This is a genomic window from Actinokineospora bangkokensis, from assembly GCF_001940455.1.
Taxonomy (GTDB): Bacteria; Actinomycetota; Actinomycetes; order Mycobacteriales; family Pseudonocardiaceae; genus Actinokineospora; species Actinokineospora bangkokensis.
Genome location: NZ_MKQR01000028.1, coordinates 40,823 through 98,493 on the forward strand (window position 1 = coordinate 40,823; position 57,671 = coordinate 98,493).

Below are 57,671 nucleotides of genomic sequence, written 5' to 3' on the forward strand. Positions count from 1 at the left end.
GGGTTGCGGGGTGGGGGTGGGGTTGGTCGAACGATGGCTTTAGGGATGGGCTTCGCCACGGGGCATGGGGTGCTGGGGGTGCGTGGGGCTGGGCACGGTGGGTTGTGGGTAGGAGGCGATGACTGGACGACGGCTTTGGGGGATGGGCTTCGCCACGGGGCATGGGGGTACGAGCCGGGTGGGGCGGTGGGCTGCTGGGTTAGTGGGGGGTGTGGCGGATGGGGACGAGGATGTAGCGGATGGTGACTTCTCCTGGGTGTTCGGCGGTGAGGGTGGTGGCGCGGAGGCCGGGTTGGATGGAGAGGCGGACCTGGGTGCCGGCGAAGGGGCGGAGGGCGTCGAGGAGGAAGCGGGATTGGTAGGCGGGGGTGGTTCTGCCGCCGAGGGTGGTGGCCTTGACGGATTCCTCCGCTTCGCCGGTCTGGGGGTTGGTGGCGTGGAGGTGGAGGGCGGTGTCGGTGGGGGTGAGGGTGATGACGCCGCGGGGGTCGGCGTAGAGGGAGGTGCGGCGGGTGGCGGCGAGGAGGGCGTCCGCGTCGACGATGACCTCTGTGTCTACCTTGGACAGTTGGACGGCTGCCTCGGTGACGAAGGTGCCGTCGAGGACGGCGGTGGTGGCGGTGGTGCGGTTCCAGGACAGGGTGAAGTGGTTGTGGGCGGCGTGCACGTGGACGTCGCCGTCGACCTGCTTGGCGACCTCCGACAGGAGGGTGGCGGGGACGAGGGCGTCGACCGGGGGGCCGGTGGGGGTCCAGGGGAGGGTGGCGATGGCCATCCGGTAGCGGTCGGTGGCGCGGAGGACGAGGTGGTCGTCCTCGGACTGGACGCGGACGCCGGTGAAGAGGGGGAGGGCGTCGTCGCGGGAGGCGGTGCCCGCGACCGTGGTCAGGGCGGTGGACAGGTGGTGGGCGGCGACGACGCCGTTGGGGCGGGTGGGGGGTTCGGGGACGCCGGGGTGGAGGGCGGCGTCGAGCAGGGGCAGGGCGTAGCGGGCGTCGTCGGTGCGGATGGCGAGCCTGCTGCCCTCGACGACCAGGCGGACCCGGGGGGCGGTGAGGGCCTTGAGGGTCTCGGCCAGTGGGCGGGCGGGTACCAGCACGCGGCCGTCCGCGTGCACCGACGCCGAGCACCGGACGGCCGCTGAGCGCTCGCGGTCGCTGGCGGCGAGCGTGGCGCCGGTGGCGTCGGCGGTGATCAGCAGGCCGCTGAGGACCGGGTCGACGAGCGCGCCGGGCGCCAGCCGCACGAGGTCGGCCGCCGCCGCGGCGAGGCCGTCGGTGGTCGCGGTCAGGTCCAGGGTCATGCCGCTGACGCTAGGGACGCCCCCCGACAATCCCGGACCCGCGCCCGCCACCCCCGCCGCGGTTCACTCGGTCGTGTAACCAGCAGGGCGTCGGGATCCCCTGTGCGCCAAGAGGTCCGTGCTGCACCGGTGTCGCGTTGGGACAGCAGGGCGGTCAGGCGACCGGGGCGAAGTCCTGCTGGCGGTCGGCGGCGCTGACGGTGCCGCGGCGCAGGTAGAGCACGCCGGTGAAGAGGAGGCCGACGACGCTGGCCGCGAGGTAGGAGGCCTCCACGCCGACGAGCTCGACGAGCTGGCCGGAGAGGGACTGGCCCGCCGCCAGGCCCAGGGTGACCGCGGTGACCACCCACCCGAACGCCTCCGTCGCGCTGCTGCTCGGGGTGACCAGCTCGATCGCGGCGGAGTGGGCGGTGCACTGCGGGGTCACCAGGCAGCCCGCCACCAGCAGGGCGATGGCCAGGCCGACCAGGGAGCCGGGCAGCGCCAGCAGGGCCAGCAGCACCGAGAAGCCGCCGAGCAGCACCGGCAGGCGCAGGCCCATCGGGCGCGGCCACGGGCGCACCCCGTAGTAGACGCCGAAGGCCACCGAGCTGACCGACCAGAGGCCGAGCAGCAGCCCGCCCGCCGGGGGGTTGCCCGCCTCGGTGGCGGCGGCGGGGACGGCGACCTCGACGAAACCGATGGTGACGCCGAAGCCCATCGCGGCCAGGGCCACCGTGCGCATGCCCCGGGAGCGCAGCACGCCGAGCAGGCCGGAGGGCGTCGCGGGCTCGGGGCGGAAGCGGCGGATGGTCGGGGTCAGGGCGAACCAGTAGGCGCCGAGCACCATGCACACCGCGCCCGCGACCACGCCGGTGCCCGCCCAGGGGGCGGCGACGAGCACGCCGGACAGGGCCGGGCCGAGGATGAAGAAGACCTCCATGCTGATCGCCTCGTAGGCCAGGGCCGCCGAGCGGACCGGCCCGGAGGGCACCAGCCGGGTCCACATGGCCCGGGAGGCCGAGCCCACCATGGGCTCGAAGGCGCCGATGGCGAAGCCGACGGCCATCAGCAGCGGGGTGGCCGCGCGCTGCTCGACGACGACCACGCCGAGGGCGACCGCCCCGGTGAACAGCGTGGTCGTGACCAGCAGCGGCCGCGACGGGCCCACCCGGTCCATGATCCGGCCCTGCGCGACCGACCCCACCGCCACGCCGATCAGCTCCGCGGCGGACACCAGCCCGGCGATCGCGAACGACCCGGTGGTGCGCTGCACGTAGAGCAGCAGCGCCAGGCCGATCATCGCGATGGGCAGGCGCGCGAAGAGGGCGGCGAGCACCGGGACGCGCGCGCCGGGGGAGGTCAGGGCGGCGCGGTAGTCGGCGAGACCGGTGGAGTGGGACATGCGTACCAGTATGCGCGATCTGGTACGTGCGTACCAAACTGATTCCGGGGTGCTCTCCACCACCTGGGCGGAATCAGGTCACGATCCGGTAACGGATTGTCGATAATGCGCAGGAACCGGGCAACGAACCAGGTGTGGATGAGTCCTTGAGGGTGAAGACCCTTGAGGTCGGGGTAGGGGTCCGTGCGACCCTCTACCGCAGAGGTTCCCTCCGGCGAGAGGTTCGGGGCCTGGGCCGGAGGGCGGGGAGCGTGGGTCGTCGGGGGATGGTCCACGCACGGGCTGGAGGCCGGTGCGCCGCGTCGGGGGCGGCGCCCGGCCTCCGGTCTTCCACCTGGTCGGGTGAGGCGGTTCCTCTGCGGCGGTGAAGTTCGGCCCGCGCGGGACGGCACCCCCGCAAACGCGAAGAGGCCCCGGTCGGGTGACCAGGGCCTCATCGGGAGCCGGTGCTCAGCGCGCGCGGCGCGCCAACCGCTCGGGGTCGAGGATCAGCACGCTCTTGCCCTCCAGCCGCAGCCACCCGCGGTGGGCGAAGTCGGCCAGGGCCTTGTTCACGGTCTCGCGGGAGGCGCCGACGTACTGGGCGATCTCCTCCTGCGTCAGGTCGTGGGTGACCCGCAGCAGGCCCGCCTCCTGGGAGCCGAAGCGCTGCGCGAGCTGCAGCAGCGCCTTGGCGACCCGGCCGGGCACGTCGGTGAAGATCAGGTCGGCCAGCATGCCGTTGGTCCGGCGCAGCCTGCGGGCGATGACCCGCAGCAGCTGCTCGGCGATCTCCGGGCGGCTGCCGATCCACTGCCGCAGCGCCGGGCGGTCCATGGTCACCGCGCGGACCTCGGTGACCGTGGTGGCGGTCGAGGTGCGCGGGCCCGGGTCGAAGATCGACAGCTCGCCGAACATGTCCGACGGGCCGAAGATCCCCAGCAGGTTCTCCCGGCCGTCCGGGGACTTGCGGCCGAGCTTCACCTTCCCCGACTGGATGATGTAGAGCCGGTCGCCGGGCTCACCCTCGGCGAAGATCACGTGTCCGCGCGGGAACTCGACCGACTCCAGCGTCTGGGCGAGGGCTTCGGCCGCGGCCGGCTCGACCCCTTGGAAGATGCCCGCGCGGGCCAGGGTCTCATCCACCTCGGTCCTCCTGTTTCCACCCGGCGGCCAAGGCTGCGCCGCCGATCACTACCGACAGTGTAGGGGGTGCCCCGGCAGATCCCGGGGGCCACGCCGACTGTCCGGTAACAAACCTCCGGCGCAGGTCACCGCCCCAAGCGCATGACCTTAGCGCCCTACCCCCGACCCCGGCGACCGCGCAGCTTGGCGGCCCGGCCGCCGAGGCGGCGCAGCCGGAACAGCTCCAGGGCGCGGCCGATGCCGTGGCCGTAGAGCGCGCGCACCTCGTCCGGGCGGGCCTGCTCCAGGAACTCCTCGACGTCGGTCTCCTGCACGGCCATGCTCATGCTGCGCAGCCGGGCCTCCACGCGCTCCATGAACAGCGCGAAGAACATGATGATCAGCGGTACCGCGAACACGAACCAGACAGCCATGGTGTCGTCGATCCTCGCTCGGCTCGTGAGCGGTCCGGGTCCGCTCGGTGGTGGTCGCCCCTGGAGACGTCCGGGGCCCATCTCGGGTTGTCCGACGGCCCGTAGGCTAGCGAGGTGCCTCCCACCACCCGACGACCGCCCCGCACCGCCGAGGCGGGCGCCACCCCGGGGCTCGCGCTGACCCGCCGGGCCCGCCGGATGGTCCGCGCGCTCGCCGAGGGCTACCCCGACGCCCACTGCGAGCTGGACTTCACCACCCCGCTGGAGCTGGCGGTGGCGACCATCCTGTCCGCGCAGTGCACCGACGTGCGGGTCAACCTGACCACCCCGGCGCTGTTCGCGAAGTACCGGTCGGCCGCGGACTACGCGGGCGCCGACCGCACCGAGCTGGAGGAGATGATCCGCCCGACCGGGTTCTACCGGAACAAGACCAGCTCGCTGATGGGGCTGGGGGCGGCGCTGGTGGAGCGGTTCGACGGCGAGGTGCCCGCCCGGCTGGACGAGCTGGTGACGCTGCCCGGGATCGGGCGCAAGACCGCCAATGTCATCCTCGGCAACGCCTTCGGCGTCCCGGGGATCACGGTGGACACCCACTTCGGGCGGCTGGTGCGCCGCTGGGAGTGGACCGCGGAGGACGACCCGGTCAAGGTGGAGCACGCCGTCGGCGCGATCATCCCGCGCAAGGACTGGACGATGGCCTCGCACTGGATCATCTTCCACGGCCGCCGGGTCTGCCACGCCCGCAAGCCCGCGTGCGGCGCCTGCTTCCTGGCCCCGGACTGCCCGGCCAGCGGCACCGGCGAGGTCGACCCGGTCAAGGCGGCGAAGCTGGTCAAGGGCGAGGAGGCCGAGCACCTGCTGGCGCTGGCCGAGCGGGTGCGCGACGAGGGCTACCGGCCGGGGAAGTCGGGCGGGTGAGCCCACGCCTGCGGTGGGCGCTGGTCGCGGTGGTGCTGGTGGTCGCCGCGGCCGTGGCGCTGTGGCCCCGCTCCGACGACCCCGCCGCGCCCGCGGCACCCACCACACCGGCCGCCGACCTCGCCCCGGCGCGCCAAGCTGCGGCCCTGACGGGCTGCGCGGTGTCCCCGCAGCGGGCGCAAGCGCTTGCCGACTCCACCGCCACGTGCCTCGCCACTGGCAGGCAGGTCGACGCGGCCGCGGTCCTGGGCGGCAGGGACGTGCTGGTCAACGTCTGGGCGACCTGGTGCCAGCCGTGCCGGGAGGAGCTGCCGGTGCTCGCCGAGTACGCCGCCGGGCCGGGCGCGCTGCCGGTCGTCGGGCTGGCCGTGCAGAGCCCCGAGGGCGACGCGTTGCAACTGCTCACCGCGCTCGGCGTGCGCTTCCCGAACCTGCTCGACGGCGCGGGCTCGGTCACCAGGGCCCTGCGGGTGCCCGACGCGCTGCCCGCCTCCTACCTCGTGCGCGCCGACGGGACCGCCGAGTTCATCACGCAGCCGAGGCTGTTCCGCTCGGTCGACGACGTGCGCGCCACCGCGGCGCGCCTGGGCGGGGGGACCCGATGACGCACGGACCGCTGGTCGACCCGGCGGAGCTGCCCGGGTGGCTGGCGCCGCTGGTGCGCGCGACCGGGGAGGTCGACGCCGACGCCTGGCGGCGGGTCACCGGCGGTCGCGGGGCCACCCGCGACGCCGCGGTGCTGGTCCTGTTCGGCGAGACCGACGAGCACGGCCCCGACCTGCTGTTCCAGCTGCGCGCCGAGAGCGGCGGCAGCCACTCCGGGCAGGTCGCCTTCCCCGGCGGGTCGGCCGAGCCCGGCGACGGCGGCCCGGTGGCGACCGCGCTGCGCGAGGCGGTCGAGGAGACCGGGCTCGACCCCGCCGGGGTGGTGCCCGCGGCGCTGCTGCCTCAGGTGGTGGTGCCGGTGTCCGGGTTCCGGGTGACCCCGGTGCTGGGCTGGTGGCGCGACCCGAGCGACGTGCGCGCCGTCGACCCGGCGGAGTCGCAGGCGGTGGCCCGCATCCCGCTCGCGCACCTGGCCGACCCGGCGAACCGGTTCATGGTCACCAGCCCGGGTTCGCGGTTCACCGGGCCCGCGTTCTCCGCACCGGGCATGCTGATCTGGGGTTTCACGGCGGGGCTGCTGACGGCGGTGCTGCACGCGGGCGGTTGGGAGCGGCCGTGGGACACCGGGGACGTGCGCGACCTGTCGGCGGCGTGGCGCGCGGTGGGATCGACGGGCGCGGAGGTCTAGCGACGTGAACTGGGTGGACCTGCTCGTCATCGCGCTGGCGGTGCTGGCCGCGGTGTCCGGGGCCCGGCAGGGCGTGATCACCGCCCTGCCCGCCTTCGTCGGCGTGCTGCTCGGCGCGGTGGCGGGCATCAAGGTGGCGCCGCTGGTGGTGGCGCGGATCGAGTCGACGCCGACCAGGGTGGCGTTCGCGGTGGCGATCTTCGTGCTGCTGGTGGCCCTGGGCGAGACGTTCGGGGTGTGGATCGGGCGCACCGTCCGGCAGAAGATCGAGTCGCCGAAGCTGGCCGGGGTCGACAGCGCGCTGGGCGCGGTGGTGCAGGGCGCGGTCGTGTTCGTCGTGGCCTGGCTGATCGCGCTCCCGCTGACCTCGGTGGGCGGGCTGCCCGGCCTGGCCTCGGCCATCAACAACTCGACCATCCTCGGCGGCGTCGACGACGTGATGCCGCAGGCCGCCCGCGGCCTGCCCAACGAGCTGCGCGAGCTGCTCGACGTCTCCGGCTTCCCGGCCGCGGTCGACCCGTTCAACCGCACCCCGAACAAGGAGGTCGACCCGCCGGACCCGGCGTTGCAGGCCAGCGGGGTGGTGCAGCGGGTGGCGGGCAGCGTGCTCAAGGTCAACGCCCGCGCGCCCAGCTGCGAGCGGGCGCTGGAGGGCAGCGGGTTCGTCATCTCCCCGAACCGGGTGATGACCAACGCGCACGTCGTCGCGGGCACCGACGAGGTGTCGGTGGAGTCCGACGGCCGCTCGCTGCGGGCCAGGGTCGTGCTCTACGACCCGGAGACCGACGTGGCGGTGCTGGCGGTGCCCGGCCTGCGCGCCGAGCCGCTGCCGTTCGCCCCCGGCGACGCCACCTCCGGGCAGGACGGCATCGTCCTGGGCTACCCCCTCGACGGCCCCTACACCGCCGCCCCGGCCCGCATCCGCGACCGGATCCCGCTGCGCGGCCCGGACATCTACGACTCCGCCACGGTCAACCGCGACGTGTTCACGCTGCGCGCCAAGGTGCTCAGCGGCAACTCCGGCGGCCCGCTGGTCGACACCAACGGCCAGGTCATCGGGGTGGTCTTCGGCGCGGCCGTGGACAACTCGGAGACCGGTTTCGCGCTGACCGCCGCCGAGGTGCGTGAGGAGGTCGGGCGCGCGCCGTCGCTCACCCAGCCGGTCGGCACGGGCCGCTGCGCGAGCTGACCCGCGGGAGTCTCAGTGCGCGGCGAGGAAGCGCAGCAGCAGGGCGTTGGTGGTGCCCGGGTCCTCCTCGTGCGGGAAGTGCCCGGTCTCGGGGATGTCGTGGCGCACGTGGTGGGCCACGTGGTCCTTCGACGCCTCCCGGCTCCCGGGCAGGATGCACGGGTCTCCCGCGCCGTAGAGCTGCTGCGCGGGCACGTCGACGGGCCTGCTGAGCGCCTCGGTGAACCGGCGGCCCTCGCTGCGCAGCAGGGAGCGCACGGCCCAGCGGTAGTACTCCATCGAGCAGTGCGCCACGCCCTGCACCAGCGCGGCCTCGCGGCAGCGGCTCACGCACTCGACGAAGTCCGGCGTGGTCTGCCAGCGCTCCCCGGCCCAGCGCCGGATCAGGGTCTCCACGACCGCGCCCCGCTCCCTGGTCAGCCACCGCTCCGGCAGCACGGGCAGCTGCGCGCGGAACACGTGGCCCAGCGCGAGCGCTTGGTTGCGTGAGCGGCCGCGCAGCGCGGTGCGGCGGATGCGCCCGCGCAGCGCGAGCGGGTGCGGGGCGGACACCGTGGTGATCGACCGCACGAGCCGGGGGTGCAGGGCACCGACGGACCAGGCCAGCTGCCCGCCCCAGCCGTGCCCGACGACGTGCGCGGTGTCCTCACCGAGCGCGCGCACCAGGCCCGCGACATCGCCCGCCAGCGTCCAGGCGTCGTAGCCGCGCGGCGGCTTGTCGGTGTCGCCGTAGCCGCGCAGGTCGACCGCGACCGCGCGGTAGCCCGCCCCGGCGAGCGCGGGCAGCTGGTGGCGCCAGGCCCACCAGAACTCCGCGAAGCCGTGCAGCAGCAGCACCAGCGGGCCGCTGCCCGCCTCGGCCACGTGCACCCGGATGCCGTTGGCGTAGACGTCGCGGTGGGTCCAGGGCCCCTCGACGCGGACGCTGGAGGGGTCCGGCGCGCCAGCCACGCCCGCGTCAGTCGGTGTCGGCGTGGCCGCCGCGCCTGCCCAGCACCGCGGCGGTGTCCTTGACCGTCTCGATGGTGCGCTTGGGCGCGCGGATGGCCCGCACCTTGCGGTAGCCCAGGTAGCCGAACAGGCCCGCGAACAGCAGCATCGCGCCGAAGACGATGCCGTAGGCCGCCGACCGGTACAGGCCGATGTCGGCCAGCAGCTCGGCGATGGCGAAGAACAGGAAGAAAGAGCTGTAGAGCAGCACCACCAGGGCCACGATGAAGAAGACCGAGCCCTTGAGCCCCTTCTTCACCTCCTTGGTGACCTCGGACTTCGCCAGCTCCACCTCGGCCCTGACCAGGGTCGACAGGTGCGTGGTCGCGTCCTTGACCAAGGCCCCGATGGACGCGTCGCGGCCTGCGGAGAGGGCGAGGTCGTCGGCGAGCGGGATCGAGGGGACGGGCGGCAGCCCCGAGCCGTCTGCGTTTCCGTGCGCGCTGGTCACCTGCGACATCGTGCCATGCCGCCCCCGCGCACACCGGGCGGGCGGGTCCCCGCGTGTTCCTCGGCGCGGCGTGATCATCCCGCCCGGCGAACCCTGCCCCGGCGCACGAGGAGCGCGGCGGCGAGCAGCCCGGCGACCGCGGAGGCCAGCAGCACCGCCGCCTTCGCCCGCTCGGCCTCGACCCCCGCCAGCGCCAGTTCCGCGATCAGCAGGCTCACGGTGAACCCGACCCCGCCGAGCACCCCCATCGCCAGCAGGTCCCGGCCGGTGGTCCCGCGCGGCAGCTCCGCGACCCCCAGCCGCACGGCCAGCAGCGCCGACCCGGCGATCCCGACGGCCTTGCCCACCAGCAGCCCGGCCACCACCGCCAGCGCCGTGCGGTCGGTGGCGATGGCGGCCAGCGCCGACCCGTTCACCGGCACCCCCGCGGCGAACAGGGCGAACACCGGCACCGCCAGCCCCGCCGACCACGGCTGCAACCGGTGCGCCAGCCGCTCCGCGGGCGCCTGCTCCTCGCCGTCGTCGGGCACCACCCTGGTCAGCAGGCCGAGCGCGACGCCCGCGATCGTGGCGTGCACCCCGGACTCGTGGACGGCCACCCACGTCGCGACCGCCACCGGGACGTGCACCCAGGCGGCGGTGACCCGGCGGCGCTGGAGGTACCAGTAGCAGGCAAGCAGCACCAGCGCGCCGAGGAACCACAGCGGCTCGAACGACCCGGTGAACCCGGCGGCGATCACCAGGATGGCGCCGAGGTCGTCCACCACGGCCAGGCTCAGCAGGAACACCCTGGCCCCGCTCGGCATCCCCGTCCCGGCCATGGCCAGCACGGCCAGCGCGAAGGCGATGTCGGTGGCCACCGGGATCGCCCACACCCCCGGCGCCCCGCCGGAGACGGCGAAGGCGATCGCGGCGGGGACGACCATCCCGCCCACCGCGGCGATCACCGGCAGCACCGCGGCCTTGACCCGCGACAGCTCGCCCACGACCAGCTCGCGCTTGAGCTCCAGCCCGGCGACGAAGAAGAACAGCGCGAGCAGCCCGTCCTTGGCCCAGTCGCCCACGCTCAGCCCGAGCAGCGGGAAGTCGCGCAGGCCGGTGTAGGCGCCGCGCAGCGGGGAGTTGGCCCAGAGCAGGGCGATGGCGGTGGCGCAGAGCAGGACGGCCCCGCCGACGGTCTCGGTGCGCAGGTAGCGGGCGAAGGCGTTCACGGGCGGCTCCAGGGGTCGGCTGATCGCGTCGCCGACCAGGCTTCCCGGCACACCGCTGTCCATCCTAGGGCCTGTCCTCACAGCCTCGCCCGGCGATAGCCGCGCCAGATCGAACGCAGGCGGCACCGGCCGAGGGACCGAGTACATCCAGTACGAGGTCCCTCGTCCGGGCACCGCCTGCGTCCGATCTGATCACGACTCTCACAGAGCAGGCTGTGAGGACAGGCCCTAGCGGCGCGGGCTCACTCGTGTGGACGAAGATGGGGTCCGTGGAAGGCGAACGGCCGATGGGCCTGCTGCGGTCGCTGGCGCTGATGTTCCGGGCACCGAGGCGCGGGCGCGGCTTCTGGTACAGCGTCGCGATCGACCTGATCTGGCCGCTGCTCGCGCTGTCGTCGCGGTGGCGCTTCCGGGGGGAGCTGCCCGCGACCGGGCCGGTGGTGCTGGCGTCGAACCACCTGTCCAACGCCGACCCCGTGTCCGTCACGGCGTTCACCCTCACCCGCGGCCGCATCCCCCGCTACCTGGCGAAGTCCGAGCTGTGGCGGGTGCCGGTCGTCGGGCGGGTGCTGGCGGGCGGCAAGCACATCCCGGTCACCCGGGGCAGCGCCCAGGCCGCGGACGCCTACCAGCACGCCGTGGCGGCGGTGCGGGCCGGGGAGTGCGTGCTGTTCTTCCCCGAAGCGGGCTTCTCCGACCGCGAGGACCACTGGCCGTCGGACCGGGTCAAGAACGGCGTCGCGCGCGTGGCGCTGGAGACGGGGGCGCCGGTGGTCCCGGTCGTGAACTGGGGCACCCACCGGCTGCTGCCCGCGGGCGCGGCGTTCCCCCGCCTCACCCGACCGCGCATCGACATCGTCGCGGGCGACCCGGTCGACCTGTCCGACCTCGCGCAGCGGGCCGTGGTCGACCGGGCCACCCTCGACGAGGCCACCAAGCGGATCATGCACGCGATCACCGCGCTGCTGGCCGACCTGCGCGGGGAGCAGCCGCCCACCCGCTGAGCCGCCCACCCGCCGGGCCGTCAGCCGACGGTGACGCCGAACACCAGGCCCACCCCGTAGGTGACGGCCATCGCCAGGCAGCCCACCAGCACGTTGCGCACCACCGCGGGCCGCACCCTGGCCCCGCCCAGGCGCGCGCTGATCGCCCCGGTCGCCACCAGGCCCAGCACCACCGCGACCACGCACGCCCACACCCGCGCGCCCACCGGCGGGGTGGTGATGGCCAGCAGCGGCAGCAGGGCGCCCACCGAGAACGACAGCAGCGACACCCACGCCGCCGTCCACGGGCTGGTCAGCTCGTCCGGGTCGATCTGGAGCTCGGCCTCGGCGTGGGCGCGCAGGGCGTCCTTCTCCGACAGCTCGTGGGCCACCCGCTCGGCCAGCTCCCGGGACAGGCCCTTGCCCTCGTAGATGTCGGCGAGCTCGCGCTCCTCGGCCTCGGGCATCTCGGCCAGCTCGCGCTTCTCCTTGCGCAGCGCGGCCTTCTCGGTGTCGCGCTGGGTGCTCACCGAGACGTACTCCCCGCCCGCCATGGACAGCGCGCCCGCGACCAGCCCGGCCAGGCCCGCGAGCAGGATCGTGGTGCGGTCGGCGGTGGCGCCCGCGACGCCGACCACCAGGCCCGCGGTGGAGACGATGCCGTCGTTGGCCCCCAGCACCCCCGCGCGCAACCAGTTCAGCCTGCTGCCGAGCCCGCCGGAGTGCGGTTCGTGCCCGTGCTCGGGCGCTTTCTCCTCCATTTGCGTCACAGCAGGATAATGGCACAACGAGAATGGTCCCGGCTACGAATGCCTGGTCGGCGGAAGATAGCCATACCTTATTCAGCAAAGCCTTGCCTCAGTGCAGCGAAAAGGCCCCCGACGCTGGTCGGGGGCCTTTTCGCTGCGTCGAATTCGTCAGTCCTCGGACTTGGCGCTGTCCTTGAGCCCGGAGGAGATGAGGTCCATCACCGTGCTGTCCGCGAGGGTGGTGGTGTCCCCGACCTCGCGGTTCTCGGCCACGTCGCGCAGCAGCCTGCGCATGATCTTGCCGGAGCGGGTCTTGGGCAGTTCGTTGACCACCAGCACCTGCCGCGGCTTGGCGATGGGCCCGATCTCGGCGGCCACGTGGTCGCGCAGCACCTTCACCGTCGAGTCGTCGGCCTTGGCGGTGCCGCGCAGGATCACGAACGCCACGATGCCCTGGCCGGTGGTCTCGTCCGCGGCGCCCACCACCGCGGCCTCGGCCACCGTCGGGTGCGACACCAGGGCCGACTCCACCTCGGTGGTGGAGATCCGGTGGCCGGAGACGTTCATCACGTCGTCCACCCGGCCCAGCAGCCAGATGTCGCCGTCGGCGTCGTACTTGGCGCCGTCGCCCGCGAAGTAGAAGCCCTGCTCGGCGTACCGGGACCAGTAGGTGTCGCGGAAGCGCTCCGGGTCGCCCCAGATGCCGCGCAGCATCGACGGCCACGGCTTGTCCAGCACCAGGTAGCCGCCCCCGCCGTGCGCGACCTCCACGCCGTTGTCGTCGACGACCTTCGCGCTGATGCCCGGCAGCGCCCGCTGCGCGGACCCCGGCTTGGTCTTCGTCACCCCGGGCAGCGGGCTGATCATGATCGCGCCCGTCTCGGTCTGCCACCACGTGTCGACGATCGGCGCCGTGCCGCGGCCGATGTGCTCCCGGTACCAGACCCACGCCTCGGGGTTGATCGGCTCACCCACCGAGCCCAGCACCCGCAGCGACGACAGGTCGTACTTCTCCGGGATGTCGGCGCCCCACTTCATGAACGTGCGGATCAGCGTGGGCGCGGTGTAGTAGATCGACACCCGGTGCTGCTGGATGATCTCCCAGTGCCTGCCCTCGTGCGGGGTGTTCGGGGTGCCCTCGTAGACGACCTGCGTGGCGCCGTTGGCCAGCGGGCCGTACACGATGTAGGTGTGCCCGGTGATCCAGCCGATGTCGGCGGTGCACCAGTACACGTCGGTCTCGGGCTTGAGGTCGAACACCGCGTGGTGGGTGTAGGCGGCCTGGGTGAGGTAGCCGCCGGAGGTGTGCTGGATGCCCTTGGGCTTCCCGGTGGTGCCCGAGGTGTAGAGGATGAACAGCGGGTGCTCGGCGTCGAAGGACTCCGGGGTGTGCTCCTCGGGCTGGCCGTCCACCAGGTCGTGCCACCACACGTCGCGGCCCTCGGTCCACTGCACGTCGGAGCCGGTGCGCCGGACGACGACGACCTTCTCGATGGACGGGGTGTGCGCGGTGGCCTCGTCGGTGCCGTCCTTCATCGGCGCGGGGGCGCCCCGGCGGTACTGGCCGTCGGTGGTGATCAGCACCCGGGCCTCGGCGTCATCGATGCGCGAGCGCAGCGCCGCGGCGGAGAAGCCGCCGAAGACCACCGAGTGCACCAGGCCGAGGCGGGCGCAGGCGAGCATCGAGAAGATCGCCTCGGGCACCATCGGCATCTGGATCGCGACCCGGTCGCCGGCCACCAGCCCCAGCGAGGCCAGCGCGTTCGCCGTCTTCGACACCTCCACCTTGAGCTGGGCGTAGGTGATGTCGCGGGTGTCACCGGGCTCACCGACCCAGTGGATCGCCACCCGGTCGCCGTTGCCCGCCTCGACGTGGCGGTCCACGCAGTTCACCGCGACGTTGAGCTTGCCGCCGACGAACCACTTGGCGAACGGCGCGCCCGACCAGTCCAGCACCTGCGACCACTCGGCGTCCCAGGTCAGCCGCCTGGCCTGCTCGGCCCAGAACGCCTCGCGGTCGGCCTCGGCCTCGGCGTAGGCGCCCTCCCGCACGTTCGCGGCGCCGGTGAACGCCGGGTCCGGCGGGAACACCCGGCTCTCCGTGGACAGGTTGTCCAGGGCGGGGCTCTGACCCGACTGCTCGGTCATGGACGTGACCTCCTCGGTGTATCCGGCATCGGTGGCGGGCGCGGGCCGGTCCTCACCACCGAATCTAGTGCGAACGGCGGCCCGGCTGCACCCCTGCGCGGGCGCCGGTTACCGGCCACTGTGGATCAGCCGGGGCCGCTCGCACCGGGTGACCTGCTCCGTTCGGCCGTCTGCAACCCGGACGCCGGAAAGTAGCCTGGTCCGGACGGAGGGTGGCCGGGCGGGCCACGGGAGGCCGTGGGGAGGTGGTGGCGATGGCGGCGACGCGGGCGGGGCTGCGCGGGCGGGAGTTCCGCGCGCTCTGGGTGGCCGAGGCCCAGTCGGTCGCGGGTGACCAGCTGGCCAGGGTGGCCATCTCCGTGCTGGTGTACGAGCGCACCGCCTCGGCCGGGCTCACCGCGCTCACCTACGCGCTGACCTTCCTGCCCGACATCGTCGCGGGCCCGCTGCTGTCCGGGCTGGCCGACCGCCTGCCCCGGCGGGCGGTGCTGGTGGGCGCGGCCCTGGGCCAGGCGCTGCTGGTGGCGGTGATGGCCGTGCCCGGCGCCCCGCTCGGGCTGGTCGCGGTGTGCGTGGCCCTGGAGGCCGCCGCCCAGGCGCCGTTCAAGGCCGCGCAGACCGCTGAGGCCAGGGTGGTGCTGGGCAACGACGACCTGGCCGCGGGCCAGGCCCGGCTCACCACCCTGCGCGAGGTCGGGCAGCTGCTGGGCCTGGTGGGGGCCGCCGCGGTGGTGGGCCTGCTCGGCACGAGCACGGCCCTGGCCATCGACGCGGTGACCTTCCTGGCCTCGGCCGCCCTGCTGCGCTTCGGGCTCGCCCGCCGCCCGGCCGCGCGCGCGGCGGCACGCGGCACGGCCGCGGTCCGGCTCGCCCCGGACCGGCAGCGCCGCGCGGTCGCGGCGATGTCGCTGCTGGCCGCGCTCACCGTGCTGCCGCACGGTCTGGTCGTCCCCCTGGTGGCCGAGCTGAACGCCCCCACCTGGGCGGTGGGGCTGCTGCTGGCCGCGGACCCGCTCGGGCTGGTGGTCGGCGCCTACCTGTTCTGCAGGCCGGGGCGGTCGCGGGAGTCGCGCAACGCCTTGATCGCCCCGCTCGCGCTGCTGTGCCTGGGCGCCATGGTGCTGTTCGCCACCCGGCCCCACCCGGTCGTCGCCGGGGTGCTGCTCGCCGCCAGCGGGGTCGGCGCGGCGTACCAGATCCTGGCGAAGTCGGCCTACGTGGAGCTGCTCCCCGACGCCGTCACCGGTCGCGCGACCGGGATCGTCCGAACCGGACTGCGCGCCGGGCAGGGGGTGAGCGTGCTCGTCGGCGGGGTGTTGACCGAGCTCACCGGGTCGGCGGCGGTCACGATCGCCCTGGGCGGGGCGGTGGGGGTCGTAGGCTGCGTCGTGGCCGGGGTCCTGTGGGACCGGGGCCGGTCGGTGGCACCGGTGGAGGAGGCGGCGTGAGGTGCGGTCAGTACTCGCGGTTGCGCATCGCGGTGCCCTCCTCGGTGCTCCCGGGCTCGACGGCCGGACCGGTCTCCTGCTGGCGGGACGAACGCCCGCGGCTCAGTACTCGCGGTTGCGCATCTGAGCACCTCCCGATCAGGTCCGGTGCGGCTGGACTGGGTGGGGCGGAGCGCCCCGGGCAGTGTCCCGTCTGCGGCGGAGGCGGACAATGCCCAGTCTGACAACACCGGGTGGCGGCCGCGCGGCCGAGGTGCCGGGCGGGCGCTGGTGGCGGCGGCTGGACCTGGTCTCGCACACCACCCGCCGCGGGCTGCTGTGGATCCTGGCCACCGAGGCCGCGATCGGCGCCTGGGCGGTGGCGGCCTCGGTCGCCGCCGGGGTGCCCGATGGCCTGTCGCTGCGGCTGTTCGCCCTGCTGACCGGGTTCGCGATCATCCACATGGAGGCGACGCGCCCCGCCGAGGAGCGCCGCCGCGCCGCGCACCTGGGCGGCGAGCACATCGACCACACGGGGGTGTGGACCTGCGCGGGGGCGTTCGTGCTGCCGGTGCCGCTGGTCGTCGCCCTGGTGCTGATCATCCGGTTGCGCCGGTACTTCATCGCCCGCAAACCCCCGGGCCGCTACGTGTTCACCACCCTGGCCATCACCTCCTCGGCGCTGGCCACCCAGGCCATCGCCACCGCGACCCCGGTGCACGCCTGGATCCGCGGCGCCGACCTGCCCCCGGACCGGGTCATCGCGGCGGGCGCGGCGGTGCTGGCCGCCTTCGCCGCCTACTACACCGCCCAGACCGCCGTCATCGGTGTCGCACGGGGACTGCGCGGTGACTGGCAGTGGCGGGCGATCCTGGGCGACCGCAAGGAGAACGCCGACCTGGTGATCACCCTGTGCCTCGGGCTGATCGCGGCCTGGGCCGCCCCGGTCGCGTTCGGATTGCTGCTGTTCGCCCTCACCGCCGTGGTCATCGGCTACACCCGGCACACCCAGCGCATCGAGCACCTGGAGCACGAGCGCGACCGCCTGGAGGTCGACGCCCTGCACGACCCGCTCACCGGCCTGGCCAACCAGCGCGGCTTTAACCCCGCCGCAGCCCTCGCCCTGGTCGCCGACCAGGCCCGCCGCCGCCCCACCGCCGTGATGATGTTCGACCTGGACCGCTTCAAGGGCGTCAACGACCGCCTCGGCCACCTCGGCGCCAACGAGGTCCTCAAGGCCCTCGCCACCGTCCTGCGCACCACCGTCCGCCGCGACGACCTCGTCTGCCGCTGGGGCGGCGAGGAGTTCACCGTCCTGCTCCCCGGCACCGCCACCGTCGACGCCTGGGCCACCGCCGAACGCATCCGCATGGCCGTCGAGGACATGACCGTCCCCCTCACCAAGGCCGCGGGCGGTCGCACCGAGATCGAAGCGGGCTTCACCATCTCCGGCGGCATAGCCCTCTCCCCCGACCACGGCACCGACCTGGCCACCCTCCAGGAACGCGCCGACTTCGCCCTGGCCGAGGCCAAGGACATGGGCCGCAACCGCATCCGCATCGCCCCCACCCCCGTCCACCCCACCCCCCTCCCCACCCGCCAACCAGCCCACGACCCCCACTAACCCCCACCACACCCTCCACTCCCGACTGTCCACCACCCCCCAAACCTTCCAAGCCGAAGGCGAGCCCCCATCCCCTTAAAGCCGCCGTTAGGCCAACGCCCCGCCCTCTCCCGCAAACCACGGTGCCCAGCCACCACCCCCGGCACCCCCATGCCCCGTGGCGAAGCCCATCCCTAAAAGCCGTCGTTCGGCCAGCCCCACTCCCACCCCGCAACCCATGGTGCCCAGCCCCACCAACCCTCCGGCAACCCCGCCGAAGCTCAGGTGAGCAATTGGTCATGGGCTTTGCTCAGCCCCCGGCCTGACCCAGTCCCGGCCGCTCGTAGATCGGGAGGTGGCGTGTCAAGGGTGGGCAAAGCCCATCGCGAAGCGACGCCGAAGGCGCCCTTGACTCGCCACATCCCGAGTTACGCACTCGCGGCCCCCGAGGACAGGCCCCCACTAGGCCAGGCAACCCCGTCCACACCGAGCCAACCCCTCACCTTCCCACCTCACCCCCGCCCCCACGCCAAGTTATCCACACCCCCCAGGGACCCCCCGTTTTCCATTCTCCCAGCTCACCCCCCACCACGCACCAAGTTGTCCACACCCCCCGGGGACCCCCAACATCCATTCTCCCAGCTCAGCCCCACCCCCACCGAGAGTTGTCCACAGCGTCATCCACCGCGCCCGCCGCGCGGTAGGGTCGGCGCCGTGACTGATCCGCTGGCTCCGCTGCTCGACCTCCCCGGTGTCGCCGAGGCCGTTGGCCGGGCGCGGGAGGCGGTGGCCGAGGTGCACCGGCACCCCACGAACCGGCGGGGGTGGCCCGCGACGTCGGCGGAGGCGTCGGTGCGGGCGGCGCGGGCGTCGGCGGTGCTGGACGGGGGTGACCCGGAGATCCCCGAGGAGGGCGGGGTCAGCGACCCGACCACGGCGGGCGCGCTGCGGGTGGCGGAGGCGCTGGGGCCGCTGCTGGCGACGTGGGAGCGGGCGCCGATGCAGGCGCTGGCCCGGTTGCACGTGCTCGCGGCGGCGGACCTGGTGCCCGAGGGGGAGGAGCTGGGCCGCCCGCGCGGGGGCTCCGGCGTGGCGTCCCGGCTGGACCTGCTGGCGACCCTGGTGGCGGGCGGCTCCAAGGCCCCCGGCCCGGTGCTGGCCGCGGTCGTGCACGGCGAGCTGCTGGCGCTGCGGCCGTTCGCGGCCGCCAACGGCGTGGTCGCCCGCGCCGCCGCCCGGCTGACCACGATCCAGACCGGTCTCGACCCCAAGGGCCTCGCCGTCCCCGAGGTCTTCTGCATGCGCCAGGCGCAGCGCTACCGCGACTCGGCCGACGCCTTCGCCCTCGGCGGCGAGGACGGCGTCGCGGGCTGGATCACCTTCTGCTGCGAGGCCCTGGTGGCGGGCGCCAAGGAAGCCACCGGCATCGCTGAGGCCGCCGTCGCCCCCTGACCCGCGCGGCAGGGCATCCGGGACCACGACCAGGGACAGCGCGGCGAAGGGCCACGGGACAGCGCAAGGTCAACGGCGCGTGCGCCAAGTTGAAGCGCTCTCGCCACGCATGACGGTCCGCCGGGGCTGACACACCGGCGAGGGACGGCACCGCCCGGGCCACGTCGGCGGGACGTGGCCCGGTGGGCGGTCAGGCCGTCGCCGCGCCGGTGGCGTTGAGCAGGCCGAGGGCCTGGCGGACGTGGCCGTTGGTGTCGGCCAGCGCCTTGGTGGCGGCGTCCACGGGGACCCCGGAGAGCAGGTGGACCATGGCCACCTTGAGGTCGCCCTGGGCGGCGATCAGGGCCGCGGAGCACTCCTGCTGGTCGAGGCCGGTGGCCTCGCGCAGGATGCGCAGGGTGCGGCCGCGCAGCTTGGCGTTGGAGGCGCGCATGCTGACCATCAGGTTGGAGTAGGTGCGGCCCATCTTGATCATCACGGCGGTGGAGAACGCGGTGAGGACGATCTTCTGGGCGGTGCCCGCCTTCATCCTGGTGGAGCCGGAGATGGCCTCCGGGCCGGTGTCGATGGTGATGTGGACGTCGACGCCCGGGGGGCGCACGGCGTCGGGGTTGTTCGACACCAGGGCGGTGGTGGCGCCGAGCTCGCGGGCGGCGGCGAGCGCGCCCAGCACGAACGGGGTGCGCCCGGACGCGGCCAGGCCCAGCACGAAGTCGCCGGGGCGGGCGTCGCGGACCATCTCCGCCGCGCCCGCGCGGTCGTCGTCCTCGGCGCCCTCGGCGGCGGTGGCGAACGCCCCGGAGCCGCCCGCGTGGTGCACCTGGAACCAGCCGTCGGGGATGTTGAACGTCGGCTTGAGCTCGGCGGCGTCCAGGGTGGCCAGCCTGCCGGAGGTGCCCGCGCCGACGTAGTGCACGCGGTGGCCGGTGCGCAGCGCCTCGGTGGCGGCGTCGACCGCGCGGCTCAGGTGCGGCAGGGCCGCCGCGACCGCCCCGGGCACCAGGTGGTCCTCGGTGTTGATCGTGCGCAGGATGTCGAGGGTGGACATCCGGTCGATCTCGGCGGTGCGCGGGTTGCGCCGCTCGGTGGGGGACTCGACGTGGACCACCTGCCGAGGCACGGTCATGGTTGCCTCCCCCTTCTGCCCAGCGCGAACCCGCGCACCCTGGATCACTTCCCGGTCTCCCTCGGCTTGCGGCGCCCGTCGTGCCTGGTCTCCAGCCGGTGCGCGCCCACGGCGTCCCTGGTGGAGTCCAGCGCCTGGATCGAGGTGTCCAGGTGGTGCTGGGCGACCCCGATGAACAGGCAGTCGACGACGGTGAGCTGGGCGATGCGGCTGGCCGTGGCGCCCGAGCGGAACGTGGTCTCGCGGGCCGCGGTGGTCAGCACGTGGTCGGCCACCTCGGCGATCGGCGAGGTCGGGTAGTTCGTCAGCGCGACGGTGGTGGCCCCGTGCTCGCGGGCCACCCGCAGCGCCTCGACGGTGTCGGCGGTGGCGCCGGTGTGCGAGATGGCGATCGCCACGTCGCCCTGCTTGAGCACCGCCGCGGAGGTCAGCATGATGTGCGTGTCGTTCCAGGCGAAGCTCACCCGGCCGATGCGGTGCAGCTTCTGCTGCAGGTCGGCGGCGACGAACGCGCTGGCGCCCACGCCGTAGACGTCCACCCGGCCCGCGGTGGCCACCGCGCCGATGACCTCGGTCAGCACGGCGACGTCGAGCTGCTCGGCGGTCTCCTCGACCGCGCGGGCGTCGGCGAAGGTCACCTTGCCGACCACGGTCTTGAGGTCGTCGTCCGGGGCGATCTCGCCGCCGAGGTCGCGGTCGACGCGGGCCTCGGAGCGGGCGGTGTCGGCCGCGAGCGCGATGCGCAGCTCGGGGTAGCCGCCGACGCCGATGGCCTTGCAGAACCGGGTCACGGTGGTCTCGCTGGTGCCCGCCGCCTCGGCGACCTCGGTGATGCTGCGCCGGGCCACGGTGTGCGGGCTGTCCAGCACGACCTTGGCGACCCGCTGCTCCGCTCTGGCCAAGCCGGGCAGGAGCGAGCGAATGCGGACCAACGGGCTGGACTCGCTGTGTTCTGTCGTCGTCATGTCACTCGCACTCAGGTCGGAAACTTACCAACAGTATAGGGGTCGAACGTGGTGGTGCGCGTCGACCGGGCGGGGGGCCACCCGGACGGTCGTGCGACCGCCGCCGCCCCTGTGCGGGGCTTGCCCACGGAATCGCTGGTCGGGTGCAGTTTGTTAGCGTCCAACCTTCATCGAGTTCGCGGGCGCCACCCGAGCGGTCTCAACACGTGGGGTTCTTTCTCACCGTTGAGCAGCGTCCGATCACCGTCGGTTACGACTATGGCGTCAACGGCGATCCCCCGGCCGGTGTAACGACTATCCGTGGTGGATCGCCAACGCAGGGTGACATCCCGACCTGGTGGGACGTCGCCGTCAACCCTCCACCAACTGCGGTGCCCCGATCCCGCGAGCTGCTCCGTTCGGCCCACCGGCGCGCCGGGCCCGGTCGCCCGCACGGCGACGGGCGTCCACACCTGACCGTCGGTGCTCGACTCCAGCACCAGCACGTCGGTCTGCTCGGTGTCCACGAACGCGTCGAACCGCACCCGCATCGGCCTCCTCGCGGTCAGCGCAGGGGTGGTCAGGGTCGCCGTGGTCGCGTCGCCCGGCGGGGCCCACCAGGCGTCCGGCCCGACCCGCGGGCGGACGGCCATGGCGAGTGACAAACCGGATGCCAGCCGTTCGCGTGCCACGTTCACGGATCCCCACTCCCTGGTCGGGTGAACCCTGTTTGTCAGCAGGACCGCGATCGAGCGCGACGCCGGGTCGATGACCAGCGACGTCCCGGTGAAGCCGGTGTGCCCGGCGGTGCGCGGCCCGGACAGCCCGCCCATGTACCAGCGCTGGTCGAGCTCGAAGCCGAGGCCGTGGTCGTCGCCGGGGAAGGCGGCGTTGTAGTTGGTGAGCATGGTCGCGACCGTCTCGGGCCTGAGCACGCGCACGCCCCCGTAGCTGCCGCCGTTGAGCACCATCTGCCCCAGGACGGCCAGGTCGGCGGCGGTGGAGAACACGCCCGCGTGCCCGGCGACCCCGCCCAGCGACCACGCGTTCTCGTCGTGCACCTGCCCCCGCACCAGCCCGCGCGGCGGGGCGGTCTGGAACTCCGTCGCCGCGATCCGGCCCAGCTTCTCCGCCGGCGGGTTGTACCCGGTGTCGACCAGGCCGAGCGGTCGGGTGATCCGGTCGGCGACGAACCGGTCCAGGGTCCGGCCGCTCAGCCGCTCGACCAGCACGCCGAGGGTGATCAGGTTGAGGTCGGAGTAGGTGTAGGTGGACCCGGGCGGGGTCACCGGCGCCCGCTCCAGCACGGCCCTGATCCGCGACGGCGGGTCCGGCCAGTCGCGCCAGAGCGGGATGAACGGCTCCAGGCCCGAGGTGTGGGTGAGCAGCTGCCGGACGGTGATCGCGGCCTTGCCGTTGACCCCGAACTCCGGCAGGTAGGCCGCGACCGGCCGGTCGACCGCCACCTTCCCGTCCTCGACCAGGCAGAGCACGGCCACCGAGGTGAACAGCTTGCTCACCGACGCCACGTCGAAGATCGTGTCCGGCCGCATCGGCACCTGCTGGTCCGCGGGCAGCTCGGTGCCCGCGGCGTCGGCGTAGCGCAGCGCCTGGCCCGTGGCTGTCCGGTCCACCACGACACCGTGGTGGACCAGGAGGGTGACCGCACCCGAGAACAGCGGGTGCGCGGGTGAGGGCCGCGTCCACCCCGCGATCGCCGCGTCCGCCTCCCGGATCGGCCCCGGGTCCAGCCCGACCTGTTCCGGGCTCCCCGGCCGCAGCACCGTCGACGCGGGCGCGAACCCCGCCTGCGGCAGGTCGAAGCGCCCCTCGGCGCGCCCACCCGGCCGCGACTGCTCGGCCACCGCTACCGCGCTGCTCGCGCTCGCCGCGACGACGAGCAGCGCGCACAGCAGCTTGCCCGGCTTCCATCCCCCCATGGCCACCTCACCGGTAGAGCAGGTGTCGTCTGCGCAGGTCGCGGAACGCGGCCTGCTCCCCGGACCAGGCCGCGACGACCTGGTCCACGCCCGCGCCCGCGTCGACCATGCGCCGCAGCCTGCCCGAGCCCGAGAGCTTGTCGATGTAGCCGTCCGCCCGCCAGGCGAACACGTCGGGGTGCACCTGCCGGGCGGTGACGAGCATGGCCACGGCGGTGCGGATCGCGTCCACCCGGCGCGGGTCGGTGACGTGCACCTGCACGCCGCCGCAGGCCTCGCCGGAGAACTTGCCGAACGTCGGCACGAAGTAGTGCTCGCGGAACCGCACGCCCGGCAGCCCGAGCGCGGTGAGCGCCTCCGCCCACCGCCAGTCGATCCCCGGGGCGCCGATGATCTCGAAGGGCCGGGTGGTCCCGCGCCCCTCGGAGAGCACCGTGCCCTCGAACAGGCAGGTGCCGGGGTAGAGCAGGGCGGTGGTCTCGGTCGGCACGTTCGGGCTCGGCAGCACCCACTGCTGGCCCGTCTCGGCGAACAGCTGGTCCCGCCGCCACCCGCGGACCCGCACGACCTCCAGCCGGGGCAGGCGCCCGCCCCCGGTGTCGGCGGGCAGGAACTCCGCGTCGAACAGCCCGGCCAGCTCCCCGACGGTCATGCCGTGCTGCTGCGCGATCGGCTTGCGGCCCACCCCGGAGGCGTACGCGGGGTCGAGGGTGGGGCCGAACGCCTCACCGCCGACCGGGTTGGGCCGGTCGAGCACGACGAACCCGGCCCCGGTCACCGCCGCGGCCGCCATCGCCGTGTACATGGTCCAGATGTAGGTGTAGAAGCGGGCGCCGATGTCGGCGATGTCGAACACCACGGTGTCCACGCCCGCCTTGCGGAACTGGCCCGCCAGGGACTCGGTGGTGGCGCCGTAGGCGTCGAACACGGGCAGCCGCGTGCGCGGGTCGAGGTAGTCGCCCTCGGACCCGCCCGCCTGGGCCGTGCCCCGGAACCCGTGCTCCGGGCCGAACACCGCCAGCGGCCGGAGCCCCGCGGCCACCATGGAGTCGACCACGTGCGTGCCGTCGCCCAGCACGCCGGTGGGGTTGGACACCACGCCCAGCTTGCGACCGGCCAGGGGCCGCCAGCGCTGGGCGGCCAGCAGGTCAGCGCCGGTGGTGACCCGGCCCGCGGGCGGTGTGCCCGGCCGCGCGGGCTGCTCGGCGGCCGCCGGGGCGGCGGCCGCGGTGAGCAGCGGGGCGGCGAGCGCGGTGGAGGTGAGGAAACGTCGCCTGTCCACCGGGGGCTACCAGGTCAGGCCGTGGTCGAAGGCGTAGCGCACCACCGACGGGTTCGCGCCGTCCGGCACGTCCACCGGCAGCTTGCCGCGCGGGGACACCTCGCCGAAGAGCACTTTGGTCAGCGACTCCAGGGACACCGCGCGCCAGGAGTAGGTGGCCACCCAGGTCGGCGCGTCGACGAACCCGGCGTCGTAGGGCACCTGCGCCGCCACCGCGATCACCGGCTTGCCCGTCCCGAGCAGCGCGGTGAGCAGGGCGCGCTGGTCGGGGTTGCCCGCGAGGTTGTTCGTCAGCACCACGACGGCGTCGTGGGACTGCGCCGCGCTGACCGCGCCCGCGATGGTGGTGGCGTTCGGCTTGAGACCGGTCGCCAGCGGGGTCGCCTGCACGCCGCGCGCGGCGATGCTGGCGGCCAGGTTCGCGGGGGAGTTCGCCGGGGTGACGGTGTCACCGATGCCCGCCACCAGCACCTTCTGCGGCTTGGCGCGCAGGGGCAGCAGGCCCGCGTCGTTGCGCAGCACCGTCGTCGTCTTGTCGGTGAGCCGCTGGATGGCGGCCTTGTTCGTCGGGATGCCCACCCGGCGGTCCACCGCGCGCTCGTCGACGAACGGCTTGGCCAGGATGCCGCGCTTCCACTTCAGCGCCAGGACCCGGCGCACCGACTCGTCGATGCGCTGCTCGGTGAGCCTGCCGCTGCGCACCGCGTCGAGCACCGAGCGCTGCGCCAGCCCCAGGTCCACCGGCATCAGCAGCTGGTCCACCCCGGCCTCCAGGGCGCGCACCGGGATCTCGGCGTCGCCGAACATCTCCCGCACGCCCTGCATGCCCAGCGAGTCGGTGACCACGACGCCCCGGTAGCCCAGCTCCCCGCGCAGCAGGTCGGTGATGATCGGCTTGGACAGGGTGGCGGGCACCCCGCTGGGGTCCAGGCTGGGGAACTGGATGTGCGCGGTCATGATGACGTCGATGCCCGCGTCGACCGCGGCCCGGAACGGCGGCAGGTCCACCGCGCGCCACTGCTCGGCCGTCCGGTTGATCACCGGCAGGCCGGTGTGGCTGTCGGTGGCCGCGTCGCCGTGGCCGGGGAAGTGCTTGGCCGCCGAGGACACCGTCTCCGTCGGCTTGCCGCTGGCCTGGTAGCCGCGGACCTCAGCGCCCACCAGCGCGCTGGCCAGGTCCGGGCGGGCGCCGAAGGAGCGGGCGCCGATCACCGGGTTCTGCGGGTTGGAGTTGACGTCGGCCACCGGGGCGAAGTCCTGGTTGATGCCCATCGCGCGCAGCTCGTGGCCGTTGACCGCGGCCAGGGTGCGCGCGTCGGCGGTGCTGCGGCCCGCGCCGACGGCCATGCTGCTGGGGAACTCGGTGGCGGGTGCCTCCACCCGGGTGACGTTGCCGCCCTCCTGGTCGATGCTCACCACCAGCGGCAGGTGCGGCGCCGAGGTGAGCGCGGCGCGCTGCAACCCGTTGGAGAACGCCGCGAGCTGGCGCGGGTTGTCGACGTTGTCCGTGCCGCTGTTGTTGAAGTAGATGACGCCGCCGACCTGGTAGCGGCGCACCACCTCGGCGGCGGTGTCGACGCCGTAGTGCGCGCGGTTGGTCGCGTTCACCTCGTCGGCGGACTTGCCCCAGACCGTCGCGACGAACAGCTGCCCGACCTTCTGCTCCAGGGTCATCCTGCGCAGCACGGCCTCGGTCCAGGACACCTGCGCCGTCTGCTCGGCGTCGGTGACCTGGGTGGGCGGCTCGGGCGCGGCGGCCGAACTGGTCGGCGCGGCGAGCGCGGCGGCGGTGAGGGTGGCCGCCGAGGCGGTGAGCGCGCGGCGGACGGACCGGTGAACGGGCACCACGGCCTCCTGGGTGAGCTGAAACTTGTTCACCAAGAACAAGTGTTCAGCGGCAAGTTACCCACGTGGACCGGGTGCGTGTCAACGGGTTGACGTGGCGGTTGTGGACAACCCGCCCGCGGCGGGGAGGGGGCCGGAACGGATCGGGCGCCCCCGCTCCGGGGAGCGGGGGCGCCCGGGGTCCGTCCGCGCGGACAGCTCGGTCTACCAAGCGTGCAACGGTGTCGTACAACTCTGGCCTCGGCGTCCGGCGTCCCGGTACGCAGGCCCCGGACGACATGCCTCCCGCGGCGTGCTGCGCGTGGGTGCTCCGGTGTCCGCGCACGGAGATCGCTTCGGGGTGGCGCCTGGCTCCTCTTCGCCGGGGCCCTGGCCTCCGCGATGTCCGCCCCTCCTTTGTACCCAGTGGCGCAGGTCACTTCAAGGGCTCGTTCGGGTGCACCGGTCAAGGTCCCCCGACGGGTCGATGCGCACTCCGCGTGCGCGTACCCTCCACCGGCCGTGGACCCGGTTCTGCCTTGCGGGGCAACCTAACCGGGTCAGCGCCTGCGCCTGCGCTGCAACCCGTACCAGGCTGCGCCCGCGGTGGCCACGGTCGCGACCGCGCCGATCCCGATCCCGATGGCCGTCCCGGACCGCCCGCGCAGCGGCACCGGCTTGGAGAACGTCAGCACCGGCCACTGCCGCTCGACGGCCACCTTGCGCAGGCCCCGGTCGGGGTTGACCACCGACGGGTGCCCCACCGCCTCCAGCATCGGCAGGTCCGTGCTGGAGTCGGAGTAGGCGTGGCTGGCGGCGAGGTCGTAGCCGTTGCGCTCGGCCAGTTCCCGCACCGCGGCGGCCTTCTGCGGGCCGTAGCAGTAGAAGGCGATCTCGCCGGTGTAGCGGCCGTCCACCGCGACCATCTCGGTCCCCACGCTGTGCGTCGCGCCGATCATCCGCGCGATCGGGGCCACGATCTCGGCCCCCGACGCCGACACGATCACCACGTCGCGCCCGTCGGCCCGGTGCTCGGCGACCAGCGCGGCGGCCTCGGCGTAGACCAGCGGGTCGACCACGTCGTGCAGCGCCTCCTCGACGATCGAGCGCACCTGCGCCACGTCCCAGCCGGTGCACAGCGAGGTCAGGTGCGCCCGCATCCGCGCCACCTGCTCGGCGTCCGCACCGGAGGCGGCGAAGACCAGCTGCGCGTAGGCGCTGCGCAGCACGCCCCGCCGGTTGATCAGGCCGCCCTGGAAGAACGGCCTGCTGAACGCGAGCGCGCTCGACGCGGCGATCACGGTCTTGTCGAGGTCGAAGAAGGCGGCTGCCCGGCAGGCCGCCGCGCCGCGACCCGCCTCAGCGCCCGGGGTGCTCACCCGGTCAGCATAGGAGCCCCGCGCCCAGCAGCGCCGTGGCACGCACGGGCGTAGGGGGTACGGGTGCGGGTTCCCGTGTTCGAGCGGCGTTCTCGCGCGTTCAGTGCCCAGCGGGCGCCCGGAGGGGATACAGTATCCCTGCCCGGCCTTCGAGCCGGGGCGGTTCAGTCCGACCCCCCGGGGCTGAACCTCTGACGACCCCCGCCCCTCCCCCCTGGCGGGGGTCGTCCCTTTTCCCGCAGCGGGTCCGGCCGGTCGACCCGGCCGGACCCGCCGCCGGGCCGCGGTGTCCCGCGGCGTCCCCACCCCCGGGGCAGCCCGTCCGTTCCCCCGCTCCTGCTCGCAGCGCTTGTCCCATGCGCTTGTGTGCATGGGAATCGTGCTCGCATGTGCACGGGAACCCTCCCGCAGCCTGGCACGGGGGTACGACAAAAGCCCGCTGTGGCGCCGTTCGGGGTGCTGGGTTGTCCACAGGCCCCCGAGCTGTCCACAGGTTCGCGGCGTCCCTTCCGCGCCACCGCCGGACTTCCGATCCTGGTCGCAGCGGGTCCGCCGGGTCCGCGACGACCCGAGGAGGAAGCCGTGGAACGACCTGTGGTGTGCGTGCGCGACACCGAGCTGGTGGCCGAGGTGCTGCGCACCGCGGCGGCCGCCGGGGTGGAGGCGCACCGGGTCGGGGGCGTGGAGGGGCTGCGGGCGCACTGGTCCGCCGCCCCGCTGGTGGTGCTCGACGCCGCCGTGGCGCAGGAGTGCCACGCGGCGGGCCTGCCGCGGCGGGAATCCGTCGTGCTCGTCGGTTCGGACCCACCCGCGGCGGCGGTGTGGGAGTGGGCGGTCGCGCTCGGGGTCACCCGCGTGGCGCGGCTGCCCGCCGAGCGCACCTGGCTCACCGGCGCCTTCGCCGACGCCGCCGACACCCCGGCCGGGGCGGCGGGCCGGGTGCTCGCCGTCGTCGGCGGCCGGGGCGGCGCGGGCGCGTCCACCTTCGCCGCCGCGGTCGGGCTCTCGGCGCTGGAGCTGGGCTGCGGCGCCCTGCTCGTCGACTGCGACCCGCTCGGCGGCGGGCTCGACCTGGTGCTGTCCGCCGAGGATCAACCGGGCCTGCGGTGGCCCGACGTGCGGCTGCGCTCGGGCCGGGTGCCCATCGCCAGCCTGCACTCCGCGCTGCCCGGCACCACCCGCGCGGGTGCCCGGCTGACCCTGCTGTCGGGTTCCCGCGACGGCGAGGGCCCGGCACCGGAGGCGGTCGCCGCCGTCGTCGAGGCCGGGCGCCGGGGCGGGGAGACGGTCGTGTGCGACCTGCCGCGCGCACCCGACGCCGCCGCGCACGCCGCGCTCGACCGCGCCGACCTCGTCGTGGTGGTGGTGCCCGCGGAGGTGCGGGCCGTCGCGGCCGCCCGCCGCGTCGTGGCGCACCTGCACGACCGGGGCGCCCGGCCGCAGCTCGTGGCGCGCGCCCCCGGGCCCGCCGCGCTGCGCCCGGAGGCCGTCGCGGAGGCGGTCGGCATCCCGCTGCTGGCCGTCGTCCGCACCGACCCGGCGGTGGCCCGCTCGGTGGAGGAGGGCAGGTTCCGCGTCCGCCGCTCGCTCGGCCAGGGCGCCCGGGCGGTGCTGCGCACCCTCGCGACCCCGCCCACCAGCCGGGTGCCCCGCGCCCGCTCGTTCCTCGTCCGGGTCTGAGACCGGGCACCCGCACGGGAGGAGAGCACCATGCCGGACCTGGTCGACCGCGTCCGCAGGCGGCTGGCGGGCCGCGAGTCGGGCGTCACCGCCGCGGCGGTGGCCGAGGCCGTGCGCGCCGAGGCGGCGGGCGTCCTGGGCGACCACGACGTCCTCGCCGCGCTGACCCTGCTGGAGCAGGAGTTCGTCGGCGCCGGGCCGCTCGAACCGCTGCTGCGCGACCCCGCCGTCACCGACGTCCTGGTCACCGCGCCCGACCAGGTGTGGGTCGACGGCGCGCAGGGGTTGCGGCGCAGCGCGGTCCGCTTCGCCGACGAGGACGCGGTGCGCTCGCTGGCGCAGCGCCTGGCGATGGCCGCGGGCCGCCGCCTCGACGACGCCCAGCCGTTCGTCGACGGGTGGCTGCCGCACGGGCCCACCGGGGGCCGGGTGCGCGTGCACGCGGTGCTGGCGCCGGTCGCGGCGGCGGGCACCTGCCTCTCGCTGCGCGTGCTGCGGCCCGCCACGCACGACCTGGCCGCGCTGGCTGCGTCCGGCACCATCGACGCTGAGGTCCACCGCGTCCTGGTCGCGGTGGTGCGCGCCCGGCTGGCCTTCCTGGTCACGGGCGGCACCGGCTCGGGCAAGACCACGCTGCTCGCCGGTCTGCTCGGGCAGGTGCCCGCGGGCGAGCGCGTGGTGTGCGTGGAGGACGCGGGGGAGCTGCACCCGGACCACCCGCAGTTCATCCGCCTCATCGCCCGGCCGCCCAACGTCGAGGGCGCGGGCGCGGTGACGCTGCGCGACCTCGTCCGCCAAGCGCTGCGCATGCGGCCCGACCGGATCGTCGTGGGCGAGGTGCGCGGCGCCGAGGTGTGCGACCTGCTCATGGCGCTCAACACCGGCCACGACGGGGGTGCGGGCACCGTGCACGCCAACTCGCCCGCCGAGGTGCCCGCGCGGCTGGAGGCGTTGGCGGCGCTGGGCGGGCTGTCCCGACCGGCCCTGCACAGCCAGCTGTCTGCGGCGATCCAGGTGGTCCTGCACATGCAGCGGCACCCCGCCGGGCCACGTCGGCTGGTGGAGATCGCACTGCTGGACAGAACGCCGTCGACGACCACGACGACGACCGTGTGGCGGAACGGAACCTGGCACCCGGCTCGCCGCGCCTTGGAGGCCCTGCTCGCAGCACCCGCATCAGCGGAAGGATGTGAGCGCACGTGAACACGCTCAGTCCACAGTGGCCACTGGCACTCAGCGCGGTCGCGCTGCTGTTGTGGCCCCGCGCTGGAGCGGCGCGGCGCCTGCGTTCCTTGCGGGGCGCCGGTGCGCGCGCACTGGTCGTGCCCACACCTCGCACTGGTGTCGTCGCGCTCGTGTGCGCTGTCGTCGGGTGGATCGCGTTCGGGCTCGGTGGCGCCATCTCCGCGGTCATCATCGGGATCACCGTTCGCCGGAGGCGGGCAGCGCAGCGGGGAGCGCGCGAAACCCTCGCGGGCATCGAGAGCTTCGCCGAAGCGGTGCGCGCCCTCGTCGCCGAGCTGGCCACGGGCGCGCACCCGGCGACCGCGGCGGAGCGGGTGTCCGCCGACGCCGACGCGCTGCCCGCCAAGGCCTTGCGGGCCGCCGCGACGGCGCTGCGCCTCAACACCGACGTCGAGGCCGCACTCGCTGACGCCGACCTGCCACCCACCCTCGCCCCGGCGGCGCGGCGGGTCGCGCGGGCGTGGGCGCTCGCCGCGCGGCACGGCCTGCCGCTCACCGACGTCCTGCACGCCGTCCGCCTCGACCTCGACCACCGGGCGCGCTTCGCGCGACAGGTGTCGGCCCGCATGGCCGGTCCGCGCAGCAGCGCCACGGCACTGGCGAGCCTCCCCGTCGTGGGCGTCCTGCTCGGGCAAGCGGCGGGGGCCGATCCGCTGCACGTGTTCACCACCCCGCTCGGCCACGTCTTCCTCGTCCTCGGCACCGGGCTCGTCGCCGCCGGGCTGGCGTGGACGTCCCGCCTCACCAACCAAGCGGTCTTCCACTGACCGCCCACCGCAAGGAGGAAGCCATGAGCGCAGCCCTGCCGCTCGCCCTGATCGCCCTGGCTGTCTGGACGAGCGGGCCACCCAGGACAGCCGCCGCCCGGCTCACCGCGTTGCGGCCCCGTCCTGACCCGCGTCGGGAGACCCGGCTCCCGCTGCCGTGGCTGGTCTGCGCGGCCGGGACCGCGGTGGGGTGGTCCTTCGGCGGTGCTCTCCTCGCGGCCGTGGCGGGTGCGGGCGGCTGGTGGGGCGCGACGCGACTGCTGCGCCCGCGCCCGCCGCCGGTCGACCAGCTCGGCGTGGCCGCGGGGTGGGACCTGCTCGCGGCCTGCCTGGTCGCCGGCCTGCCCGTGCCCACCGCGGTCCGGGTCGTCGCCGACGACCTGCCGGAGCGGGCGGGGGCCGTCCTGCGCGGCACCGCCGACCTGCTCGCCATGGGGGCCGACCCGGCGACGGCGTGGGCGGGTGCCCTGGAGTGCCCGGAGACCGCCGAGCTGGCCCGGGGTGCCCGGCGCAGCGCCCGCTCCGGTGCCGCGCTCGCCGGGGTGGCCAGGGACCTGGCCGCGGGCGCCCGGGAGCGGGTGGCCGACCTGGCGGAGGAGAAGGCGCAGCGGGCGTCGGTGCGGGTGACCGGGCCGCTGGGGCTGTGCTTCCTGCCCGCGTTCCTCTGCCTGGGGATCGCACCGGTGGTCATCGGGGTGGTGTCCCGGTTGGCCGCGCACTTCTGACGAACACCGACACACGACCAGGAATCCAAGGAGAGCAGACGTGGACGAGACAGGAACAGCGCACGAGGCAGCGGCTGATGGCGCAGTGGCGGAGGAGATCGAGGGGACAGCGGTGGACCCGGAACGGGCTCCCGGCCCCGCGGGTCGCAGCGATCCCGGGATGACGACCGTCGAGTACACGCTCGGGACGGTGGTCGCCGCGGCCTTCGCCCTGGTGCTGCTCAACGTCATCGAGGACGGGAAGGTGCTCAAAGCGATCAACGACCTCATCCTCGGCGCCATCAACTCCGCGACGTGAGCCGCGACGGCGCGTGCCCTCGGTGCTCGTGGCCGGGCCTCGGTGCGCGGGGACGGGACATGAGGGGTGATCGCGGGGCGGTGACCGTCGAGGCGGCCATCGCGCTCGGGGCGGTGGTGATGGTGCTCGCCTTGGTCCTCACGGGCATCGCCGCCGTCACCGAGCAGGTGCGGTGCGTCGACGCCGCCCGGGAGGCCGCTCGCCTGGCCGCGCGGGGGGAACCCGAGCGCGGCCAGGCCGCGGCCGCCGCGATCGCCCCGGACGGCGCGGAGGTCACCGTCACCCGCAGCGGCGACGAGATCACCGCGACGGTGCGCGTCCCCGCGGCCGCGGGGTTGTTGCCCGGGGTCACGCTCAGCGCGGACGCGTACGCCATCGCCGAGCCGGAGGAGGTCGTGGTGCCATGACCACGACTGGGTTTGCGGGCGAGCAGTCCGGTGCTGTCACCCGGCGGCGCTCGGTCGGCCACTTCGTTCTCTGCGCGCTCGCTCGCAGGTTGGCAGCGACCACGGCGTTGTCGGAGCGGGGGGGGGTGATGCGGTGACACCGTGCGGAAGAAGAACGCGAGGCAGTGATGGTGCACAGGACAGGAGCGCCGCTGAGCAGGAGAGGAGTGCAGCCGTACAAGAGAGGACTGACGGTGCGGGAAGGGGAAAGGAGGACGATGGGTATGCGACCGTGTGGTCCGTCGGGCTGATCGCCGTGGTGGTCGCCGCCGCGTGGGCCGGTGTCGTGCTCGGGTTGGTCGTCGTCGAACGGCACCGCGCCGAGGCGAGCGCCGACCTCGCCGCGCTCGCCGGGGCGGTGCGGGCCGTCGAGGGGGAACGGGGTGCTTGCTCCGCCGCCGGGTGGGTCGCCGGTCGGATGGGCGTGGAGCTGACCGGGTGCCGGGTCGAGGGGGCCGTGGTCGCCGTGGACGTGCTCGGGCGCGCCCCGGGGGTGCTGGGCGGCTTCGGTCGCGGACGCGCGGCTGCGCGGGCGGGACCGGTCGAAGCGGGGCAAGCGGTCGTCGGCGGGCGGTGAGCGGCATCACCGACACTGGTCACCGCGCGCCGCGCTCGGCTGCTCGCAGGGCGTGACCGCCGCCGTTGTCGCAGGTGGACAGCGGTGCGCCGGGGGTCGGCGCGGGGGGAGCGGGCGGGTTCGGCGCTGCTCGACCGGGTGACGCGGGCGGCGGCGGTGACCGGTCGGCCCGGTTTAGCCCCGGCCGACACCGCACCCGGCGCTCACCTCTCCAGAACGACCAGTGGTCGACAGGGGCGTTCCGCCCGGGCCGCCGATGCCGTTGAGTCTGGTGTCGAGGGACCGGCCCGGTCCCGCCCACCCGAGGAGGCAGCGCCCGAGATGATCAGCAGCGACAGGTCGGACAGCTGGCGCAGGGCCTTCCAGGTCGAGCTCCGGGCGGAGGCCATCGGCCTCGCGTTCCGCGGCTGGCCGGTGCTGCCCGGCACCTACCCGGCCGGGTCGGTGTGGGCGGGGCGCGACGGGTACGCGGCCTCCGGTCCGGTGCCGGTGCACGCGGACTGGCAGGCCAGGGTCGGCACCGCCGCCGAGGTCGTCGCGACCTGGTGGACCGGGCAGCCCCACAGCCTGCTGCTGGCCACCGGCGCCGGGTTCGACGCCATCGAGGTGGACGTCGACCTCGGGCGCGAGGCGGCCAGGGTGCTGCGGTCGGTCGGCGTCCCCGTGCCGATCATCGGCACCCCGGACAGCCGCTGGCTGTTCCTGACCACCTCCGGCGGCGCGCTCGGCACCGACCTCGCCGCCGCGGGCGCCGTCCTGCACGGCGCGGGCGAGTGGATCACCCTGCCGCCCAGCCCGGCGGCGCACGGCGTCGTGCACTGGCGGGTCAAGCCGGAGGTGTGCGGGTGGCGCATCCCCGACTCCCGCACGGTGCAGGACGCGCTGCTGACCGCGCTCGGGCTGCCGACCTTCGACAGCCTCGTCACCGAGCTGGTCGCCGCGGACTGACCCGGTCCGCGGTGCACGACAACGACAACTGAACACGACAGACCACAGTGGTCGGTCGCGGCTCGTCCGCCACGAACCGCGCTGACCACCCCCGCCAGTCCAGGTGGCCGAACCCGCTCCCGCCCTTCGCGGGGACGGCCCCGGACCGGCAGCCGACCGAGCACCCGCTGGAGGCGACGCCTCCCGCACCGCGCCCGGTCCGGGACCAGCGGCTCCGCCAGCCGCAGTCGGCGAAACCCGCCCCGGGATGCCAGCGCACGAGACACCGACCGCCTCCCCGGTGTCCGGCCACGGGTAGTCCCTCAGCCGACGGAAGGTCCTGGGCAGCGCTGCGGTGGCAGGCCGATCGCCGCGGGCTCGGTGGGCAGGCAGCGCGCCGGGGTTGAGCGCCGCGAAATCGCGGCGCCCCCCGGCGCTGCTGCGTTTCTCCGGGTGTGTGGGGGCGTGTTTTCTGGGGCGTGCGTTGTGGGGGCCGCTTGCGTGGGGGCCTGTCCTCGGGGCCGCGAGTGTGTAACTCGGTGGAGGCGGAGTCAAGGGCGCCTTCGGCGTCGCTTCGCGATGGGCTTCGCCCACCCTTGACACCGCCTCCACCGAGCTACAAGCGGCCGGGACTGGGTCAGGCCGGGGTTTAGGCAACGCCGTGACTTCTTGCTCAGCTGAGCTTCGGCGGGGTTGCCGAGCCTGGTGGTGGGGCTGGGCACCATGGTTTGCGGGCTGGCGGAGGCGCTGGCCGAACAACGGCTTTAGGGATGGGCTTCGCCACGGGGCATGGGGGGCTTGGTACGTGGGGGTTAGGAGGGGAGGGTGGCTAGGACTGTGGTGAGGACGGCGATGGCGGCGTGTTTGTCGAGGGGGTCGTTGCCGTTGCCGCACTTGGGGCTTTGGACGCAGGAGGGGCAGCCCTCTCGGCAGTCGCAGGCGGCGATGGCGTGGCGGGTGGCGTGCAGCCAGGGGCGGAGGGCGGCGTGGCCCCGGTCGGCGAAGCCCGCGCCGCCGGGGTGGGCGTCGTGGACGAAGACGGTGGGGTGGCCGGTGTCGGGGTGCAGGGCGGTGGAGACGCCGCCGATGTCCCAGCGGTCGCAGGTGGCGAAGAGGGGGAGGAGGCCGATGGCGGCGTGTTCGGCGGCGTGGAGGGCGCCGGGGAGTTGGGAGCGCTTGAGGCCCGCGCGGTGGGGGCCCTTGCCCACCAGGAGGTCCTCGCTGACGGTGTACCAGACGGCCTTGGTGGTGAGGGTGTTCTCGGGGAGGTCGAGGGGGATCTGGTCCAGGACCTCGCCGGTGGGGAGCTTGCGGAGGTAGGCGACCACCTGGGAGGTCACCGCGACGTCGCCGAGGCACACGGTGACGGTGCCGCCGCCGGGCGCCTGGTGCTCCACCGCGGACTGGGTGTGGAGGATGGTGATGTCGACGAGCTCGCGGGGGGAGGTGCTCCAGTCGGGGGTTTCCGCGTGCACCATCGCCAGGCCCGCGTCGAGGTCGAGGTCGTCGACGACGTAGGAGTGGCCCTGGTGCAGGTAGACCGCGCCGGGGTGGACGGTGGCGCAGGCGCTGCCGGGGTTGACGGTGCCGAGCATTCGGCCGGAGTCGGTCTCCACCACGGCGATCTGGTCGCCGCCGGTGCCGCGGATGTCGACGGCGCCGTGCGGGCGGTCGCGCTGGGTCCAGTACCAGCCGTTGGGGCGCCTGCGCAGGGTGCCCTCGGCGGTCAGGTCGGCGAGGACCCGCTCGGCCGCCGCGCCGCCGAAGTCGGGCAGGCAGTCCGGGGTGAGCGGCAGCTCGGCGGCGGCGCACACCAGCTGCGGGGCCAGCACGTACGGGTTGCCCGGGTCGGTGACGGTGGCCTCGACCGGCTTGTCCAGCACGGCCTTCGGGTGGTGGACGAGGTAGGTGTCCAGCGGGTCGTCCCTGGCGACGAACACGACCAGGGAGCCGTCCCCGGCCCGGCCCGCGCGGCCCGCCTGCTGCCAGAACGAGGCGAGCGTGCCGGGGAAGCCCGCCACCACCACCGCGTCCAGGCCCGCGATGTCCACCCCCAGCTCCAGGGCGTTGGTGGAGGCGACGCCGAGCAGGCGGCCGTCGGCCAGGGCGTGCTCCAGCTCGCGGCGCTCCTCGGGCAGGAAGCCCGCGCGGTAGGCCGCGACCCGGTCGGGCAGGTCGGCGGCGACGTCGGCGAGGATCCGCTTGGCGCCCAGGGCGGTGAGCTCGGCGCCCAGCCGGGAGCGGACGAAGGCCAGCGTGCGGGCGCCCTCGATGACCATGTCGGCCAGGATCCTGGCGGCCTCGGCGCCCGCCGAGCGGCGCACCGGGGCGCCGTTCTCGCCGGTGACGGCGTCCAGCAGCGGCGGCTCCCACAGCGCCACCGTGCGGGCGCCGCGCGGTGAGCCGTCCTCGGTGACCGCCACGCAGTCCACCCCGGACAGCCGGGAGGCGGAGGTGGCCGGGTCGGACACGGTGGCCGAGGCGAGGACGAAGACCGGGTCGGACCCGTAGCGGCGGCAGACCCGGCGCAGCCGCCGCAGCAGCAGCGCCACGTGCGAGCCGAACACGCCCCGGTAGGAGTGGCACTCGTCCACCACGACGTAGCGCAGCCTGCGGAAGAACATGGCCCAGCGCTCGTGCGCGGGCAGCACGCCGCGGTGCAGCATGTCCGGGTTGGTGAAGACCCACCGCGAGTGCGCGCGCACCCAGTCCCGCTCGACCAGCGGGGTGTCGCCGTCGAAGGCCGCCGGGCGCACGTCGTCGACGCCCAGGCCGCGCAGGGCGCGCAGCTGGTCGGCGCCGAGGGCCTTGGTGGGGGAGAGGTACAGCGCGGTCGCCTTCGGGTCGGCGGCCAGCGCGGTCAGCACCGGGAGCTGGTAGGCCAGGGACTTGCCGGAGGCGGTGCCGGTGGCCAGCACGACGCTGCGGCCCGCGTGCGCGTGCGACGCGGCCTCGACCTGGTGCGACCAGGGGCGGTCCACCCCGCACCCGCGGAAGGCGGCCACCACCCGCTCGTCGGCCCACGCCGGCCAGTCCACCGCGGCGGCGGCCCGCTCGGGCAGCTCGGCGACGTGGGTCAGCGGGTCCTCGCCGGTCGGCACGCCCGCGAGGACGCGGCGCAGCAGGCGCACCCCGCGGTCGGGTTCCGCGCCCACCGCCAGGTCTGCCTGCTCGATGCGCACCCGCCGATTTTCGCACAGGTGTTCCCGCGACCGGCCCGTCGGCCGCGGCACGCCGTGTGATCATGAGATTTCGATCACACTACGACTGCGTCACATGACGCAGGGTGCACGGTGGTCAACAAGTCGCGTCAGTGATCCGCTTTACCAATAGACTCCGGCGGTGGCCCACTGATTGTGGTGGCGCCCACGTCAAGAAGGGGTCGGTGGGACGTCGTGTGGTAGAGGCGGCCAGCCGGCGCTGAACCCATCAGGCAGATCCTCAGGAGGCCGGATGTCCGGGCAGTTCCTCGCGGCAGATCTGACGCTGACCGGTGGTGACCGCGGCGTGGTCGTCGTGGTCGCCGTGGTCGCCCTCGCCGCGCTCGCCGTGGGATACGTCCTGCTCAAGGAGGTGCTGGCCGCGGGCCAGGGCACCACCACGATGCAGGGCATCGCCAAGGCGGTCCAGGAGGGCGCGGCGGCGTACCTCAAGCGGCAGCGCAACACGCTGCTGGTCTTCGGCACGATCGTGTTCCTGCTGTTGTTCCTGCTGCCGTCGGACAGCTGGGGGGAGCGGATAGGCCGGTCGCTGTTTTTCCTGGTCGGCGCCGTCTTCTCGTTCGCCATCGGCTACCTGGGCATGTGGCTGGCGACCCAGTCCAACCTGCGCGTCGCCGCCGCGGCGACCGAGGCGGGCGGGCGGGAGAAGGCCACCAGGATCGCCTTCCGCACCGGCGGCGTGGTCGGCATGGCCACCGTCGGCCTGGGCCTGCTCGGCGCCGCGGTGGTGGTGCTCGTCTACACCGGCGACGCCCCGAAGGTGCTGGAGGGCTTCGGCTTCGGCGCCGCGCTCATCGCCATGTTCATGCGCGTCGGCGGCGGCATCTTCACCAAGGCCGCGGACGTGGGCGCCGACCTGGTCGGCAAGGTCGAGCAGAACATCCCCGAGGACGACCCGCGCAACGCCGCCACCATCGCCGACAACGTGGGCGACAACGTCGGCGACTGCGCGGGCATGGCCGCCGACCTGTTCGAGTCCTACGCGGTCACCCTGGTCGCGGCGCTGATCCTGGGCTCCACCGCGTTCGGCAGCACCGGCCTGCTGTTCCCGCTGATCGTGCCCGCCCTCGGCGTGATCACCGCGATGCTGGGCGTCTACATCACCAAGGCGCGCCCCGGCGAGAGCGGCCTCACCGCGATCAACCGCTCCTTCTACATCTCCGCGGTCGTCTCGGCCGTGCTGTGCACCGCGGCGGCGTTCCTGTTCCTGCCCAGCTCCTTCGCGGGCACCGACGGCGAGCAGACCGCGACCGCGGGCAGCCCGGCGGTGATCGCGGCCGTCGCGGTGATCATCGGCATCGTGCTGGCGGGCGTCATCCTCTGGCTCACCGGCTACTACACCGGCACCGAGCACAAGCCGGTGCAGGAGGTGGGCCGCACGTCGCTGACGGGCGCGGCGACGGTCGTGCTGTCCGGCATCTCGGTCGGCTTCGAGTCCGCCGTCTACACCGCGCTCGTCATCGGCGCCGCCGTCTACGGCGCGTTCCTGCTGTCCGGCTCGATCGTGGTGGCGCTGTTCGCGGTGGCGCTGGCGGGCTGCGGCCTGCTGACCACCGTCGGCGTGATCGTCGCGATGGACACCTTCGGCCCGGTGTCGGACAACGCCCAGGGCATCGCGGAGATGTCCGGCGACGTCGACGGCGAGGGCGCGCAGATCCTCACCGAGCTCGACGCGGTGGGCAACACCACCAAGGCCATCACCAAGGGCATCGCGATCGCCACCGCCGTGCTGGCCGCGACGGCGCTGTTCGGGTCCTACCAGGACGCCATCGCCAAGGCCTTCGCGTCGGTGGGGGCGAGCTTCACCGACGCGGGCTCGGCGTTCACCTACACGATCACCAGCCCGAACGTCCTCGTCGGCGTGGCCATCGGCGCCGCGGTGGTGTTCATGTTCTCCGGCCTGGCCATCAACGCGGTGACCAGGGCGGCGGGGGCGATCGTGTTCGAGGTGCGCCGCCAGTTCCGGGAGATCCCCGGGATCATGGAGGGCACCGGCAAGCCCGAGTACGGCCGGGTGGTCGACATCTGCACCCGCGACTCGCTGCGCGAGCTGGCCACACCGGGCCTGCTGGCGGTGCTGGCCCCGATCGCGGTCGGGTTCGGCCTGGGCATCGGCCCGCTGGCGGGCTACCTCGGCGGCGCGATCGCGACCGGCACGCTGATGGCGGTGTTCCTGGCCAACTCCGGTGGCGCCTGGGACAACGCGAAGAAGCTGGTCGAGGACGGCAACCACGGCGGCAAGGGCTCCGACGCGCACGCCGCCACGGTCATCGGCGACACCGTGGGCGACCCGTTCAAGGACACCGCGGGCCCGGCGATCAACCCGCTGATCAAGGTGATGAACCTGGTCTCGGTGCTCATCGCGCCCGCGATCGTCACCTTCTCGGTGGGCGCGGACGCCTCCACCGGGCTGCGGGTGGGCATCGCGCTGGTGGCGGTGGTGCTGATCGTCGTGGCGGTCGTGGTCTCCAAGCGGCGCGGCACGGCGATCGCGGAGGAGCCCGCGGCGGCGGGTGCCGGGGCGTGAGCGCGCCGCGGCCGTGACGCCGCGCCGACGGGGCCGGTCCTGAGCAGGTGGGACCGGCCCCGTCGGCCGTCCCGGGCAGGTCGTCGACGGGGTGACCCGCTGTCGCCCGGTCGGGGGTCCGCCCCCGGCCGCGGGCCGTGCGGCGTGCGAGCATTCCCGGGTCCGCCCGGGGACCGCCCCCGGCCGCACCGGAGGAGTCCCCGTGACCCGTCGCCTGGTCGTCGCCGCGGCCGCCGCCCTCGCCCTCGCCGGGTGCGGCTCGACCAGCCAGGGTGACGGGGGCGCGGCGAGCACCACCGCGGCCGCCAGCCCTGTCGACGCGTGGGCGGAGAAGGTGTGCTCCGGGGTGGCCGACGAGTTCACCGAGCTGGCCAAGCAGCCGAACATCGACCCGGGCGACCCGGCCGCGGCCAAGGCGGCGATGGGGGAGTTCCTGGGCAAGCTCGACGGCGCCATGCGCACCATCAAGGCGGCCTTCGCCGACGCGGGCGCCCCGCCGGTGGCCAACGGCGACAAGCTGCTGGCCGACTTCGGCACCCGCATCGACGAGATCACCACGACCATCGGCCAGGCCAGGACCGAGCTCGACGCCACCAGCACCACCGACCCCGCCGCGTTCCAGCAGGGCTTCCTCAAGGTCGCCCAGCAGCTCCAGGCCGTCGGCACGAAGCAGAGCCCGCTGGAGGGGCTCAACGGCGACGCCGACCTGGCCCAGGCCCTGCGGTCGACGCCGAGCTGCGCGGCCATCGGCGGCGGCGCGGGCGCCACCCCCACCTCCTGACGTGCTGCGGGCTGACGTGCTGCGGGCCGCCGCGCTGGTGACCGCGGTGGGCGCGCTCACCGCGGCCTGCACGGGCGCGCCCGGCGACGGCGAGAAGGTCGCCTGGGCGGGCAGGCTGTGCGCCGCGGTCGGCACCGCCGACGCCGTCCTCGCCACCCGCCCGCCGACGGCCGACCCCGCCGACCCGGCCGCCCTGCGCGCCGCCCTCACCGCCTACCTGGGGACCGTCACGGCCGGGCTCGACCAGGTCGTCGACGCCGCCGGGCAGCTGCGCGGCTCACCGGTGCCCGGCGGTGACGCGGTGCTGGACTCCGTCGAGCGCGGGTACCGGGGGCTGCGCGACCCCCTCCGGGCGACGATGACCACGCTGTCGGGTGACCCGAGCCCGGCGGCGACGCTGTCCGCCCTCGCCGACGTGGTGCCCCGGATCACCGCGGGCACGGCCGCGGGCGGCCCCGCGGCGGCACCCGGCCCGGAATTCACCCGATGGTCGCAACAGGCTCCGGAGTGCGCACACGTGCCCGCGCTGCGTGGCTGAACCGATCACGACGGCTTTCCCGCGTCGAACTCTTGTTCTACTCTTCCCCTCGTGGCCCGCCAGCTGTCGATCTTCTCCGCGGAGACCAGCCGACCCCGGCTCGGCGACCTCGCGGGGCTGCTCTGCGGGCCCGCCCAGGTGGTCGTCTTCGCCCGCGCCACGGCCCGCCTCAGCCTGCCCGTGACCGACCAGTGGCGGGCGAACGCCCTGGTCAAGGCCTGTGCCGAGCGCGGCGTGGCGGCCCGGGTGAGCCGCTGCGAGGAGACCGGCGAGACCGGCGTGGGCACCGCCTTCCGGCGCGACCTGGCACCGCTGGCGGCGGCCTGGACCGACCCCGGCGGCAAGGCCGTGCCGCCCGGCTTCCTGCCCGACGGCGGGGTGCTGCGGATGTGGGTGCTCGCCGCGGGCCGCTGGACCGACGGCGGCTACCTGCTGCCGGTCGACCCGGCCGCGCCCGCCACCCACGGGCCGCTGGCCGAGGCGCTGGAGCGCTGCGGGCTGCCGACCACCGCCCCGACCGCGAAGGGCGAGGTCCCGGGCCTGCGGGTGGTCGGCAGGCGCAGGCTCGGGCGGCTGCTGGAGCTGGTCGGGCCGCCCGCCGGACCGGGGTGCGCGGACGTGTGGCCCGCCCCATCCCGGATGCGCGTCGTGTCCTGAGCGTGCTACTGGTGGAAAAGGGGTCATACTCGCCCGGCCCGACGAGGGCGCCCGCGAGGGTCCCGGGTAGGTCTTTTCCCGTTCGGCGTGCACACTGGCAGGCTGTCGGGAGCTAGGTACGGGGTTCACAGAGAGCAGGACGGCGTGGCAGCGACGAAGAGAAGTGCGGGCACCGCGGGTGCCGAGCCCAAGCGGCTGGTGATCGTCGAGTCGCCCGCCAAGGCGCGCAAGATCGCCTCCTACCTCGGGCGCAACTTCGTCGTCGAGTCCTCCCGCGGCCACATCCGCGACCTGCCGCGCAAGGCCGCCGAGGTGCCCGAGCGGTTCAAGGGCGAGACCTGGTCCAACCTCGGCGTCAACGTCGACCACGGCTTCGAGCCCATCTACATCGTGACCCCGGACAAGAAGTCCACCGTCACCGAGCTCAAGGGCCTGCTCAAGGACGTCGACGAGCTCTACCTCGCCACCGACGGCGACCGCGAGGGCGAGGCGATCGCCTGGCACCTGCTGGAGGCGCTCAAGCCCAAGGTGCCGGTGCGCAGGATGGTCTTCCACGAGATCACCGAGCCCGCCATCCGCGCCGCCGCGGAGAACACCCGCGACCTCGACCGCGACCTGGTCGACGCCCAGGAGACCCGGCGCATCCTCGACCGCCTCTACGGCTACGAGGTCAGCCCGGTGCTGTGGAAGAAGGTCATGCCGCGGCTGTCGGCGGGCCGCGTGCAGTCGGTGGCGACCCGGATCGTGGTGCAGCGCGAGCGCGAGCGGATGGCGTTCGTGGCCGCCCACTACTGGGACATCGCCGCCACCATGGACGCGGGCGAGTCCGCCGAGCCGCCGACCTTCTCCTCCCGGCTGCTGTCGGTGGGCGGCACCCGGCTGGCCACCGGCCGCGACTTCGGCCAGGACGGCAAGCTCAAGGCGGGCACCGAGGTGCTGCTGCTCGACGAGGCCGAGGCCACCCGGTTGCAGGCCGCCCTGGAAGGCGCGCACCTCACCGTCACCAGCGTCGAGGAGAAGCCCTACACCCGGCGCCCCTACGCGCCGTTCATGACCTCCACGCTCCAGCAGGAGGCGGGCCGCAAGCTGCGGTTCAGCTCCGACCGCACGATGCGCACCGCCCAGCGGCTCTACGAGAACGGCTACATCACCTACATGCGCACCGACAGCACCACGCTGTCGGAGACGGCGATCACCGCCGCCCGCGCCCAGGCCACCGAGCTCTACGGCGCTCAGTTCGTCCACCCCAGCCCGCGCCAGTACAACCGCAAGGTCAAGAACGCCCAGGAGGCGCACGAGGCCATCCGCCCCGCGGGCGAGGTGTTCCGCACCCCCGGCCAGGTGGCGGGCGAGCTGGAGAGCGACGAGTTCCGCCTCTACGAGCTGATCTGGCAGCGCACCATCGCCTCGCAGATGGCCGACGTGCGCGGCACCACCATGACCGTGCGGATCACCGGCGACGCCTCCTCCGGCGAGGAGTGCGTGTTCTCCTCCTCGGGCCGCACCATCACCTTCCCCGGCTTCCTGCGCGCCTACGTCGAGGCCGTCGACACCGAGGCCGGTGGCGAGGCCGACGACGCCGAGCGCAGGCTGCCGGTGCTGACCAAGGGCCAGCCGGTCACCGCCACCGAGCTGTCCGCCGACGGGCACACCACCTCCCCGCCGCCGCGCTACTCCGAGCCCAGCCTGGTCAAGGCGCTGGAGGACCTGGGCATCGGCCGCCCGTCGACCTACGCCTCGATCATCGGCACCATCCAGGACCGCGGCTACGTGTGGAAGAAGGGCTCGGCGCTGGTCCCGTCGTGGATCGCCTTCTCCGTGGTCGGCCTGCTGGAGCAGCACTTCGAGCGGCTGGTCGACTACGACTTCACCGCCGCGATGGAGGAGGAGCTCGACGGCATCGCCGCGGGCACCCAGCACCGCACCGACTGGCTGTCCGGGTTCTACTTCGGCGGCGAGGTCGGCCCGGACGGGTCGGTGGGCCGCTCCGGCGGGCTCAAGCAGCTCGTCGGCTCCGGCGTGGACAACATCGACGCCAAGACCGTCAACTCCATCCCGGTCTTCGACGACGACGAGGGCCGCGCGGTCGTGGTGCGCGTCGGGCGCTACGGCCCCTACCTGGAGCGCGAGGTCGACGGCAGCGCCCAGCGGGCCAACCTGCCCGAGGACCTGCCCCCGGACGAGCTGACCCTGGAGGTGGCCGAGAAGCTGTTCGCCACCCCCGTCGAGGGCCGCAGCCTGGGCACCGACCCGGTCACCGGGCACGAGGTGGTCGCCAAGGAGGGCCGGTTCGGCCCGTACGTCACCGAGGTGCTGCCCGAGGAGGAGGCCCCGGCCGAGGGCGCGAAGAAGACCCGGTCGCGGGCGGCCAAGCCCAAGCCGCGCACCGGCTCGCTGTTCAAGTCCATGTCGCTGGACACGGTGACCCTGGAGGACGCGCTCAAGCTGCTGTCGCTGCCGCGGGTGGTGGGGGTCGACCCGGCCACCAACGAGGAGATCACCGCGCAGAACGGCCGGTACGGGCCCTACCTGAAGAAGGGCACCGACTCGCGGTCGCTGACCGGCGAGGACCAGATCTTCACCGTCACCTTGGACGAGGCGCTCAAGATCTACGCCGAGCCCAAGCAGCGCGGTCGGCGCGCCGCCGCGGCCGCCCCGCCGCTCAAGGAGCTGGGCAACGACCCGGTCTCCGGCAAGCCGATGGTGGTCAAGGACGGGCGGTTCGGCCCGTACGTCACCGACGGGGAGACCAACGCCTCGCTGCGCAAGGCCGACAGCGTGGAGGAGATCGGCGACGAGCGGGCCGCCGAGCTGCTCGCGGAGAAGCGCGCCAAGGGCCCGGCCCCCAAGCGCACCACCCGCGCGCGCTCGACCACCACCAAGTCGACGACCGCGAAGTCGACCACGGCCAAGGCCACCACCGCCAAGAAGCCCCCCGCCAAGAAGGCCCCGGCCAAGTCCAAGGGCTGAATCATCCTGGCGGGTGGCGTCACATCCACCCGGAGTAGGACCACGTCGCGGGGCAGGCCCAGCTACGCTGGCGCCGACCGCGGCGTGGAAAGTGGGTGGCGGGCATCAGCAGCGACGGGGACACCGGGGCCGGTGGGGAGCGCACCGGCGAGGCCGAGGGCTCGATGGCCTACCGCGCGCGCAGCGTGCTGTCGATCCGCCCGTTCCGCCGGTTGTGGGGCGTGACGTACCTGTGCAGCATGAGCGACTGGCTGTCGCTGCTGGCGCTGAGCGGGCTGGCCAACAAGCTCACCGAGGACTACAAGACGCAGAGCTTCGCCTTCGCGGGCGTCGTCCTCACCCAGCTGCTGCCCGGGTTGCTGTTCGCCCCGCTCGGCGGCCTGTTCGCCGACCGGTTCGACCGGCGCAAGGTGATGGCGCTGGCCGACATCGGCCGGTTCGGGCTGCTGCTGTCGATCGCCGTCGTCGGCTCGCCGTGGTGGCTGTTCGCGGGCAACTTCCTGGTCGGCTGCTGCTCGCTGCTGTGGATCCCGTCCAAGGACGCCGCGGTGCCCAACCTGCTGCGCCGCCCCGACCAGGTGGAGACGGCCAACCAGCTCGGGCTGGTGATGACCTACGGCATCTCGGTGATCTCCGGCGCGGGCCTCTACGCGCTCATCACCGGCGTCAGCAACAACCTCAACCTGTCCTTCGACGACACCGGCCTGGGCATCGTCAAGGTCATCCTGATCCTCAACGCCGCGTTCTACCTCACCAGCTCGCTGCTGATCTGGACGCGCATCCCGGAGCTGTCGCGCCGGGCCGCCGCCCCCGCCGCGGCCGCCGAGGTGCCCGCCGTCGCCACCGGGGCCACCACGCCCACCCCGCGCACCGGCTTCCTGGCCATGGTCCGCGACGCGGGCCGGTTCGTCCGCAGCACCCCGCTGGTGCGCGGCCTGCTCATCGGCATGCTCGGCGCGATGGCCTCCGCGGGCGCCCTGGTCGGCTCCGCCCAGGCCTACGCGCTGAGCCTGCGCGGCGGCGACTCCACCTTCGGCCTGCTGTTCGTGGCGCTGTTCGTCGGCCTGGTCTCCGGCATGACCGGCTCGCCCAAGCTGGTGCGCAGGCTGCCGCGCAACCGGCTGTTCGGCATCGCGATCGTGGTCGCCGGCCTGTCCCAGCTGATGCTCGCGCTCTCCCCGCACCCGATCGTGTCGCTGCCGTTCGTGCTGCTGCTCGGCGCGTGCGCGGGAGCGGCCTTCCTCACCGGCGTGACGATCATCGGCACCGAGGTCGACGACTCGGTGCGCGGCCGGATCAACGCCATCTACCAGTCCATGATGAAGATCGTGCTGGCCGGGGCGATGGCGCTGACCCCGCTGCTGGTCGGCCTGGTCCGCCCGCACCACATCACCCTGTTCGGCCGGGACATGCTCGTCGACGGCACCCGCCCGGTGCTGCTCGGCGCGGGCGTGCTGGCCGCCCTCGTCGGCGTCGTGGCCTACCGGCAGATGGACGACCGGCGGTCCGAGAGCATCCTGTCCGACCTGGTCTCGGCCGTGCGCGGCAAGCCCCGGCGCAGCAGCGGCCTGCTCATAGCCATCGAGGGCAACGCCCACCTGGACACCTCCGTCCAGGCCAAGCGGCTCGCGGAGTGGCTGGGCAGCGCCGACCGCGAGGTCCTGCTGGCCACCGACCCGGTCCTCGACGACGCCAAGCTGCGCGCGGTGCTCTCCGGCGCGCAGCTGTCCTCGGCCCGCGCGCACGCCCTGGTCGCCGCCGCGGTGCGCGCCGACCTGGTGGAGCGGGAGATCCGCCCGGCGCTCGACCGGGGCGCCCTGGTGGTCATGGAGCGCTTCGTCGACAGCCCGCTGGCGCACCTGTCCGCCGCCGCCGACCTCGACCCGGCCGAGGTGGAAGGCCTGGCCGACTGGGCCACCGCCCGGCTGCGCCCCAGCCTGACCATCCTGCTCGACCGCGACCCGGCCAAGCTGCCGCCGCGCTTCGGCAACGCCGACCACCACTGGCACGTGCAGGGCGTGCTCGCGGACATGGCCGCCGCCGACCCCGACCGGTACGTGGTGGTCGACGGCGACGGCACCCCCGAGGAGGTCGCCGCCCGGGTCAGCGCGGCGGTCTACGTGGCGCTGACGACCCGCGGGGTGACCGGCCTGGACCGGGAGACCCCGCGCACCCCGGTGGAGGCTGGCTGAGGTGTCGGTCTGGTCCCAGGTCGTCGGCCAGCCCGACGCCGTCGCGGTGCTGACCACCGCCGCCTCCGCCGCCCGCGGCCTGGTCGAGGGCACCGGCGGCGCGGGCATGACCCACGCGTGGCTGTTCACCGGCCCGCCCGGGTCCGGCCGCTCCACCGCCGCCCGCGCCTTCGCCGCCGCCCTGCAGTGCACCACCCCGGGCGAGCCGGGCTGCGGGGAGTGCCAGGGCTGCCACACCGCCCTGTCCGGCACCCACGCCGACGTGCGCCTGGTGGTGCCCGAGGGGCTGTCCATCTCGGTCGCGGAGATGCGCGCCCTGGTGCAGACCTCCGCCCGGCGCCCCACCGGCGGCCGCTGGCAGGTCGTGATCATCGCCGACGCCGACCGGCTCACCGAGGGCGCGGCGAACGCGCTGCTCAAGGCCGTCGAGGAACCCCCGGAGCGGACGGTGTTCCTGCTCTGCGCCCCGTCGGACCACCCGGACGACGTGTCGGTCACCATCCGCTCGCGCTGCCGCGCCATCGGCCTGCGCACCCCCTCGGCGGCCGCCATCGCGGAGGTGCTGCGCCTGCGCGACGGCGTGGACGCCGAGACCGCGGAGTGGGCGGCCTCGGTGTCCGGCGGCCACGTCGGCCGCGCCCGGCGCCTGGCCACCGACGACGCCGCCCGCGCCCGCCGGGCCAAGGTGCTGCGCATCCCGCTCAACCTGCGCAGGCTCTCCGACGTCTTCGACGCCGCCGACGACCTGGTCAAGGCCGCCGAGACCGACGCGGTCGAGGTCAGCGGCACCCGCGACGAGGCGGAGAAGGAGGCGCTCAAGACCGCGCTGGGCCACGGCGGCACCGGCAAGGGCGCCGCGACGGCCACCCGCGGCAGCGCCGGCGCCATCAAGGAGCTGGAGAAGCGGCAGAAGTCCCGCGCCACCCGGACGCAGCGCGACGCGCTGGACCTCGCACTGGTCGACCTGGCGGGGTTCTACCGGGACGTGCTGGTGACGCACGCGGGCGCCGCGGTGGACCTCAACCACCCGGACCAGGCCGAGGGGGCGGCCCAGGCGGCGCGGTCGTGGACCCCGGAGTCGACGCTGCGGCGGCTGGAGGCGGTGCTGGCGTGCCGGGAGGCGCTGGAGCAGAACGTCAAGCCGCGGATCGCTGTCGAGGCGATGATCACGGCGCTGCACTTCGGGTGAGCGCTGGGCTTGCTTGTCTCGCCTCGCCTTCGGCTTCGGGGGTTGGAAGATCAAAAGAGCCGGTCGTTTGGTGGCTGGCTCGATGCGGTGGTCTTGTCTGGCCGGGGCCCCTGCGGCGATCATGTGCTCGGGGTGGGGAAAAGGTGAGGCCTTCGGCCCCACCCCCCGGCCGTGGGTAGCACATGATCGCCCACCCCAGCCAAACAAGACCACCGCATCGAGCAGGGGCGTAGCCGGGCTTCCTGCTGTGAGGGTGGTTGCGTTGTGGGGAAAGCGTGGCGGGAGCTTGAGTTCCGGGGTTGTCCACAGCCTGCTGGGTTGTCCACAGAATCTGCGCAGGGGTCGAGTTTCGTTGCCCTGCGCGGGTAGCGTTGAAAACAGGGGTCCCCTTGCCCGGGGTACTCCTGCGGCAGCTTGTGGGGATTGGCGGGTGGTCTGGCGGCAGGGGGGCGTTGCGGGCGAGGCAAAGGGCGCGGGTGGTGTGTGGGGAAGGGACAGTCAGGGGGCGAGTTCGTCCTCGCGGCGGGTGAGGACCAGGGGGGCGTCCTCGGTGATGGCGATGGTGTGTTCGGAGTGGGCGGTGCGGGAGCCGTCGGCGGAGCGGATGGTCCAGCCGTCGGGGTCGTAGACGATCTTGTTGGTGGTGCGGGCGAACCAGGGTTCGACGGCGAGGGTGAGGCCGGGGCGGAGCTTGAGGCCGCGGCCGGGGGTGCCGTCGTTGGAGACATGGGGGTCCTCGTGCATGGTGCGGCCGATGCCGTGGCCGCCGAACTCCAGGTTGACCGGGTAGCCGTGGGCGCGGGCGACGGCGCCGATGGCGGCGGAGAGGTCGCCCAGGCGGTTGCCGGGGCGGGCGATGGCGATGGCGGCGGCCAGGGCTTCCTCGGTGGCGCGGACGATGCGCAGGTCCTCCTCGGCGGCGGTGCCGACGATGACCGTGCGGGCGGAGTCCGCCACCCAGCCGTCGATGCCGACGGCGAGGTCCGCGGTCAGGACGTCGCCGTCGCGGAGGGTGTAGTCGTGGGGCAGGCCGTGCAGGACGGCGTCGTTGACCGACAGGCAGATGACGTTGCGGAAGGGACCGTCGCCGAAGGACGGGGCGTAGTCCCAGTAGCAGGACTCGGCGCCGCGGTCCTTGATCATGCCGCGCACGTGCTGCTCCAGGTCGAGCAGGTTGACCCCGACGTCGGCGAGGCGGGCGACCTCGGTGAGCACCTCGGCGACGAAGCGCCCGGCGACGGCCATCCGCTCGACCTCGGCGGGTGTCTTCAACTCGATCACGGCGACCTCGCGTCCTCGTAGCACCGGTATTCCTATACCGGGGAGACGGTAGCACGGCGCCGGTATAGGAATACCGGCCCTCGACGCGGGCGGGGGCCGGGGGTCGTGTGACCCCCGGCCCCCGCGGTGCGGACTACTTCGAGGTGCGGCGGCGGGTCGGCAGCGCGGCCACCAGCACCACGCCGACCAGCAGCATCCCCGTGCCCACCCAGAACATCGGGACGGCCTGGTAGGCGGCGTTGGTGTAGGCCAGCGGCGGGGTGCCCGCCGAGCCCTGCGGGGCCGGGGCGGGCGGGGTCTGCGGGGTCGAGGCCGCCGCGCACACCACGCCGCCCTCCGGCGCGTACGCCCTGGCGACCTGCTCGCCCAGCGACACCTGCGCCAGCGCCGAGGGCAGGTTCGGCAGGCCCAGCGCCTGCGTGGGCAGCACCTGCACGTCGAGCATGCGCGCGGTCGCGCCCAGCTGGTAGCCCTTGAACGGCTGCGCGGCGGCGGCCCCGGTCTGGTTCAGGCCCGCGACCGAGAGCCGCAGCAGGCCCAGGTCGAGCTTCTGCAAGCCCTTGGCCAGCGCGTCCTGCAGCGGGGAGCCGTCGGCCAGCAGGCCGCCGATGATCGGCAGGTCGCTCAGGCCCGGGATGGCCGTGGCGCTGGGCAGCGGCAGGCTGATCGGCACGTCGAAGGTGGGGTTGGCCGCGTCGAGCCTGCCCAGGCTCTTGCCGCCCTGCACGACCTCCAGCACCGGGGCGGTGTACTCGACCTTGGAGGTCGCGGCGTCACCGGTGGAGGTCACCGTCAGCGTCGGCTGGCTCACCACGTTGATCGAGATCTCGAACGGCGTGCCCGAGAGCAGCTTCACCGCCGCCACCTGGAGGGTGGAGGTGGACTGCACGGCCTTGTTCGCCGAGCCGGGGATGTCGACCAGCTTCACCGTCGAGTGCGCCGAGAGCGTGTCGGGCAGGCTCAGCACCGACCCGCCGCTGGTGCTGCCCTGCCCGCCGAGGATGCCGCCCAGCGTGCTCAGCGGGCCAGCCAGCTTCTTGAGCTGGTCGATGACGGCGTTGTTCGTGGCGCTGTCGAGCCCGGGGGCGTTGAACACCCCGGTCAGGTCGGTGGTGCTCGGCAGCGTCGGGATGGCGTTGAGCGCCGAGATGCTGGCGATGCTGGTGGTCGCGTCCGAGATCGTCCCCACGCACGGCCCGAGGGTGTCGCTCCACTGCGCGTGCGCCGACCCGTTCAGCAGCCCGACCTTGAGCAGCGTGTCCAGCGGGGTCGACGGCGGCGTGATCCCGCCGACCACCGGGTTGGGGTTGTTCGGCGGCGCGGTCTGCGCCAGCGACCCGGGCGCCTGCGGGCTGGCCCCCTGCACCGCGATCCCCCCGGGCGCCGCCTGCGCGATCGACTTCTCGTAGGACAGGTACGCCTCGGAGTTCGCCTGCGCGGTCGCCAGCCCGAACCCCAGCTCCACCGCCGACTGCTTCGGCAGCTTGTCCTCCGCCCCCGGGATGATCGAGCTGGTCGGGGTGGAGTTCGGCAGGACCCGGATCACCGCCAACCCCGTCCCGGCGTCGCCCACCGCGTGCCCGCTGGGCTGCGGCTGGGCGGGCGAGGACGCGGGCGGCCCCGACGGGTCCACCGGTGCGGGCACCGGCGTCGTCTCCACCTGCGCGGCCGCGGGCAGCGCGCTCAGCGCCAACACCGACGCGGCCACCGGCAACGCCAGAACCACGGGCAGTCGTCGACGCATGGTCCGGAACCTCCTCCGAGCGTGCAGCAGTGCATCACCGTTTCCACGGGTGCCTGTGCGGTAAACGACGCAGACCCCTGGTGGTGACGCCAGGGGACCCCGCTATAGTGGGCCACGCACGCCGCCTTAGCTCAGTCGGCCAGAGCGATTCACTCGTAATGAATAGGTCAAGGGTTCGATTCCCTTAGGCGGCTCGCAGGTCAGGCCCCCTCCACCAGCAGGTGGAGGGGGCCTGACCCGTTCCCGGCCCGCACCGCTCTCACCCTCTCCCTCCCGTGTCAGCCCTGTGATGCAGCTCATGGCCGTACGCGGTCCGCCCTCCCGGGTGGAACACCGGATCGGTGAAACAGCGGTGCTTGCCCGGGACGCGTCCAGGTGATCACCTGGAGGGGTGACGTCGCCGGGAGCCGTGCTCGACTGGATGGGGAACCTGCGCCCGAACCGGGGCGCCCTGCACAAGCCGCTGGCGGTGCTGTGGGTGCTCGGGCGGGTGGCGGCGGGGCAGCGGTGGGTGCGCTGGCGCGAGTTCGGGCCCGCCGTGGACGAGCTGCTGCGGGTGTACGCCTCCGCGACCTCCAAGCCGACGTCCTACTACCCGTTCTGGCACCTGAGCAGCGGGGGCTTCTGGGAGCTGCGGGCCTCGTACACGTCTGCGCCCACCAGGACCGCGCTGGACGCGGACGACCCGGAGGCGGGGTTCACCGACGGGGCGTACTCGGTCCTCTCCGACCCGGCGCACCGGGCGCGGGCGGTGGCGATCGTGCGGCGCACCTACCTGGCGGCGGTGGCGGCGGACGCGATCGTGGACGCCGTGGGGCTCACCGGGTGCGGGACGGCGGCGGGTGTCCCCCGGAAGTTGGTCACCCGGCAGGAGGTCCAGCGCAACGCCGCGAACAAGCGCCGGATCAGTGACCTGTACGACGACCGGTGCCAGGTGTGCGGGACGCGGCTGGACCTGCTCGGGCGCGGCTACAGCGAGGCCGCGCACATCCGGGGGCTCGGCGCCCCGCACGACGGCGAGGACGCGGTGGAGAACATGCTCTGCCTCTGCCCGAACTGCCACACCCGCTTCGACGGGTTCGCCCTCGCCATCGACGAAGAGCTGTTCATCCACGAGGTCACCGCCGCGGGCGAGGGTCCGGCCGTCGGCAAGCTGACCGTGGCGGCTGACCACAAGATCGACGTGAGGCACCTGGACTACCACCGCCGGTTCCTCGCGCGGAGTTAGGCGATCGCCGCCGGGTACTGGCGGGTCCCACCGGGGCAGCCGGGACAGGGTGGTGCGGACGGCGGTCGAAGGCGGACTGGTCCGCGAGATCCACGGGATGCCCAGGTGTGGGGCAGGGCGCGGCCGCCGCACAGCGCGGTCCAGGCGTCGGCCATGACGCGCCAGGTCAGCGAGGCCGGCCCCAGCGGGGCGAGCGCACCTCCCGGTGCAGCACGCCCCGCCCCCGCGCGGGTCAGGCGCGGGCCGCCAGCTTGGTGGTGACCACGAGCAGCAAGGCCGCCGCCGCGCCCGCGGCAGCCGATGCGATGCCCACCCCCGTCGACGGCTCGTGGCCCAGCAGCGCCGACAGCAGCGACCACACCGACGCGCCCAGCAGTGCTCCCAGCGGCACCGCCGCCACGGGTGCCGACGGCCGCCGGTGGCTGCGGCGCAGCGCGCGCATCAGCGACTCCACCGAGGCCAGCGCGAACAGCCCGAGCAGCAGCGCGCCGCCGCCGAGGGCGCTGGCCAGCGGGTGCTGCGGCGTGCGGAGCGTGAACTCCTGCGCCGCCGCGCCGCCCACCCGCAGCGACCCGGTCGCCGCGCCGCCGACGAGCCAGCGCATGACGGCCTGGGGTTCGACGCGGGCGGTGAAGGCGCCGTCCGCCGCCGGGGTCATCGGCACCTGCACGGTGCCCAGGGGGATCGCCGCCGAGCGCAGCTCGAACGCCAGGACGAACGGCGCGGGGGAGCCCGCGTTGCCGCTCACCGTGAACGGCTTGCTCAGGTCGACCGGCACCGCCCCCGACACCGGTTTGCCGTCGAGCAGCAGCCCGGTCCCCGCGTCGGGGTGGGCCAGGGCGGCGGGGGCCGTCAGCGGCAGCACGACGAGCGCCACCAGCGCGAGCAGCGCGAGCAGGCCCGCCACCAGCGCCGGGACCCGCGACGGTGCGGCCGGGGCCCGCTCGGCCAGCACCTCGTGCGCCGGGCGCAGCTCGTCCGGCCGGATGAGCCGCGTGCGCTCGGGTTCGGTGGCCGCGCGCACCGGGCGGGTCGCGATGGTGGGGACCTCCGGGGCGCTGGCCGAGGCGATCGCGCCCAGCACCCGCGGGCCCAGGTGCACCGGAACCCGCGACCGCTCCACCCAGCCCGCGCCGAACACCGACGTCGCCGCCGCGCCCAGCTCCACCGCGAAGGTCTCCGCGTCCGGGTAGCGGTCGCGCGGCTCCCTGGCCACGCTGCGCATCACCACCGCGGCGAGCCGGGCGGGCACCCCGCGCAGCGGGGCGGGCTCGCCGAAGGCGCGCTGGCGGAGCAGGGCGACGGCGCCCTGGCTGCGGTCGAAGGGCAGCTCCCCGCAGAGCAGCTCGTAGAGGACGGTGCCCGCCGAGTACACGTCGGCCGCGGGCGAGAGCGGGTTGCCCAGCGCCTGCTCCGGGGCGAGGTAGGCGGGGGTGCCGAGGACGTCGCCGGAGTTGGTCATCATCGTGGCGCCCTCGCTGACCACCTGGGCGATGCCGAAGTCGGCCACCTTCACCACGCCCGCGGCGGTGAACAGCAGGTTCTTCGGCTTGACGTCCAGGTGCAGCACCCCGGCGCCGTGCGCGGCGTGCAGGCCGGCGAGCGTCGCCAGCGCGATCGCGCACGACTGCTCGCCGGTGAGCCCGCGGCCGCGGAAGGCGTCGTGCACCGTGCCGCCGTCGAGCTTCTCCATCACCAGCAGGTTGTCCGCGCCGGTCTGCACGTAGTCGTAGACCGGCACGACGTGCGGGTGGTCCAGGCTGGCCAGCACCCTGGCCTCCCGGTCGAACCGCTCGTTGACGTCGGGGTCCCCGGCCACCTGCGCCGGGAGCCGCTTGATCGCGACCTGCCTGCCGAGGGAGCGGTGCACGCCTGCGAACACCACGCCCATGCCGCCGGAGCCGATCTCGACCCCGACCTCGTACTGGGGCAGCGCGGCGGCCAGCCCTGGGGAAGCGGTCACGACACCACCCGCTGCGTGCTCAGCGCGACGGTCTCGCCGTCGTCGACGACCGGCGGCTCCGGTTCGGCGGTGGGGTGCGGGGTGGAGAAGCCCAGCAGCAGCGCGATCGCCGCCGCGGCCAGCACGACCGGGATCTCCACCGCGGGCTCCGGCGCCACCAGCCGCAGCACCGACAGCGTCACCACGGCCACCAGGCCGGTGCCGACGCCCGCGGGCAGGAAGCGCAGCGCGCGCCGGAAGCGGTTGGGGGACACGCGGTGCCGGGCGAGGGCCAGCAGCGCCCCGGCCCACAGCGCGGCGGTCAGCGCCAGCAGCGCGAGGCCGAACACCCCGTAGACCGACCACAGCGACCCGCGCACGTCCACCACGGTGTCCGCGGCCGCGACCACCTCGCGGTCGTCGTCGAGCAGTTCGACGCTGGTGGGCAGCAGCCCGATCGCCTGCCCGTCGAGGTCGCGCACGTCCAGCGGGAACGCCCGGGTCTCCTCGCCGCCGGGCGCCACCTCGAACGGCACCGTCGTGTCGTAGGCGAAGAAGGTGAGCGCCAGCGATTCCCCGGACACCCGCACGAGCCGCACCTTCGCGGTTTCCCGACCCGAATTGCGCACCCGGACTTCCACTTCCACTGGTCTGCCCGGGTCGAACTCCACCGTCCGGCCCGCCACGTCCTGCCCGTCCACCGCCACCACGACCTGCACGGGATCATCCGATCCTTGGGCGGCGGCGGGCGCGGCGGCCGTGCAGAGAGCCGTTACGAGGGCGAGCGCTGTGCCGATAACACGTCGCATGGAGGAACTCCGGTTCGAGGCGGGCCAGGAAAGGTCGTCGTGCGCACTCTGAGAATCGCCGCAGTGGGCGTCTTCGTAATCCCCATGGCGCTGATCGCGTCCCCGGCCCAGGCCCAGACCGCCTTCGGCGCCACCATCTCGCCCGGCAGCGGCCCGCGCGGCTCCACCTTCACCATCAGCTGGTACACCGACTGGGTGGAGGGGACCCCCTGCGACACGGTCTGGTTCGCCACGGAAACCTTCCAGCTCCCAAGCGCGTCCTGGCGGGAGGGCTCGGTCACCGCCGTGGTGCCGGACGTGGAGGACGGCACGTACCCGATCGGGGTGTACTGCTCCTACGGCGAGGGTGAGGGCTACAGCACCACCCTGCGCTTCACCGTCAAGACCTCAAGCCAGCCCACCAGCTCCCAACCCCCGACCTCCACCACCCCGCCACGCCCTCCGGTCACCACACCACCCCCGGTCGTCGCCACCACCGCGCCCCCGGTCGTCCAACAACCCCCGCGCACCACGCCCACCACCCCACCGCGTCGGACGACCCCGCGCACCACCTCGATCACCCCGGACCCCACGACCACCACCACCCCTGCCACGCCACCGCCCACCCCGCCCACGCAGCCACCCACCACGCCCGAGCCCCGCGACGGCGCCCTGGAACTCGACCGGCACACGCTGCAACCGGGCGACCCGCTGTCGGCCACCGGCCGCGGCTGCGACCCCGGCTCCCGGGTCGTCCTCACCTCCGGGGGCGAGCGCGTGGGCACGGCGACCGCCGACGCGGGCGGCCGCTTCACCGCCCCGCTGGAGTTCACCCGCGTGGAGCCGGGCAGGCACACCATCACCGCCGACTGCGGCATCGTCCTGACCGGCTCCGTCGACCAGGTGGTCACGAGCAGCAGCAGCGGCAGCTCGACCACCCTGGTCGTCCTGGTCTTCTTCGTCCTAGCGGGCGCCGCCGCCTTCCGCCTCGCGTAGCGCGCGGTACACCGGCTCCCACCGAGCGGGGTTGGGCGCGTCGGACGTGGTCAGCGTCAACCGCTGCACCACGTCCCCGTACCGCCTCCGCACCTCCGCCGCCGCCTCGACCGGCGTCCCCACCACGGCGAACGCGTGCAGCACCTCGTCGTCGACCAACGCCGCCATCTCGTCCCACCGCCCCCGCTTCGACAGCGCGTACAGCTCGTCCTGCAACCCACCCCACCCGTGCAGCTCCAACACCGGCCGATATGCGGGCGTAGACCCGTAGAACGCGATCTGCTTCTTCGTCTCGGCGATCGAAGCAGCCAACTCCTCCGCGCTCTCCCCCGCCGCCACGAACGACGGCCCGCTGATCTCGAACCCCGCCAACGACTTCCCGACCTTCGCCCGCCCCCGCTCCAACGCCGGGATCGTCACCTCCCGCAGGTACCGCTCGGTCGTGAAGCTGTGGCACAACATCCCATCCGCGACCTCCCCCGCCACCTCGGTCATCCGCTCACCCACCGCCGCGAGCAGCACCTTCGGCTGCCCGTAGGGATTCGGCCCCGGGTTGAAGAACGGCGTCAACAACGTGTGCTGGTAGAACTCCCCCCGGAAGGCCAACCGCTCCCCGCTCTCAAAGGCTGACCAAATCGCCCGCACCGCCAACACGAACTCCCGCATCCGCGCCGCGGGAGCCGACCACGGCATCCCGAACCGCTTCGTGATGTGCGGCTTGATCTGCGACCCCAACCCCAGCACGAACCGCCCCCGCGAATGCACCTGCAAGTCATTCGCCGCCACCGCCACCGTCATCGGGTTCCGCGCGAACGCCACAGCGATCCCCGTCACCAGCTCGATCCGCTCCGTCCGTTCAGCGGCCACCGCCAACGCCAAGAACGGGTCCAGTTGCGTCTCCGCCACCCAAGCCCCGTCGTACCCCGCAACCTCCGCGGCCACCACCCCCTCGGCCGCTTCCCCCACAGTCCGCGCATACCCACCCGAGTCCACCTTCATGGCCCAACCCTACGACCCCACCCCACCCCCCACGCACCCAAAAGCACCCCCGACCCCGAAGGCGGCCCCCAACATCCCTAAAGCCGTCGCTCACCCCCACCAACCGTTTCGTACCCCCATGCCCCGTGGCGAAGCCCATCCCTAAAGCCGTTGTTTGGCCAGCGCCTCTGCCAGCCCGCAAACCATGGTGCCCAGCCCCACCAGCAGGCTCGGCAACCCCGCCGAAGCTCAGCTGAGCAAAAGGTCATGGGCGTTGCCTACACCCCGGCCTGACCCAGTCCTGGCCGCTCGTAGCTCGGGAGGTGGCGTGTCAAGGGTGGGCGAAGCCCATCGCGAAGCGACGCCCGCAGGGCGCCCTTGACGCGCCACCTCCCGAGTTACACACTCGCGGCCCCCGAGGACAGGCCCCGCTAGGCCCAGCAACCCCGTCCACACCGTGCCGATCCCACCCGTCCCACACCGAGCCAAGATCATCTCCGCGCGCCCCCACGCGTCACCATCCGCAGCCCCCACCCACCCAAGGGGCTCTGGTCCCTTGCGGCCATTCTACCCGCTGACCAGCGCAAACAAGCCCTAAACGATCTTGCCTGTGGACAACTCCGCCCGAAATGCCCGTCCTCACCTCACCGATTCGGGTGAAACGGCCATGCGCCGAGTGGTCTGGTCTGCGGGTGCTCGCGCGGGTATCAACATCGCATGGGCGAACTGGAGCTGCGGCACCTGCGGGCGCTCTGCGCGATCGCCGACGAGGGGAGCGTGTCGAAGGCGGCGATCCGGTTGGGGGTGACCCAGCCCGCGCTGACGGCGCAGCTGCGGTC

General features: G+C 74.0%; 47 protein-coding genes and 1 tRNA gene (1 of these 48 cut by a window edge). 27 read left to right on the forward strand and 21 right to left on the reverse strand.

Features of this window, described 5'->3' with window-relative positions; genetic code table 11:
* Nucleotides 1-199: 199 nt before the first annotated feature.
* The 4 genes from dnaN to BJP25_RS27350 all read right to left on the reverse strand — a co-directional run bounded on the left by dnaN (nucleotide 200) and on the right by BJP25_RS27350 (nucleotide 4,225).
* Complete coding sequence (gene dnaN / locus BJP25_RS27335) at nucleotides 200-1,303, reverse strand: DNA polymerase III subunit beta (RefSeq protein WP_075977910.1); 1,104 nt, start codon at nucleotides 1,301-1,303, stop codon at nucleotides 200-202.
* Nucleotides 1,304-1,457: 154 nt separating this feature from the next.
* The gene (locus BJP25_RS27340; RefSeq protein ID WP_075977911.1) at nucleotides 1,458-2,687 is read right to left on the reverse strand and encodes an MFS transporter; all 1,230 of its coding nucleotides are present in this window, start codon (nucleotides 2,685-2,687) and stop codon (nucleotides 1,458-1,460) included.
* Between the two features lie 450 nt (nucleotides 2,688-3,137).
* Complete coding sequence (locus BJP25_RS27345; protein ID WP_075977912.1) at nucleotides 3,138-3,812, reverse strand: Crp/Fnr family transcriptional regulator; 675 nt, start codon at nucleotides 3,810-3,812, stop codon at nucleotides 3,138-3,140.
* A 155-nt stretch (nucleotides 3,813-3,967) separates the two neighbouring features.
* Nucleotides 3,968-4,225 carry a hypothetical protein gene (locus tag BJP25_RS27350; RefSeq protein WP_075977913.1) on the reverse strand — a complete coding sequence of 86 codons (258 nt, stop codon included), beginning with the start codon at nucleotides 4,223-4,225 and terminating at the stop codon, nucleotides 3,968-3,970.
* A gap of 198 nt (nucleotides 4,226-4,423) precedes the next feature.
* Here BJP25_RS27350 and nth point away from each other — a divergent pair, with 198 nt between their 5' ends.
* Genes nth through BJP25_RS27370 form a run of 4 tightly spaced genes read left to right on the forward strand, consistent with a single transcriptional unit; the run spans nucleotide 4,424 to nucleotide 7,626 of the window.
* Nucleotides 4,424-5,143, forward strand: coding sequence for an endonuclease III (gene nth, locus BJP25_RS27355; protein ID WP_084794734.1), 720 nt, complete (start codon nucleotides 4,424-4,426; stop codon nucleotides 5,141-5,143).
* Nucleotides 5,140-5,748: a TlpA family protein disulfide reductase gene (locus tag BJP25_RS27360; RefSeq protein ID WP_075977914.1), complete on the forward strand. Its 609-nt coding sequence runs from the start codon at nucleotides 5,140-5,142 to the stop codon at nucleotides 5,746-5,748. Before nth ends, BJP25_RS27360 begins: the two co-directional genes overlap by 4 nt.
* The gene (locus tag BJP25_RS27365) at nucleotides 5,745-6,437 is read left to right on the forward strand and encodes an NUDIX hydrolase (protein WP_075977915.1); all 693 of its coding nucleotides are present in this window, start codon (nucleotides 5,745-5,747) and stop codon (nucleotides 6,435-6,437) included. The genes BJP25_RS27360 and BJP25_RS27365 overlap by 4 nt, the downstream gene beginning before the upstream one ends.
* A gap of 4 nt (nucleotides 6,438-6,441) precedes the next feature.
* Nucleotides 6,442-7,626: a MarP family serine protease gene (locus BJP25_RS27370; protein ID WP_075977916.1), complete on the forward strand. Its 1,185-nt coding sequence runs from the start codon at nucleotides 6,442-6,444 to the stop codon at nucleotides 7,624-7,626.
* Between the two features lie 12 nt (nucleotides 7,627-7,638).
* Here BJP25_RS27370 and BJP25_RS27375 read toward each other — a convergent pair whose 3' ends face one another.
* From BJP25_RS27375 to nhaA, 3 genes are all read right to left on the reverse strand, one after another.
* Nucleotides 7,639-8,577, reverse strand: coding sequence for an alpha/beta fold hydrolase (locus BJP25_RS27375; RefSeq protein WP_075977917.1), 939 nt, complete (start codon nucleotides 8,575-8,577; stop codon nucleotides 7,639-7,641).
* 7 nt (nucleotides 8,578-8,584) lie between these two features.
* A complete protein-coding gene (locus tag BJP25_RS27380) occupies nucleotides 8,585-9,076 on the reverse strand; it encodes a phage holin family protein (RefSeq protein WP_075977918.1) in 492 nt (163 codons plus the stop codon).
* 65 nt (nucleotides 9,077-9,141) lie between these two features.
* A complete protein-coding gene (gene nhaA / locus BJP25_RS27385) occupies nucleotides 9,142-10,341 on the reverse strand; it encodes a Na+/H+ antiporter NhaA (RefSeq protein WP_075977919.1) in 1,200 nt (399 codons plus the stop codon).
* A gap of 197 nt (nucleotides 10,342-10,538) precedes the next feature.
* On the opposite strand from nhaA, the gene BJP25_RS27390 reads away from it, so the two are divergent.
* Complete coding sequence (locus tag BJP25_RS27390) at nucleotides 10,539-11,282, forward strand: lysophospholipid acyltransferase family protein (RefSeq protein WP_075977920.1); 744 nt, start codon at nucleotides 10,539-10,541, stop codon at nucleotides 11,280-11,282.
* Between the two features lie 20 nt (nucleotides 11,283-11,302).
* Here BJP25_RS27390 and BJP25_RS27395 read toward each other — a convergent pair whose 3' ends face one another.
* Both BJP25_RS27395 and acs read right to left on the reverse strand, forming a co-directional pair.
* Nucleotides 11,303-12,022 carry a VIT1/CCC1 transporter family protein gene (locus tag BJP25_RS27395; RefSeq protein ID WP_075977921.1) on the reverse strand — a complete coding sequence of 240 codons (720 nt, stop codon included), beginning with the start codon at nucleotides 12,020-12,022 and terminating at the stop codon, nucleotides 11,303-11,305.
* A 156-nt stretch (nucleotides 12,023-12,178) separates the two neighbouring features.
* On the reverse strand, nucleotides 12,179-14,158 hold the full coding sequence (gene acs, locus BJP25_RS27400) for an acetate--CoA ligase (RefSeq protein ID WP_075977922.1): 1,980 nt from the start codon (nucleotides 14,156-14,158) through the stop codon (nucleotides 12,179-12,181).
* 254 nt (nucleotides 14,159-14,412) lie between these two features.
* Between acs and BJP25_RS27405 the strand changes: the two genes are divergently transcribed.
* The 3 genes from BJP25_RS27405 to BJP25_RS27415 all read left to right on the forward strand — a co-directional run bounded on the left by BJP25_RS27405 (nucleotide 14,413) and on the right by BJP25_RS27415 (nucleotide 18,640).
* Nucleotides 14,413-15,606 carry an MFS transporter gene (locus tag BJP25_RS27405; protein WP_075977923.1) on the forward strand — a complete coding sequence of 398 codons (1,194 nt, stop codon included), beginning with the start codon at nucleotides 14,413-14,415 and terminating at the stop codon, nucleotides 15,604-15,606.
* 211 nt (nucleotides 15,607-15,817) lie between these two features.
* Complete coding sequence (locus BJP25_RS27410) at nucleotides 15,818-17,209, forward strand: GGDEF domain-containing protein (RefSeq protein WP_143219346.1); 1,392 nt, start codon at nucleotides 15,818-15,820, stop codon at nucleotides 17,207-17,209.
* A gap of 693 nt (nucleotides 17,210-17,902) precedes the next feature.
* Nucleotides 17,903-18,640, forward strand: coding sequence for a Fic family protein (locus BJP25_RS27415; protein ID WP_075977924.1), 738 nt, complete (start codon nucleotides 17,903-17,905; stop codon nucleotides 18,638-18,640).
* Between the two features lie 190 nt (nucleotides 18,641-18,830).
* Here BJP25_RS27415 and BJP25_RS27420 read toward each other — a convergent pair whose 3' ends face one another.
* The 6 genes from BJP25_RS27420 to BJP25_RS27445 form a co-directional block, all read right to left on the reverse strand.
* Complete coding sequence (locus BJP25_RS27420; protein ID WP_075977925.1) at nucleotides 18,831-19,766, reverse strand: N-acetylmuramic acid 6-phosphate etherase; 936 nt, start codon at nucleotides 19,764-19,766, stop codon at nucleotides 18,831-18,833.
* Between the two features lie 44 nt (nucleotides 19,767-19,810).
* Complete coding sequence (locus BJP25_RS27425; RefSeq protein ID WP_075977926.1) at nucleotides 19,811-20,731, reverse strand: MurR/RpiR family transcriptional regulator; 921 nt, start codon at nucleotides 20,729-20,731, stop codon at nucleotides 19,811-19,813.
* 167 nt (nucleotides 20,732-20,898) lie between these two features.
* Nucleotides 20,899-22,650, reverse strand: a complete 1,752-nt coding sequence (locus tag BJP25_RS27430) for a serine hydrolase domain-containing protein (protein WP_075977927.1) — start codon at nucleotides 22,648-22,650, stop codon at nucleotides 20,899-20,901.
* 7 nt (nucleotides 22,651-22,657) lie between these two features.
* Complete coding sequence (locus BJP25_RS27435; protein ID WP_075977928.1) at nucleotides 22,658-23,932, reverse strand: exo-beta-N-acetylmuramidase NamZ family protein; 1,275 nt, start codon at nucleotides 23,930-23,932, stop codon at nucleotides 22,658-22,660.
* A 6-nt stretch (nucleotides 23,933-23,938) separates the two neighbouring features.
* The gene (locus BJP25_RS27440) at nucleotides 23,939-25,810 is read right to left on the reverse strand and encodes a glycoside hydrolase family 3 protein (RefSeq protein ID WP_233158299.1); all 1,872 of its coding nucleotides are present in this window, start codon (nucleotides 25,808-25,810) and stop codon (nucleotides 23,939-23,941) included.
* A gap of 506 nt (nucleotides 25,811-26,316) precedes the next feature.
* Complete coding sequence (locus tag BJP25_RS27445) at nucleotides 26,317-27,135, reverse strand: HAD-IB family hydrolase (RefSeq protein WP_075977930.1); 819 nt, start codon at nucleotides 27,133-27,135, stop codon at nucleotides 26,317-26,319.
* 582 nt (nucleotides 27,136-27,717) lie between these two features.
* Here BJP25_RS27445 and ssd point away from each other — a divergent pair.
* From ssd to BJP25_RS27485, 8 genes are all read left to right on the forward strand, one after another.
* Nucleotides 27,718-28,815: a septum site-determining protein Ssd gene (ssd, locus tag BJP25_RS27450; RefSeq protein ID WP_075977931.1), complete on the forward strand. Its 1,098-nt coding sequence runs from the start codon at nucleotides 27,718-27,720 to the stop codon at nucleotides 28,813-28,815.
* Between the two features lie 30 nt (nucleotides 28,816-28,845).
* A complete protein-coding gene (locus BJP25_RS27455; RefSeq protein ID WP_075977932.1) occupies nucleotides 28,846-30,018 on the forward strand; it encodes a TadA family conjugal transfer-associated ATPase in 1,173 nt (390 codons plus the stop codon).
* A gap of 152 nt (nucleotides 30,019-30,170) precedes the next feature.
* Nucleotides 30,171-30,827: a type II secretion system F family protein gene (locus BJP25_RS27460; RefSeq protein ID WP_158075727.1), complete on the forward strand. Its 657-nt coding sequence runs from the start codon at nucleotides 30,171-30,173 to the stop codon at nucleotides 30,825-30,827.
* Between the two features lie 23 nt (nucleotides 30,828-30,850).
* Nucleotides 30,851-31,552: a type II secretion system F family protein gene (locus BJP25_RS27465; protein ID WP_075977934.1), complete on the forward strand. Its 702-nt coding sequence runs from the start codon at nucleotides 30,851-30,853 to the stop codon at nucleotides 31,550-31,552.
* A gap of 112 nt (nucleotides 31,553-31,664) precedes the next feature.
* On the forward strand, nucleotides 31,665-31,850 hold the full coding sequence (locus BJP25_RS27470) for a DUF4244 domain-containing protein (protein WP_269844590.1): 186 nt from the start codon (nucleotides 31,665-31,667) through the stop codon (nucleotides 31,848-31,850).
* A 59-nt stretch (nucleotides 31,851-31,909) separates the two neighbouring features.
* The gene (locus BJP25_RS27475; RefSeq protein WP_075977935.1) at nucleotides 31,910-32,257 is read left to right on the forward strand and encodes a TadE family type IV pilus minor pilin; all 348 of its coding nucleotides are present in this window, start codon (nucleotides 31,910-31,912) and stop codon (nucleotides 32,255-32,257) included.
* Nucleotides 32,258-32,390: 133 nt separating this feature from the next.
* The gene (locus BJP25_RS27480) at nucleotides 32,391-32,873 is read left to right on the forward strand and encodes an Rv3654c family TadE-like protein (protein WP_084794613.1); all 483 of its coding nucleotides are present in this window, start codon (nucleotides 32,391-32,393) and stop codon (nucleotides 32,871-32,873) included.
* A 321-nt stretch (nucleotides 32,874-33,194) separates the two neighbouring features.
* Nucleotides 33,195-33,821: a bifunctional DNA primase/polymerase gene (locus BJP25_RS27485; protein ID WP_075977937.1), complete on the forward strand. Its 627-nt coding sequence runs from the start codon at nucleotides 33,195-33,197 to the stop codon at nucleotides 33,819-33,821.
* A gap of 791 nt (nucleotides 33,822-34,612) precedes the next feature.
* Here BJP25_RS27485 and BJP25_RS27490 read toward each other — a convergent pair.
* Nucleotides 34,613-36,961: a DEAD/DEAH box helicase gene (locus BJP25_RS27490; RefSeq protein ID WP_084794738.1), complete on the reverse strand. Its 2,349-nt coding sequence runs from the start codon at nucleotides 36,959-36,961 to the stop codon at nucleotides 34,613-34,615.
* 292 nt (nucleotides 36,962-37,253) lie between these two features.
* Between BJP25_RS27490 and BJP25_RS27495 the strand changes: the two genes are divergently transcribed.
* The 7 genes from BJP25_RS27495 to BJP25_RS27525 all read left to right on the forward strand — a co-directional run bounded on the left by BJP25_RS27495 (nucleotide 37,254) and on the right by BJP25_RS27525 (nucleotide 47,875).
* The gene (locus tag BJP25_RS27495; RefSeq protein WP_075977938.1) at nucleotides 37,254-39,548 is read left to right on the forward strand and encodes a sodium-translocating pyrophosphatase; all 2,295 of its coding nucleotides are present in this window, start codon (nucleotides 37,254-37,256) and stop codon (nucleotides 39,546-39,548) included.
* Between the two features lie 202 nt (nucleotides 39,549-39,750).
* Nucleotides 39,751-40,329 (forward strand): hypothetical protein, encoded by a 579-nt coding sequence (locus BJP25_RS27500; protein ID WP_075977939.1) that lies wholly within the window; start codon nucleotides 39,751-39,753, stop codon nucleotides 40,327-40,329.
* Between the two features lies 1 nt (nucleotide 40,330).
* Complete coding sequence (locus BJP25_RS34425) at nucleotides 40,331-40,867, forward strand: hypothetical protein (protein WP_075977940.1); 537 nt, start codon at nucleotides 40,331-40,333, stop codon at nucleotides 40,865-40,867.
* Nucleotides 40,868-40,918: 51 nt separating this feature from the next.
* Nucleotides 40,919-41,524, forward strand: a complete 606-nt coding sequence (locus BJP25_RS27510; RefSeq protein ID WP_075977941.1) for a hypothetical protein — start codon at nucleotides 40,919-40,921, stop codon at nucleotides 41,522-41,524.
* Between the two features lie 144 nt (nucleotides 41,525-41,668).
* Nucleotides 41,669-44,494: a type I DNA topoisomerase gene (gene topA, locus BJP25_RS27515; RefSeq protein WP_075977942.1), complete on the forward strand. Its 2,826-nt coding sequence runs from the start codon at nucleotides 41,669-41,671 to the stop codon at nucleotides 44,492-44,494.
* A 164-nt stretch (nucleotides 44,495-44,658) separates the two neighbouring features.
* Nucleotides 44,659-46,686 (forward strand): bifunctional MFS transporter/dTMP kinase, encoded by a 2,028-nt coding sequence (locus BJP25_RS27520; protein ID WP_084794740.1) that lies wholly within the window; start codon nucleotides 44,659-44,661, stop codon nucleotides 46,684-46,686.
* Between the two features lies 1 nt (nucleotide 46,687).
* Nucleotides 46,688-47,875, forward strand: coding sequence for a DNA polymerase III subunit delta' (locus BJP25_RS27525; protein ID WP_143219349.1), 1,188 nt, complete (start codon nucleotides 46,688-46,690; stop codon nucleotides 47,873-47,875).
* Between the two features lie 498 nt (nucleotides 47,876-48,373).
* Here BJP25_RS27525 and map read toward each other — a convergent pair whose 3' ends face one another.
* Both map and BJP25_RS27535 read right to left on the reverse strand, forming a co-directional pair.
* On the reverse strand, nucleotides 48,374-49,156 hold the full coding sequence (map, locus tag BJP25_RS27530; protein WP_075977945.1) for a type I methionyl aminopeptidase: 783 nt from the start codon (nucleotides 49,154-49,156) through the stop codon (nucleotides 48,374-48,376).
* Between the two features lie 133 nt (nucleotides 49,157-49,289).
* Nucleotides 49,290-50,900, reverse strand: coding sequence for a hypothetical protein (locus tag BJP25_RS27535; protein ID WP_198943619.1), 1,611 nt, complete (start codon nucleotides 50,898-50,900; stop codon nucleotides 49,290-49,292).
* Nucleotides 50,901-51,020: 120 nt separating this feature from the next.
* Between BJP25_RS27535 and BJP25_RS27540 the strand changes: the two genes are divergently transcribed.
* Nucleotides 51,021-51,094 (forward strand) — tRNA-Thr (locus BJP25_RS27540).
* A gap of 197 nt (nucleotides 51,095-51,291) precedes the next feature.
* Nucleotides 51,292-52,128, forward strand: a complete 837-nt coding sequence (locus BJP25_RS32890; RefSeq protein WP_143219350.1) for an HNH endonuclease — start codon at nucleotides 51,292-51,294, stop codon at nucleotides 52,126-52,128.
* Nucleotides 52,129-52,360: 232 nt separating this feature from the next.
* Here BJP25_RS32890 and BJP25_RS27550 read toward each other — a convergent pair whose 3' ends face one another.
* A complete protein-coding gene (locus BJP25_RS27550) occupies nucleotides 52,361-54,091 on the reverse strand; it encodes a serine/threonine-protein kinase (protein WP_075977946.1) in 1,731 nt (576 codons plus the stop codon).
* A complete protein-coding gene (locus BJP25_RS27555; RefSeq protein ID WP_233158300.1) occupies nucleotides 54,088-54,879 on the reverse strand; it encodes a hypothetical protein in 792 nt (263 codons plus the stop codon). The genes BJP25_RS27550 and BJP25_RS27555 overlap by 4 nt, the downstream gene beginning before the upstream one ends.
* A 63-nt stretch (nucleotides 54,880-54,942) precedes the next feature.
* Here BJP25_RS27555 and BJP25_RS35885 point away from each other — a divergent pair, with 63 nt between their 5' ends.
* Complete coding sequence (locus tag BJP25_RS35885; protein WP_233158301.1) at nucleotides 54,943-55,854, forward strand: hypothetical protein; 912 nt, start codon at nucleotides 54,943-54,945, stop codon at nucleotides 55,852-55,854.
* Here BJP25_RS35885 and BJP25_RS27565 read toward each other — a convergent pair.
* Nucleotides 55,822-56,853: an LLM class F420-dependent oxidoreductase gene (locus BJP25_RS27565; RefSeq protein ID WP_075977948.1), complete on the reverse strand. Its 1,032-nt coding sequence runs from the start codon at nucleotides 56,851-56,853 to the stop codon at nucleotides 55,822-55,824. The two genes, BJP25_RS35885 and BJP25_RS27565, sit on opposite strands and share 33 nt — an antisense overlap.
* 696 nt (nucleotides 56,854-57,549) lie before the next feature.
* Here BJP25_RS27565 and BJP25_RS27570 point away from each other — a divergent pair.
* Nucleotides 57,550-57,671, forward strand: the start of a protein-coding gene (locus BJP25_RS27570) for a LysR family transcriptional regulator (RefSeq protein ID WP_075977949.1). It continues 880 nt past the right edge of the window; 122 of the gene's 1,002 nt are visible here — the first part of the coding sequence; the start codon lies at nucleotides 57,550-57,552; the stop codon falls past the right edge of the window.

Coding starts and splice junctions, on each gene's coding strand:
- dnaN (WP_075977910.1), bottom strand. CDS start 1,303: ATGACCCTGGACCTGACCGCGACCACCGACGGCCTCGCCGCGGCGGCG.
- BJP25_RS27340 (WP_075977911.1), bottom strand. CDS start 2,687: ATGTCCCACTCCACCGGTCTCGCCGACTACCGCGCCGCCCTGACCTCC.
- BJP25_RS27350 (WP_075977913.1), bottom strand. CDS start 4,225: ATGGCTGTCTGGTTCGTGTTCGCGGTACCGCTGATCATCATGTTCTTC.
- nth (WP_084794734.1), top strand. CDS start 4,424: ATGGTCCGCGCGCTCGCCGAGGGCTACCCCGACGCCCACTGCGAGCTG.
- BJP25_RS27365 (WP_075977915.1), top strand. CDS start 5,745: ATGACGCACGGACCGCTGGTCGACCCGGCGGAGCTGCCCGGGTGGCTG.
- BJP25_RS27380 (WP_075977918.1), bottom strand. CDS start 9,076: ATGTCGCAGGTGACCAGCGCGCACGGAAACGCAGACGGCTCGGGGCTG.
- nhaA (WP_075977919.1), bottom strand. CDS start 10,341: ATGGACAGCGGTGTGCCGGGAAGCCTGGTCGGCGACGCGATCAGCCGA.
- BJP25_RS27390 (WP_075977920.1), top strand. CDS start 10,539: ATGGGGTCCGTGGAAGGCGAACGGCCGATGGGCCTGCTGCGGTCGCTG.
- BJP25_RS27395 (WP_075977921.1), bottom strand. CDS start 12,022: ATGGAGGAGAAAGCGCCCGAGCACGGGCACGAACCGCACTCCGGCGGG.
- acs (WP_075977922.1), bottom strand. CDS start 14,158: ATGACCGAGCAGTCGGGTCAGAGCCCCGCCCTGGACAACCTGTCCACG.
- BJP25_RS27405 (WP_075977923.1), top strand. CDS start 14,413: ATGGCGGCGACGCGGGCGGGGCTGCGCGGGCGGGAGTTCCGCGCGCTC.
- BJP25_RS27410 (WP_143219346.1), top strand. CDS start 15,818: ATGCCCAGTCTGACAACACCGGGTGGCGGCCGCGCGGCCGAGGTGCCG.
- BJP25_RS27420 (WP_075977925.1), bottom strand. CDS start 19,766: ATGACCGTGCCTCGGCAGGTGGTCCACGTCGAGTCCCCCACCGAGCGG.
- BJP25_RS27425 (WP_075977926.1), bottom strand. CDS start 20,731: ATGACGACGACAGAACACAGCGAGTCCAGCCCGTTGGTCCGCATTCGC.
- BJP25_RS27430 (WP_075977927.1), bottom strand. CDS start 22,650: ATGGGGGGATGGAAGCCGGGCAAGCTGCTGTGCGCGCTGCTCGTCGTC.
- BJP25_RS27455 (WP_075977932.1), top strand. CDS start 28,846: ATGCCGGACCTGGTCGACCGCGTCCGCAGGCGGCTGGCGGGCCGCGAG.
- BJP25_RS27465 (WP_075977934.1), top strand. CDS start 30,851: ATGAGCGCAGCCCTGCCGCTCGCCCTGATCGCCCTGGCTGTCTGGACG.
- BJP25_RS27475 (WP_075977935.1), top strand. CDS start 31,910: ATGAGGGGTGATCGCGGGGCGGTGACCGTCGAGGCGGCCATCGCGCTC.
- BJP25_RS27485 (WP_075977937.1), top strand. CDS start 33,195: ATGATCAGCAGCGACAGGTCGGACAGCTGGCGCAGGGCCTTCCAGGTC.
- BJP25_RS27495 (WP_075977938.1), top strand. CDS start 37,254: ATGTCCGGGCAGTTCCTCGCGGCAGATCTGACGCTGACCGGTGGTGAC.
- BJP25_RS27520 (WP_084794740.1), top strand. CDS start 44,659: ATGGCCTACCGCGCGCGCAGCGTGCTGTCGATCCGCCCGTTCCGCCGG.
- BJP25_RS27535 (WP_198943619.1), bottom strand. CDS start 50,900: ATGCGTCGACGACTGCCCGTGGTTCTGGCGTTGCCGGTGGCCGCGTCG.
- BJP25_RS27555 (WP_233158300.1), bottom strand. CDS start 54,879: ATGCGACGTGTTATCGGCACAGCGCTCGCCCTCGTAACGGCTCTCTGC.
- BJP25_RS27565 (WP_075977948.1), bottom strand. CDS start 56,853: ATGAAGGTGGACTCGGGTGGGTATGCGCGGACTGTGGGGGAAGCGGCC.